At 59.8% G+C, this 57,671-nt stretch carries 40 protein-coding genes and 1 tRNA gene (1 of these 41 running past the window's edge); 10 read left to right on the forward strand and 31 right to left on the reverse strand.

Features of this window, described 5'->3' with window-relative positions; translation table 11 throughout:
• Window positions 1-108: 108 nt before the first annotated feature.
• The 7 genes from DWY05_RS03100 to DWY05_RS03130 form a co-directional block, all read right to left on the reverse strand.
• Window positions 109-10,842, reverse strand: a complete 10,734-nt coding sequence (locus tag DWY05_RS03100) for a hypothetical protein (protein ID WP_117820674.1) — start codon at window positions 10,840-10,842, stop codon at window positions 109-111.
• 40 nt (window positions 10,843-10,882) lie between these two features.
• Window positions 10,883-11,827, reverse strand: a complete 945-nt coding sequence (locus tag DWY05_RS03105) for a hypothetical protein (protein ID WP_117820673.1) — start codon at window positions 11,825-11,827, stop codon at window positions 10,883-10,885.
• Window positions 11,828-11,841: 14 nt separating this feature from the next.
• Window positions 11,842-12,657: a hypothetical protein gene (locus tag DWY05_RS03110; protein WP_117820672.1), complete on the reverse strand. Its 816-nt coding sequence runs from the start codon at window positions 12,655-12,657 to the stop codon at window positions 11,842-11,844.
• The gene (locus DWY05_RS03115) at window positions 12,658-13,698 is read right to left on the reverse strand and encodes a hypothetical protein (protein WP_147335200.1); all 1,041 of its coding nucleotides are present in this window, start codon (window positions 13,696-13,698) and stop codon (window positions 12,658-12,660) included.
• A 285-nt stretch (window positions 13,699-13,983) separates the two neighbouring features.
• Window positions 13,984-15,288 (reverse strand): ATP-binding protein, encoded by a 1,305-nt coding sequence (locus DWY05_RS03120; protein ID WP_117759354.1) that lies wholly within the window; start codon window positions 15,286-15,288, stop codon window positions 13,984-13,986.
• 234 nt (window positions 15,289-15,522) lie between these two features.
• Window positions 15,523-17,553, reverse strand: coding sequence for a bilirubin reductase, long form (gene bilR / locus DWY05_RS03125; protein ID WP_233503986.1), 2,031 nt, complete (start codon window positions 17,551-17,553; stop codon window positions 15,523-15,525).
• A gap of 606 nt (window positions 17,554-18,159) precedes the next feature.
• A tRNA-Met gene (locus tag DWY05_RS03130) sits at window positions 18,160-18,236 on the reverse strand.
• 196 nt (window positions 18,237-18,432) lie between these two features.
• On the opposite strand from DWY05_RS03130, the gene DWY05_RS03135 reads away from it, so the two are divergent.
• Window positions 18,433-19,206: a type III pantothenate kinase gene (locus DWY05_RS03135; protein ID WP_117820669.1), complete on the forward strand. Its 774-nt coding sequence runs from the start codon at window positions 18,433-18,435 to the stop codon at window positions 19,204-19,206.
• A gap of 99 nt (window positions 19,207-19,305) precedes the next feature.
• Here the strand turns inward: DWY05_RS03135 and DWY05_RS03140 are convergent, their stop codons facing one another.
• From DWY05_RS03140 to DWY05_RS03155, 4 genes are all read right to left on the reverse strand, one after another.
• Complete coding sequence (locus DWY05_RS03140; protein WP_117820668.1) at window positions 19,306-20,502, reverse strand: ATP-binding protein; 1,197 nt, start codon at window positions 20,500-20,502, stop codon at window positions 19,306-19,308.
• Window positions 20,503-20,753: 251 nt separating this feature from the next.
• Complete coding sequence (locus DWY05_RS03145) at window positions 20,754-21,455, reverse strand: hypothetical protein (RefSeq protein WP_117820667.1); 702 nt, start codon at window positions 21,453-21,455, stop codon at window positions 20,754-20,756.
• Window positions 21,456-23,183 (reverse strand): dihydropteroate synthase, encoded by a 1,728-nt coding sequence (folP, locus tag DWY05_RS03150; protein ID WP_117820666.1) that lies wholly within the window; start codon window positions 23,181-23,183, stop codon window positions 21,456-21,458.
• 94 nt (window positions 23,184-23,277) lie between these two features.
• Window positions 23,278-24,030, reverse strand: coding sequence for an NAD-dependent protein deacylase (locus DWY05_RS03155; protein WP_117820665.1), 753 nt, complete (start codon window positions 24,028-24,030; stop codon window positions 23,278-23,280).
• Window positions 24,031-24,144: 114 nt separating this feature from the next.
• Here DWY05_RS03155 and DWY05_RS03160 point away from each other — a divergent pair, with 114 nt between their 5' ends.
• Window positions 24,145-24,963 carry an exodeoxyribonuclease III gene (locus DWY05_RS03160; RefSeq protein WP_117820664.1) on the forward strand — a complete coding sequence of 273 codons (819 nt, stop codon included), beginning with the start codon at window positions 24,145-24,147 and terminating at the stop codon, window positions 24,961-24,963.
• Window positions 24,964-25,350: 387 nt separating this feature from the next.
• Here the strand turns inward: DWY05_RS03160 and DWY05_RS03165 are convergent, their stop codons facing one another.
• From DWY05_RS03165 to DWY05_RS03175, 3 genes are read right to left on the reverse strand one after another with little or no spacing between them, the layout of a single operon-like run.
• A complete protein-coding gene (locus tag DWY05_RS03165; protein WP_117820663.1) occupies window positions 25,351-26,064 on the reverse strand; it encodes a DUF6580 family putative transport protein in 714 nt (237 codons plus the stop codon).
• 4 nt (window positions 26,065-26,068) lie between these two features.
• Window positions 26,069-27,712 (reverse strand): ABC transporter ATP-binding protein, encoded by a 1,644-nt coding sequence (locus DWY05_RS03170; RefSeq protein ID WP_117820662.1) that lies wholly within the window; start codon window positions 27,710-27,712, stop codon window positions 26,069-26,071.
• Window positions 27,712-28,590, reverse strand: a complete 879-nt coding sequence (locus tag DWY05_RS03175) for an energy-coupling factor transporter transmembrane protein EcfT (RefSeq protein WP_117820679.1) — start codon at window positions 28,588-28,590, stop codon at window positions 27,712-27,714. Before DWY05_RS03175 ends, DWY05_RS03170 begins: the two co-directional genes overlap by 1 nt.
• 208 nt (window positions 28,591-28,798) lie before the next feature.
• Here DWY05_RS03175 and glmU point away from each other — a divergent pair, with 208 nt between their 5' ends.
• The 6 genes from glmU to gltA all read left to right on the forward strand — a co-directional run bounded on the left by glmU (window position 28,799) and on the right by gltA (window position 36,552).
• Window positions 28,799-30,211 carry a bifunctional UDP-N-acetylglucosamine diphosphorylase/glucosamine-1-phosphate N-acetyltransferase GlmU gene (glmU, locus tag DWY05_RS03180; RefSeq protein ID WP_117820661.1) on the forward strand — a complete coding sequence of 471 codons (1,413 nt, stop codon included), beginning with the start codon at window positions 28,799-28,801 and terminating at the stop codon, window positions 30,209-30,211.
• Window positions 30,212-30,404: 193 nt separating this feature from the next.
• On the forward strand, window positions 30,405-31,391 hold the full coding sequence (locus DWY05_RS03185; RefSeq protein WP_117820660.1) for a ribose-phosphate pyrophosphokinase: 987 nt from the start codon (window positions 30,405-30,407) through the stop codon (window positions 31,389-31,391).
• Between the two features lie 564 nt (window positions 31,392-31,955).
• Window positions 31,956-32,972 (forward strand): endonuclease domain-containing protein, encoded by a 1,017-nt coding sequence (locus DWY05_RS03190; RefSeq protein ID WP_233503984.1) that lies wholly within the window; start codon window positions 31,956-31,958, stop codon window positions 32,970-32,972.
• Between the two features lie 351 nt (window positions 32,973-33,323).
• Window positions 33,324-33,953 (forward strand): aminoacyl-tRNA hydrolase, encoded by a 630-nt coding sequence (pth, locus tag DWY05_RS03195; protein WP_199409553.1) that lies wholly within the window; start codon window positions 33,324-33,326, stop codon window positions 33,951-33,953.
• Window positions 33,954-34,312: 359 nt separating this feature from the next.
• Entirely contained in the window at window positions 34,313-35,152 is an 840-nt protein-coding gene (locus tag DWY05_RS03200; protein ID WP_117647773.1) for a sulfide/dihydroorotate dehydrogenase-like FAD/NAD-binding protein, read from the forward strand.
• Window positions 35,143-36,552: an NADPH-dependent glutamate synthase gene (gene gltA / locus DWY05_RS03205; protein ID WP_117647774.1), complete on the forward strand. Its 1,410-nt coding sequence runs from the start codon at window positions 35,143-35,145 to the stop codon at window positions 36,550-36,552. Before DWY05_RS03200 ends, gltA begins: the two co-directional genes overlap by 10 nt.
• 403 nt (window positions 36,553-36,955) lie before the next feature.
• On the opposite strand, the gene DWY05_RS09925 is transcribed toward gltA, so the two are convergent.
• Window positions 36,956-39,352, reverse strand: coding sequence for an LPXTG cell wall anchor domain-containing protein (locus DWY05_RS09925; RefSeq protein ID WP_158558683.1), 2,397 nt, complete (start codon window positions 39,350-39,352; stop codon window positions 36,956-36,958).
• 205 nt (window positions 39,353-39,557) lie between these two features.
• Complete coding sequence (locus tag DWY05_RS03220; protein ID WP_117820657.1) at window positions 39,558-41,180, reverse strand: LPXTG cell wall anchor domain-containing protein; 1,623 nt, start codon at window positions 41,178-41,180, stop codon at window positions 39,558-39,560.
• 214 nt (window positions 41,181-41,394) lie between these two features.
• Between DWY05_RS03220 and DWY05_RS03225 the strand changes: the two genes are divergently transcribed.
• Complete coding sequence (locus DWY05_RS03225) at window positions 41,395-42,798, forward strand: helix-turn-helix transcriptional regulator (RefSeq protein ID WP_158558682.1); 1,404 nt, start codon at window positions 41,395-41,397, stop codon at window positions 42,796-42,798.
• Window positions 42,799-42,849: 51 nt separating this feature from the next.
• Here the strand turns inward: DWY05_RS03225 and DWY05_RS03230 are convergent, their stop codons facing one another.
• The 11 genes from DWY05_RS03230 to purF form a co-directional block, all read right to left on the reverse strand.
• Window positions 42,850-43,473, reverse strand: a complete 624-nt coding sequence (locus tag DWY05_RS03230) for an AAA family ATPase (protein WP_117820655.1) — start codon at window positions 43,471-43,473, stop codon at window positions 42,850-42,852.
• 48 nt (window positions 43,474-43,521) lie between these two features.
• A complete protein-coding gene (locus tag DWY05_RS03235) occupies window positions 43,522-44,160 on the reverse strand; it encodes an amino acid ABC transporter permease (RefSeq protein ID WP_006235796.1) in 639 nt (212 codons plus the stop codon).
• Window positions 44,161-44,163: 3 nt separating this feature from the next.
• On the reverse strand, window positions 44,164-44,910 hold the full coding sequence (locus tag DWY05_RS03240; RefSeq protein ID WP_117820654.1) for an amino acid ABC transporter permease: 747 nt from the start codon (window positions 44,908-44,910) through the stop codon (window positions 44,164-44,166).
• Between the two features lie 25 nt (window positions 44,911-44,935).
• A complete protein-coding gene (locus DWY05_RS03245) occupies window positions 44,936-45,811 on the reverse strand; it encodes a transporter substrate-binding domain-containing protein (protein WP_117820653.1) in 876 nt (291 codons plus the stop codon).
• A gap of 8 nt (window positions 45,812-45,819) precedes the next feature.
• A complete protein-coding gene (locus DWY05_RS03250; protein ID WP_055251548.1) occupies window positions 45,820-46,551 on the reverse strand; it encodes an amino acid ABC transporter ATP-binding protein in 732 nt (243 codons plus the stop codon).
• 247 nt (window positions 46,552-46,798) lie between these two features.
• Window positions 46,799-47,242: a GatB/YqeY domain-containing protein gene (locus DWY05_RS03255; RefSeq protein WP_006235801.1), complete on the reverse strand. Its 444-nt coding sequence runs from the start codon at window positions 47,240-47,242 to the stop codon at window positions 46,799-46,801.
• Between the two features lie 54 nt (window positions 47,243-47,296).
• The gene (locus DWY05_RS03260) at window positions 47,297-48,517 is read right to left on the reverse strand and encodes a peptidylprolyl isomerase (RefSeq protein ID WP_117820652.1); all 1,221 of its coding nucleotides are present in this window, start codon (window positions 48,515-48,517) and stop codon (window positions 47,297-47,299) included.
• Between the two features lie 170 nt (window positions 48,518-48,687).
• Complete coding sequence (locus tag DWY05_RS03265) at window positions 48,688-49,152, reverse strand: PTS sugar transporter subunit IIA (protein ID WP_117820651.1); 465 nt, start codon at window positions 49,150-49,152, stop codon at window positions 48,688-48,690.
• A gap of 153 nt (window positions 49,153-49,305) precedes the next feature.
• Window positions 49,306-50,007 carry a phosphoribosylglycinamide formyltransferase gene (gene purN / locus DWY05_RS03270; protein ID WP_117820650.1) on the reverse strand — a complete coding sequence of 234 codons (702 nt, stop codon included), beginning with the start codon at window positions 50,005-50,007 and terminating at the stop codon, window positions 49,306-49,308.
• Window positions 49,997-51,100, reverse strand: a complete 1,104-nt coding sequence (purM, locus tag DWY05_RS03275) for a phosphoribosylformylglycinamidine cyclo-ligase (protein WP_117655823.1) — start codon at window positions 51,098-51,100, stop codon at window positions 49,997-49,999. The genes purN and purM overlap by 11 nt, the downstream gene beginning before the upstream one ends.
• A gap of 157 nt (window positions 51,101-51,257) precedes the next feature.
• On the reverse strand, window positions 51,258-52,928 hold the full coding sequence (gene purF / locus DWY05_RS03280) for an amidophosphoribosyltransferase (RefSeq protein WP_117803465.1): 1,671 nt from the start codon (window positions 52,926-52,928) through the stop codon (window positions 51,258-51,260).
• Window positions 52,929-53,222: 294 nt separating this feature from the next.
• Here purF and DWY05_RS03285 point away from each other — a divergent pair, with 294 nt between their 5' ends.
• Entirely contained in the window at window positions 53,223-54,452 is a 1,230-nt protein-coding gene (locus tag DWY05_RS03285) for a putative ABC transporter permease (RefSeq protein ID WP_117820649.1), read from the forward strand.
• 90 nt (window positions 54,453-54,542) lie between these two features.
• Here DWY05_RS03285 and DWY05_RS03290 read toward each other — a convergent pair whose 3' ends face one another.
• The 4 genes from DWY05_RS03290 to DWY05_RS03305 form a co-directional block, all read right to left on the reverse strand.
• Entirely contained in the window at window positions 54,543-54,959 is a 417-nt protein-coding gene (locus DWY05_RS03290) for a molybdenum cofactor biosynthesis protein MoaE (RefSeq protein ID WP_117820648.1), read from the reverse strand.
• A 67-nt stretch (window positions 54,960-55,026) separates the two neighbouring features.
• On the reverse strand, window positions 55,027-56,031 hold the full coding sequence (locus tag DWY05_RS03295) for a class B sortase (protein ID WP_117820647.1): 1,005 nt from the start codon (window positions 56,029-56,031) through the stop codon (window positions 55,027-55,029).
• Window positions 56,032-56,066: 35 nt separating this feature from the next.
• Entirely contained in the window at window positions 56,067-56,531 is a 465-nt protein-coding gene (purE, locus tag DWY05_RS03300; RefSeq protein ID WP_006235810.1) for a 5-(carboxyamino)imidazole ribonucleotide mutase, read from the reverse strand.
• A 217-nt stretch (window positions 56,532-56,748) separates the two neighbouring features.
• Window positions 56,749-57,671: the 3' portion of a discoidin domain-containing protein gene (locus tag DWY05_RS03305; protein WP_158558681.1), read on the reverse strand. The gene runs 5,491 nt beyond the window's last position; the window shows 923 of its 6,414 coding nt (coding positions 5,492-6,414); its start codon lies off the right edge, out of view; the stop codon is at window positions 56,749-56,751.

Raw genomic sequence — 57,671 nt, forward strand, 5'->3', positions numbered from 1 at the left:
GGTTTAAAGCTGGCCGCTGCGCGGCCAGCAGACTAAAGTCTTGAAACAAGAAAAGGGGCGGCAACCGGGTGGTTGCCGCCCCCTTTGCGAAGCCAGTTGGCTTCGGAACTAGTGGTCGATGCCGTTGAGGTTCACCCTCGTGAGCGTATAGGTCACATAGTCGGGCGATTGAGGCGTTGCGCTCGCCACGTCACCCTTAACCAGGCTCGCTGTCATCACCAAGCGATAGTTCGCGTAGAACTGCTCACGCTGTTCAACCTGCGTGTTGACCTTAACGGTAAAGGGCAGGCTAAACGTCGTATTACCGTTCTTCGTTTTGAACTTGCCGTTCTCCTTCGAGTCAGTGAAGGTGATCGTGCTACCGGAGGGAGCGACCGCGGCAAGCTTACTCTCCGTCACTGTTACGTAGTTTGAGATATCATCCGTTACGCTCTCATACGTGCCGTCGGTTCCGCGGCGCTGAAGCGAGAGCGTGTACACAACAGAGTCTGCGTTCGCAATTGCCTCGGCGGCGTTGCTGAGTCCACCCAGTTCATACGTGGCACCCAGACCAATCGTGCCATTCGCGATCGGACGCAGGTCGTCCACGTTAATGCCAAGCTGCGACTTATCTGGCGCAGAAAGCGTAATGGTCGTATCACCCGTGTCCATGCGATAGTACCCGACGTTACCGGGCTTCGTCTGCGTCAGGCTCGAGGTATTAAGGCCTTCCTTACGCGTCGAAAGCTTGGCAGTATAGGACATCTTGGTACAGGCGTCCTCGCCAGACTGCTTGGACAGGGAGATAACCTTGTTGCAGCCGTCCGGCGTAAGGCGAATCTCTTCCACCACCGTATGCACGGTAAAGGATCCGTCCGTTGCGATCTTGCGGATTCCGGCGAGGTCATGGTCGAGCGTGAGCTTCAGCGAATCATCGCCTGTATCCGTCACGGTCTGCGTGAACGCAGGCATCGAAGCGTCACACGGCTCCCAATCGCCGCCATTCCACCAGTAGTTCTGACCGCCGATGGCAACATAGAACTTCGCAATTGCCGAAGTTCCGCTCGGGAAACTGCTTACTCCCATTAGGTTGTTGTTGGCGCCATAGCGACACAGCGATGTATCGAGCTGATAGAACAGATGGTCGCTCTCTGTATAGTATTGGCTCGGGCTAAACGTAACCGTATCCATGACATCGAGAGAAAGAACGTAGGCGGCACCGTCCTCCGACTTCGAAACCGGAATGCACGCCCCATCTTTTTTGTCGACTACATTCTGCTCATAATTGGACAAGATACTGTATGTCGATGCCGTACTGTTTTGAATATCGTCGCTGCCATCGGTGCGTAAAACATGATGCAGATTCCAAGATATGCGGGCACCCGAAGAATTCGAGTCAATAGACGAAGCCGTAAAACCGTTGATATTAGCTTGCGTCACGCCGTCGCCCGACTTGGGCACGTTGACAACTAGGTAGACGCTCTCCGACGCACGCTGCTCCTTGCCGTTATCCTTAGGCACCTCTAGCGTATAGCGACTGTTGCTGGGAACGTCAGCACCCGCAACCTTAAACAGCGTCCACTTGCCATCGAGTTTCGCTTTAGCGGTCGCCTCTGCCTCGTTATCACACACGGTCCATGTGCCGGCGCCATCCTGTGTGGCCGACACATCCAAAATCTCGCTCAGCCATCGCTCCTGATATGGATTGCCCGCAGAATCCTTAAAGCCGTCGTTTCCGCTCAGGGAAACGCTCGTTGCTCCGCCTTCGCCCACCGTATAGTGATACTCTCTGCCACCGGCCCGGCCGTCAACGTTCGCATCGATGAGCGCAAGCTGGCTGCCCTGGGGCAACCTTCCGTCGGCACCATTGAAGAGGATGCTCTTACCGAGCCCCTTCATCGAGCCGCCAGCAGCCATATAGCTGTCCCAGCCAAAGTCGACTTCCTTCCCATTGGCAGAATTGTATGTCCAGGTAAGCAGACCCGTCATCGGCTCGCCAAAGCTCGTAAGCACGTGTGCATCTTTTCCAAGGTTAGCGTAGTCGCTTTCTTTAAACTTAGTGCCGTAATCATACGTTGCAGTGAAATCGATCTCGAGCTTGCGCTTAACGATGATCGGCACCTGAACGTTGTAGCTCTGACCCGCCTCGGTAAAGGTGACGGTCAGGAGCGTAAAGCGACCCTTGCCGTTATCCCAATCGGAGCTTGGGCTAAACGACATGTTGTTCTTGCCGTTGTTCACCACGCGAAGCGTGGGATTGTTCGACGCGTCATCGTCCTTAACGAACACACCGTCCTTGAGTTGGAAAACCTCTGCTTTGGCCGTCACGTGCGGATTGGTGCCATTCTCGTTATTCAATCTGCAGGCATCGGAGAAGCCGCCGTTCGTGACGATGTTTAGATAGCTCTTGACCGTAGTGTTGTCGTTGCCAGAGATCACCAAAACGGAGAAATCCGTTGTGGCTTGGTTGCTGCTTGTATCATTATTCGAATTGAACTTACTGGCCACGGATGAGGCATCGTAGCTCGACTTATTTTGATAGGCGCCGTTGTCATTAATGCCGCCGATATTCGTGTAGGTGTAGCGATCGGCAACACCGGTGCCTGCCTCGCTCTGGACGGTCGCCGCGGTGTCGATGGTGGCGCCGTCGCCAAACAGGTAGCGATCGGTGGTGTCGTTGTCGGAGGCACGCACCGCCAGCGTGCTTACGGGGCTCGTGGTCACGTACGGGCTTGCCGCCGTGGTAGCGGTATCGTCCGCACCGTAGAGCGTGGTGCCCTCGTCGGGCGCGCGCAGCGTGTCCTTATAGTCGCCGAACGCGATGTAGGTCTTCCTGTTTACGGCGGCCGTATTGGTCGTGTAAACCATCGGCGGCAGATCACGCGTGGTCTTGCCGTTGCCGAGCTTTACGTTCACGCCCGCTGCGGAGAGGCTATAGCCGTTTGTGTCAACCTCGCCTAAGAGCACGCCCTGCTTAGAGCCCAATTTGTAGGTATTGCTGTCCATGAGCACGTTTACCAGATGGAACTGGCCGCGTCCGTCGCCCGCAATGCCGCCGTTGGAGGTTCCGCCAAACGTTGTGTTAGATACCTTTGTGTTGGTGACGTTGATGACGTCGGCACCGCTGTTAATCGCGCCAAGTAGACCGCCGCTCCACCTGCCCTTGATCGTGGCGCACTCAATCGCGATATTGTTGCAGGCTATGTTCACATTGCTGAAGTAGTAGCCGATAAGTCCGCCCGAGCATTGGTCGGTGCCGGCAATGTTGATATTCTCGACGCTACAGTCCTCAAACCAGTACGTGTTGGGGCTGCCACTGCTCGTGACCTCGCCAATCAAGCCGCCCGCATTACGGATGCTATTGTTCGTTCCGGTGGCATCGCCGATGATGGCGCTCTTGGCATCGCCTCCGGCATCAATGCGCACGTTGCTTATAGAAATAACGCCTCTATAGGCGCTTCCGACCACACCGCCGGCGCCCATGTACTTATCGGTGTTCGACCCGGTGGCGAGTACATTTACCCCAGAGATGACTGCCGTGCTCGATGCGACGGCTTCCGTGATGCCAATTTTGGTGTTCACCGATACGTTACTGGAGGTATAACCGAACACGCCGCCCACGTAGGGTGTTGTTCCCGTGGCGGTTATGGTCGAGTTTTTGCCAATAGTCTTCTCGTATACCCCCGTGGCCGCGGTTGTCCACACGCTGCACGGCGAGGCGATCGCACCCACATAGCCGCCAACGTACTTCTCGCCCGTGACGCTAAGGCCAGTGTATGAGCAGTCATAGAGATTCGCGGGCGCCTGCGTGCCGGAGCCGAAATTGACCATATAGGTCACGTCGTTATCCGTCCTTCGGCTGGTACGGCCCGAGCTGCCAAGAAGCCCTCCTACGCTCTTTGCGCCCAACACGGTGCAGTTCTTCATCTGTACGTTGCGGTAGACGCCACGCGTGTTGCCGTCGTAGTTGGCCGTTGCGCCCGCCAATAGGCCGGTGCCGATGAGGTCGTTCGATGCCGGTCCCGAGGCAATGCTACCGTTGGCGTCTTTGTACGTGAGCGATACGTTGCAGTTACTAAAGGTAAGGTCTTTGACCTGAGCGCCGTCATTCGCGGTGACGCTCTGCCCCACATTGGTTGAGGTGAACATCACGGTGCTGAATAGGCCGCCCACGCCCGAGACCTTATAGTCGTCATCGGCATATTCGACGACGCCGTAAGTGGCATCTTTGGCGCCTACCGTGATGGTGGCCCCGTTGCCGTCGATCGTTGCCACGTGCGGCGTGATGCGGTCGCGATCGGTGGACGCCTCGTTCGAGCTGCAAGCATTGGAATAGTAACGGCCGCTAAGGCCCACGTATCCCGTGCCGTAGCCGGTCATATCGTAGGTGGCATTTTCCTTGAACTCCAGGCTCATGCCGATAGATTTCGACGCGCACACGTAGCCCGTTTGGTAGTCGGCAGCGTAGGACGCCACCAGGTAGGGCGAATTTACATCGTCATCATGGTCGAGCGGGCCGTGCCACCCCTGTTTGCCCGGGGCCTTCTGGTCATCGTTTTTGGCGGTTTCGAAATCGCCGGCAGCGCTCGCAGGCTTGCCCACGCAGTCGTAGCTGGCATTTCGCACCTTACCATATTCCTTGTTGCCAAACAGGTAGCCGTTTATCGCCGGGTCCTGCTTATCGCTGCCCCAGTACGCCTTGGAGCCGCGGAACACGCCATAATTAGCGTAGTCGGTATGTGCCGCTCCAGCACCCGCACCCGAGCTAATGATGGCCGAGAGCACCAAAAGGCCCTGGGCGTTTTCCACCGTGGTCACGGGTGCCTCGGCATCAGTGCCGATATACTTGTTGTCGGTGCCCGTGGTAGTGACGCAGGCGGTTCCCTTGTTTGTGAGCTCGTTGATCTTGTAGCTAGCGTTACCGTTTTCGACTTTGCAGCCCTCGCTAAAGGCATAGCCATCAATCACACGGCCAACGTAGGGATTGTCGTACTGCCGGAAGTTGCCCGTTCCAAGCCCCTGAGACTTGTCGCTGGTTCCAGCGCGCCAAGACGTCCCTGACATATTGCGGAAGATCACACCGCCGCCCGCAATGGCACCAACGTAACCGCCGACGGGAACAAGATGTGACTTAGTTCCGCCACCAGTAACCGTAAAGCCAGTTGTGGGGTTATCGGCCGTCGCCCCATTTACGACCACGCCATCGATAATGTTATCGCCACCAAGGATGCAGCCGATAACGCCACCAAAGAACGCCGTTGGGGCACCGTCGGCGTCCTTGGCAGAATAAGTAATCGCCGCCGACTCGTTCACATAATTGATGTTGAGGTTGCGTACCACGCTGCCATAGCTATAGGGAACCAGGCCGCGAAGCTCGCCCTTGTTGTTTTCAATCTCAATTGTTGCAGTCGAGGCGCCCAGATCGCCAACGATAACACCGCGGAACGGATTGGCCTTGTTGCCAAACCCGCCAAACGATGCCGCATCGACGGTAATCTTACTATCTTTGTCAGGCTCTATGCTGTAATACGCACTCTGTATATAGCGGTGCACGGTTTCGTCGCTCAGCGTCTGCTCGGGATCGGTCTTATCGCCGATCTTCCTCTCCCATTTTTTATCAGTACCGTTTGCCTGCTTATAGACGTACGTAACCTCATTGTTGGTCGATTGGTCGCTGCGGCGAGTGCAAAGCGCACTCTGGTCAGCGGCAATGGTGACTTCCCAGCCATCCAATGCCACGCTATTGTTGATGTAGTTGGCGATGGCGTTCATCTCCGTCGCGTCCTTAACGGTATACGGATCGCCATATGTACCACATCCCGTTATCAGCTTTGGAATACGCTGGTTGACTTTTATTTCGTGGTACTGGACATTGCTCTCGGTGGCCTTCCCCTTATAAACATAAGGAAGATAGTCACCGAACACCGGGGCATCGACATTCGCCGTCTTATCCCCAGCCTTCACCAAGCCGTTAGGGGTGCCATACGTCGCTTCATCGTAATACCAAAGCTGCTTGCCGGAGTACTCCGTGCCTTTCCTATCAATTTCGGATCCGTAGGTCACCTTGTCATTTTGAGCGGCATCTGCTGTAAAGGTATAGTCCGCCGAGCCCGTGCCGCCGGTCGCGTAGCCAAAGCTCTCCAGCAGGCTCGCGTGGGTAAAAATCGAATTGTCCGTTTGGCTGGGCAAGCTTATTTTCTCAAACTTCGCTATGACCTGATTGGCCTTATCTCCCACGCCGAGCTCGCCAAACAAGCTTGTAGCTGCAATCTTTTTTTTCGTACCGTTATTGTACGAATCGGTTACCGAGATATTCTTCGCATCAAGGTTTACAAGGGTCTGCATCTGGTTGATTAGCAGTGGAGCGTATTGGGTGGCGTTCGTCACACCATCGACCGCAAGACCATCGAGCACTAAACCGTTTATCGTGATTTGTGCCACATTGGTTTTTTTGACGGGTCCGTAGATATAGCGACACACAAGCGCGCCAGACGAGCTTCCCCAATCGCTCACAACAGAGCCCACGGTACCAGCAAGCGTGACATTCTCAACCTTAAGATCGCCCGTGTGAGTTCGGATGAGAGCGCAGTGCATATTCTCGTGCTGCGTGGCTTCGTTATTCTTTTTATTGCCTTCTTGCTCAGCTTTAATATCGGAATAATGGAACGTAATGGTTGCGTTTTTTACCGTTACCGTGGAATTACTGGTGGGGTTGGTGGGGTAGAAGCTGTATCCCTCTAGGTTGATAGCCACGCCCTCGGAACCGTTCGTACCAATATTGTTTCCTTTGAAAATCTCACGATTTCCCGGAATGATATAGCCCTGAATTGCAGGCGGGGCATACAGGCATGCACACCAAAGCAACAAGTACTCCGGGCGGTCCATCCAGCTGCTCGCACTACTATTTTTTGAGTTGCTGCCTACTACCGTATACGCCTTGTCAAGATTGTAGTAATACCTCGTCCAAGCGTTGGTTTTGCGTGAGTTGCCGAAATCCGTTCGATTGTGATAGCTGTTATCGCTTCCCGGATTTCCGCTCATGTCGAGCTTGCCATTATTAACGTCGTCTTTGGTGTGAAGTGAAACGACAGTGTTCCATTCGGCATCGATTAGCTTGCTGCCTGGCTTCCTGCCGTCGCCAACCCATTCATCAAACTTCTTTATGGACTTAGCTTCCGCAACATGAATGCCTTCGACCCTATAGGCAGTACCCCAATAAGCCTTATCTTCTAGATATAATCCCGCATACGGCTCGGAACCGTATATTCCGTCGGCTACCCTGCTGCCACGGCCGACGAGCAAGCCCAACATCTCGGCGTTGCTCGCGTTAATGGTTGCACCCGAAAGGTCGATGGCATAGTCGTTGATGACCCAGTGGCCACTAGCGGCGTATACAAGACCGCCGAGCTCCTTGGAATTCTCCGCAGTTATTGAGGCCTTGGTTGTTCTCAGAGCATAGGAGTTTACATCCTTGTTAACGCTGTTATCTCCGATAGTTACGACCGCGTTGCCCCAGCTATAACCCAAGAGACCGCCCGCGCCATTGAGCTTATCGCCGTTTTTGCCGACGCTCATGGCGAACGAATCGAACACCAACCCTGCGATGTTGACGGTCGCCACATTGGTCTTGTTTGTCACGTTTTCTTGTTTACCCTGTGCGATGCAGCCGATAAGGCCACCAACTTGGGCAATCTTGCCGCTGGCGCAATTGCCGGTTTCGATTTTGCCGCCGGCTTCGAGACCCGTAACATTGAATGTCGAGGCATAATCGCCCACATAGCCGATGGCGCCGCCAATGCGAATATTGCCGTTAAGCGTTTTAGTTGCAGCGATGGTCGCTTGAGCCTTGCTGCTGCCCCCAAACGTAACCGTGGAAGCTGTCGACACGCTGCCCGCAATACCACCAATGTTCACATCGTTAATGTTCACATCGTTAGCGAACGTATCATCGCACGCGATATTCGTTTTGCACGTTGCGCCAGACAGCGTCAGACCGCCCGCAATGGTGCCCGCAAGCGATCCGGCATCAATGGCCGCGCCGTTATCGAACTTCATAGAGCCGGCGATTGTGACGTCGGAGACAGTTGCGCCGTTGATTGCTGCGAACAAGCCCAGGCGGCCGTGGCGATAGATTTTGCCGTTGCCATCACTGGTGGCACTGACCTCGCTATTGCCGCGCATGCCGTAAGGCTCGCCCACCGCCAGACTTATGGTGTGACCGTTGCCGTTGAGCGTGGCGGTAAAGCTGTGGTTGTTCTCGTTAACGCCGGCTTGCTCTTTGGGCTGTCGGTCTTTGGTAAGGCCGGTAAGACCTGTGCCGGAAAGGTTGATGTCTGCAGAGAGCGTGATGTTCGTCGAAGGAATCTGAGCGAAATTGTCATCCGCAACGTCCTCCACGGCGGAGAAGTACCCGCTCGTTTGCCAGGTGATCGCCAGCTTTGCGAAATCGTCGACGCCTGCCAGCACAAAGGCACCACCAGTTTTTACGAGGTTCGATTTAAAGATACACTGGTGCGAATCGTTGATGGTGATGAGATCATTGCTCAGCCCACTGCCCAGGCGAATGACCTGACCATAGCTGTAGATGTCATCAATCTTGACCTGAGTGGTGGGGCGCTTGTATTGCCATTTTGTGATATCGCCTGCGGTGGCACCGCCGTCGCTTCCGCTACCCGCGGCAAAAATGAGTGAGTTGAAGTTCTCATAGACTAGCTGCGCGGTGTGGTCGTTTTCCGCGAATCTGGCGTCCGACAGATCGGTGACACCGCTGAACTTAACGATGCCGCGCCACGACGATCCGACGACTCCGGCAAAGCCGCCGTTCGAGCCGCCGATGGTGGCGTTGCCGGCGGTTTCGACCTTTAGGCCGCGCACTTCTAGAACGTTTTTTGTGTCCACGACGCCCACGGCACCGCCATACTTGCCACTATTGCTGGCGTAGCCCGATGTTGCACATGTCACCGTTGCGTCATCAATGACCACGGCAGACTCGTTGGGACTCCCGTTGCCTTCGCCAAGGTAGCCTACCAGGCCGCCCGCATAGGTGAGCTTGCCGTTGGAGCCCACGCCAAACGACACCGCGGCGCCATCCTGCACCGTGAACGCACGCAGTGCCTCGCCATCCTTCCTGCCCCACAGCTTGCCCACCAAGCCGCCGTAGTTGCCGCGCACGCTATTGTTGTTGTCCGTTCCGTTTTGCAACGTACTTGTATACGATCCGCCGCTGACGGTCACATCGCCGTTCGAGATGTCGAGCTCGCCGAACAGTCCGCCGGCAGAAGGAGCGACGCTCGTGTTGGATACGCTGAGATCCACGCCCTCGCCAAAGTCGAAGATGTCGCCATTGATGGTGAACTTGCCGGCAAACGAGGCGTCGCCGATAAGGCCACCTGCATACGTGCCGGCCGATGATGACCCAACCGCGCGTGCAGGCTTGATGGTGATGGCATTGCCCGAGGCGTCTTTTCCGCTGTTATCCGTACCCACGGTAAGCGTGAGGTTGGCTGCCTTGCCGATAAAACCGCCGCTGGCGGTGGTGCCCTTGACGGTGAGCGCGTGTAGGTCGAGAGCCTCCGTGACGTTGACCATGGCACCTGCACTCGAGCCAACGAGGCCTACAACGCCACCGGCAAAGCCGCTCGTGGACTGGACGGTGGCGGCGGGAACATTGGTCAGGGTGCCGACGCTCAGAGTCGCACCGTCCTTGACTTCGCCTACGAGCAGCCCAGCGTTGTCAGAGCTCGTTTCGACGGTTCCGCCTGAGGCCAGATCGTTGGGGAACGTGACGGACTCAACCGTCAAGGCCCCGCTTTCGACCGTGTTACCAATCAAGCCAATGTTGCCCGTCGCATTCACCTTGAGAATCTTGTGGGAACCGGTGAAGCTATAGGTAACTTTCGCAGCAAGATAGCCCGTCGTCTCACCCAGGAGGGGTGCCGTCAAGACGGAAGTCGTATCATCCTTCTTATCAACGGGACCCGCGATGTCAACCGACGCGTTAAGCGTCTTACTCTCTTCGCTGTTTTCCGCACCGCTGACCTTCGAAGCGACCATCGGCGCGCTATAGCTAGTCGCGCCCACCCACTTCATCTTGACCATATTGTTTTGGTCGGTCAGCTTGAGGCTATTAAAAACCGTCCGATCAGTCGTGAGCTCGACGGGACTATCAGCGCCATTCAGCGACCTATAGATCCTGCCTTCAAACGGATGCTCATCGCTGCCAAAGCCCTGGAAAGACATGCCGTTATTAGCCGACTCGGTGAGCTTCGCATCGCCCGTGATGATAACCTTGATCTGCGCATCATAGTAAAGCGAAGCGTCGGCGTTAGACAGGGCGGCGAACGCCTCCGACGACTTGACATTGAGGCTTTTGATTCCACTGTTATCTTCTTTGAGCACGATGTTTTCCGCACCATTAGCCTTGAGCAGCTCGACAAGCTTTTTCAAATCCGTGATCGTCGCACCCGCCTGGGCCTCAGCGTCCTCCGAAGTCGCATCATCGGCATCTTGCTCGGCGTCGTCAGCGGCGGCATCGTCAGCGGCATCGTCGCCTTCCGTCTGGTCGCCCGTGGAATCGGAACCCATGGCGCTATCGGTGGTATCGCCTGCTGCAGCGTCATCCTTCGCCGCGTCATCCCCAGCACTGTCGCTGTCGGCACCGGTATCACTCGACCCAGACCCGATCGTGACATCGCCGTTGGTCTCGCCGCCCTCGGCAGTATCCAACGCCTTCGCAGATGCGGCAGCAATCTCGTTCGAGATGTTCTGCCAGCCTGCCGCCACAGCAACCACCGTGGGCGAGCATGCTTGGAGCACCATGACCACCGTCATGAACTCTGCGAGTATGCGCTTTGCCGTTCTCATCGATTCCGTACCTCTTATCCTAAAAACTCCGCTTCCAGAGTTATTGAGTCTCCGTCGTGCCCGTCAGGGTAGTTCCGCTCACGCTAATGCCCAGGTCACCCCAGCCACCGGGCGTTTTGCCGTCCGCTCGGTAAAAGTTGACGACCATCGAACCCGGCTCCATGGTGAACGTAGCCTTGCGAGCTGCAGCATCCACCGTCGCGCCATGGTTGATCTCAAAGAACGGGTCGATCTCCACGTTCTCCCCCCACGTGAGCGTGACGTTCGCCGGTGCTCCCGTGACCGTCACGCGGTAGTTATACGCAGCGTAATCAGTAAACTTACCAGCCTCATCGACCAGCGCGCCCTCGACCGCCGCGGTCTTGACCTCGGCCCTCTTTGACGGCACGACTTTCGCCGCCAGGCAGGTAAGCTCGGTGCCGGGACTCTTCTCCGATACGACCGTGGCCTTAATCACAAAGTAGGCATGTCCCAGCTTGTCCTCAGGGAACGTCACGGTGTAGTCGTTCTTGGTAGGTTGATTCTCCGGAAGCATGACGCTGTTACCGGGCCGGGGCGAATAGCTCCACGTGGTGCCATCGAGCCCATGCCCCTCGACCGTCAAGGTGTATGTCACATTTTTGTCGTTGCAGAAGTTGCTGTTGCTCAACAAATAGTTGTAGATGCTAAAGGTAAAGTTGCACTGCCCGTTGCTGGGATACACCGTAACGGAGCGCTGGGCACGGGCGAGGTCGTCGTTGCTAGGCGTACTCATATAGCCCGTGAGCAAATCGCTCGCAAACAGGCTCTGCGCGGTGCCCGTTGCGGCGACGGACTTTAGAAATCCGTTGGCGGTGTAGGCGGAATAGGTAAAGCAGCCACCCGTCACGAGCGCCACGGCGCAAATAAGTGCGATTGCCGCCACAACCAGCTTGTTCTTGACTAGGCTCTTGCTTTTTGCCAGCTGCTCGCGCTCGGCATCCTGCTGCTTCCCTTGCTTCTCCATGTGCGCCCCCTCTCCTACTTGCCGCTCGTGTTGCGCGCGATCAGGTAGATCACGTCGGTCTCTTTGGCGCTCTCGTCCCACGAAAGCTTGATGATGAAGTTAAGCGTGTCGTTGCCAGTCGAGCCGTCGAGCGTCTTAGCGTTGAGTTCGCTTTTGCCGAATTTCTTGTATCGGTAGAGCGGACGCGCGTTGCGCTGGACGTTTTGATAGTCCTTGAATGTAGGGTCGCTTGCGCCCTCGCCCGGGTCTTCGATGGGCGTGAAGCTCTTCAGCAGATCCGTTTCATACATTTTCCAGCTATAGGGCTTGCCGCCCGCAATGCCTCTCACGTCGGGAGCATCACCTGGGCCCGTATCCTCAGCTTTATACAGCTCGATAGTGAGACCCGTAATGTTGGTCGTATTCGCAAGCTGCAGCTCAAAACCGTCACCGCCCGTTTGCACGCAAAACGCGCGCTTGAGCGTCACCGTGTTGCCAGTCTTGGTATCGCCGTATTCGGGGTTGTAGCTCAGGTCGATCTGCTCTGTTGCCGTAGCGTTGGGGCCCAGCACTTTGAGCTCTGCCGGCTCCTTGATCTTGCCGACGGTGGAGCCGCGATTGGCATCGACGAACCATCCGAGCGTCAATCCCAGCAGCACGAGAAGCACGGCAAGCAAGCCCATGATGGCAAGGGATTCGCGACGGTGGCCGCTCACCCAAGCCTTGATACGCTCGATGCGGCCAGCCGGACGCGCTTCGCCGTGCGAGCCGAACCCGTTGCCGCCGGGGTTTGCCGCTCCTTCGTTGTGTTTGATATCGCCCTGCTCGCGGGCATTAAGCTGCTCGTCCATTTATTTATCCGCCTCCTTGGCGGTAAAGCGCACGCGAATGTACTTGATGTTTTTGCCGATAACCTCGTCGGCGTTGTTGTAGTAGCCGGCGCAGGTTTCCACATCTGCAGAAGACATGCCGGCCTTGACAGGCGGAACCTTGCCGGGCGCCTGACCTGGCACGCTCGTGCTATCGGCGCGGAAATAGCGCGCGTGGTTATTGTTGATGTCGCCGACGAGGGCAGTGTAACCGGCGTCTGTGCTTGCAAAAAGGTTGCCGCCGTAGCCGGCATTACCCGTGCGAACATAGCTCTTAAACTGCTCCGGCCAAATCCAGTAGAGGGTTTTGGGTACGGTTCTTGTCGTGCTATTTGAGTCCGCAGCGCAAAAGTCCGACGCCGGGATGGTAAAGCTCTGCGTAATGACGGTGACGCTGGCTCCGTCCTGGGTCACCGTGGTTGTCGTGGGAACCAGCGGATCGGAGTAAAAGCCAGAGGGGTCTTTGCCCTGGAAAACCAAAATGTGTCCGCGCACCAGATTCTTAAGCGAGTTGATGATCTCTTCGTTTTTCGATGCATCCGCAGCGGAGCCCGTGCCGACAGCACTCGTCTGGACAGAGATTTCCCAGGTCATCTCCACCGTGATATCGTGCAGGTCATTGCAGAGCGGCCTGACGTTGAGCTGAAGCTGACCGGCCGACCCCGGAGAAAGGCTGCCATCGGCACTCATGTTATTGAGGTTGAAAAGATTGTTCACGGCAAGGCTCGTGCTGTCCGATGCGTAGTTGTCCCGAGTGTCGTACTTGCCTGCCGTGCCGCCCTGCGTTCCCGAGAGCACAAACCGCGGGCCCTTCGCCCCAATCGTACTCCCCGTGGCACTCACTCGGTTATTCGCGGCAAACCAGGCCAGGCATGCAAAGATGGCAACGATGGCGGCCAGCACAAACAGGCCGCTCACCAGGAAATCCTTCCAGAAATCCTTGAGGGTCCGCACGTGCTCGTCGGCAGCTTGGCGATACTCGGCCGCCGTCTTGTGCTGCTGGAGCTCGCTATGTCGGTCCATGCCACTCATCATTTGCGTTTGCCCTGCTAGCGGGCGTGCCATCCTTTCCGCTCGGTCGCGCTCTATCCATTGCTCGTAGGCATAGAATTCAGGCAGAATACAACACCATACGATAAGGTAAAAGAATAGCATTGACCTGCGGTTTGTTCCACAACGCAAGCCTTAATGATGTCTTAAAGATTACGAATAGCAGCTTCTTCCATATGCCAAGGACATGGTGCAAACAAACCTGACCACTTGCACCAATCCGCAGCACCGGGCAGCGGGCACACGGCGTGCCGCCCCTTAACACCCCAACGCGCGCACGGGTATCACGTAGATACCGTCCTCGACCTCGCGGGCGTACTCACCCACCCCCACAATCACGGCCATAAACTCCGGTTCGCGTGTGCGTGAACGAGGATTTCCACAGACCTTCTTGCGAACGCGCTTGAGGCTCTCGACGCCGGCGCTCGCTTTATCTTCACTCACCTTAATCTCAAAGGCGGCCCACCGTCCGTCGGCTAGCTGCACGATAGCATCGCACTCAAGGCCCGAATCGTCGCGATAATAGCGCACGGGCGTGCTATCCAGCAGGTCGAGCGAACGTGCGTAGACCGAAAGGTCGCGTATGACCAAATTCTCAAACACCAGACCAAATGTCTGCCAGTCGGCAAGCAGCGCCTGCAAGGACATACCTAGCAAGGCGCAAGCAAGGCTCGGATCTGCCAGATAGCGCTTGGGCTTGACGGTAAAGCGCCGTTTGTCGCGCGCGGCGGGAACCCAACCGGGGACCTCCTCGAGAATGAACATGCCTTTGAGGGCATCCAGGTACCTACGCACCTTGGTCTCGTCGGCAAACGCTGCGGGTTCCTCCTCGGCACCGAACATATCCATAAGAATCGTTTTATACGTGGTTGCCTGTCCCAGATTGCGCGCGATCGATGCGGAGACTCGACGAGCAATATCGGGGTCGAGACCGACCGCCGGGAAGCTGCTCGAAAATGTGGTGTTGAGATATTCGCGGGCGATGAGCTGGGCGTCAGCCGAAACCATATCGATCGCCTCGGGCCAGCCGCCGCGGCAGGCGGCTTCGACAAGCCCCGGCGTATCGCCATCGCACCGGCAGGGCTCAAAACGATGCTCAAACAAGCCCGCCAGGCTCACCTTGCCGTTGGACTCACCTGTCTCGGCAAACGTCATGGGGTGCATGCGGACGCGGCCGATGCGGCCGGCTCCACTATGCGCGGGCGCCTCCGCCTTTGAGCCAAACGCAGGCGTGGCGGAACCCGTGAGGATATAGGCGCCGCGCGTGCCCCGGGTGCGGTCAACCTCGTGTCTAACGTAGTCCCAAATCTGGGGAACGCGCTGCCACTCATCGATAATATGCGGACGGTCTCCCAGCAACATCATCGCCGGGTCGGCACGCGCGAGGTCGAGATTCTCGTCGACATACGAGACGGACGCCCCGTGCTCGAGCGCGGCCCACGTCTTGCCGCACCACTTGGTGCCCGCAATCTCGACCGCGCCAAAGACGCGAAGGTAGCGTTCGATTTGCGCATCCACGATACGCGGGATGTATCCGTCCCGATGTAGCCTCTCGCCCGCCATGAGCCACCCCCGCAGATTTCCAGTTCCTGCTTTCTGGTTCTTCTATTCCACTGTAGCAAATTCGGATTTTCGGGTGGTTGCGATTCGGATTTTCGTGTTCATATAATTCGGATTTTCATGTTCTAAGAAGTCGGATTTTCTGAACCCGCTGGTCAGGGGCGCTCTCATTGGCAAAAAGGCGGGGAGCACCGATACGGCACTCCCCGCCCACTCAATACGCGATAGCTTTCTTGCTTAGAGCTCGTTGGCCGCGTGATACGCCGTGCGAATGGCGCTCGCGATGTCGGCGGTGCGCTCGCCCGAGCAGTCGCCCACGCAGGTCACGGGCACCGTTACGCCGTCCAGGTCAAACGCGTTGGCCTTGGAGCCCACGGCCATCACCACGTAATCGCAGGCGATCCTCACCGGCTCCTCAGTGCCGTCCTCGGTGGTGTGAATGGCCTCCACGCCCTCGTCGGTAATGGCGGTCAGGCGGGTCTTAACATGCTGCTCGACGTTGTGGGCGGCAAAGTCGTTCATAATCAGCGGCAGAATGGTCTCGGACTCGCCTGCGGCAATCTTGTCGAGCATCTCGACAATCGCCACCTCGCAGCCGTTCTGCAGCAGGTACTCGGCAGTCTCGGTGCCCACCAGGCCGCCGCCGATAACGGCGACGCGGCCCGTAAGCTCCGCCTTGCCGGCCAGCACGTCCCAGCTCGAGACGACCTTCTCCGAATCGGCACCGGGCACGGGAATGACCACGTCGTGCGCGCCCACGGCCACAATCGCGGCGTCGGCGGCGTTGAGGTCCGCGGGGCTAGCGGTGTGGTTGAGCTCAACCTTCACGCCCAGGCCGGGCAGAATCTTCTCGTAGTACTCGACCGAGCGCATGATTTCGTCCTTGCGCGGAGGCGCGGCCGCCAGCACAATCTGGCCGCCCAGATGGTCGCTCGCCTCGTAGACGGTCACGTCGTAGCCGCGCTTGGCCGCCACACGCGCGGCCTCCAGGCCGGCAATGCCGCCGCCCACCACGGCAATCTTCTTGTCGCCCTCGCCGGGCTTAATGGCGATGGTCGCCTCGTCGCCGTTCTCGGCATTGAGCACGCACGAGATGTACTGGCGGTTTTGGATCGCATCGACGCAACCCTTGTTGCAGTTGAGGCACTCGCGGATGGGCTCACCCGTGGCGGCCTTGAGCGCAATGTCGGGGTCGCACATGAGCGAGCGGCCGTACGCGACGATGTCGGCCGAACCGTCTTCCAGGATCTTCTCGCCCGCCTCGACCGAGACAACGCGGCCGACGGTTGCCACCGGCACGGAGACCAGGGCCTTGACGCGCTCGGCCACGGGCAGCGTCCAGTTGTAGGGCATGGCGCCCATGGGCGGAATGGTGTCGCCCATGTTGCCGGTGTGGTTTGCCTGCGCGACCTGGATCATATCGATGCCCGCGCCCTCGAGCAGCTTGGCAAACTCACAGGCCTCGTCGGGCTGCAGGCCGCCCTTGCCGCGCGGCGTGCCGTCGGGGTTCTCCATAATCACGGGGAGCTTGTACTCCACCATCAGCTGCGGCGCGGCCTCCTTAATGGCGGCGACGACCTCGAGCGCATAGCGAACGCGGTTCTCGAACGAGCCGCCGTACTCGTCGGTGCGCTGGTTGAGGATGGCCGAGCACAGAGAACCCACCAGACGGTCGCCGTGGACCTCGATGGCGTCGATGCCGGCCTGCTGCGCGCGGGCGGCCGAGGCGGCGATAGCCTCCTTGATCTGGGTGAGCTGCTCCACGGTGGCCTCGTTCACAAAGTGCTGCATGTCGTGGTGCAGTTTGGCGTAGGCCTGCTTGCGGATCTCGTTGGACTCGGCCATCTTGGCGGCAAAGGTCTCCTCGTCGCCGGCGGCCTTGGCCTCCTGCGCGGCCTTGGCGGCGGCCATGGAACCCATGACCATGCGGCCGACACCGGGCACGTCGTACTCGGGATGGAACAGCTGCAGCGCGACCTTGGCACCGTGCTTGTGGACGGCGTCGGCCAGCGCCTTAAACGTGGGGATCTGAGCGTCGGTCGCCAGCTTGGGCGTGGGGCTCGCGGTCATGACGGGAGCGACGTCGCCGATGACGATGTAGCTCACGCCGCCGCGGGCCAGGCGCTCGTAAAAAGCCAGGCTGCGCTCACCGATGGAACCGTCGCGCTCCTCGTAGCCGGTGGTCAGCGGCGGAAACATAATGCGGTTCTTGAGCTCAAGGGGGCCAACCGTAATGGGTTGAAGCAGCTTGGACGCAGGTGTGGTCATGGACATTCCTCTCTTGTAGGCGCGGCGGCGATGGTGCCGCGTAGTTGTCTAAAGGATATGGCACGGGAGCACGGGAGCACAACGAAAATCGGCGGATAGCAGGGAGCGACAGGTGGATGGGGCGGACGGCCCGTCGGTTTGTCTCAATCTGTAACAGTAAGACCCCATTTTGCCGAGCAACTGTTACAGATCGAGACAAACGGGAGCGCTCCGTCGGAAAATCTCGATCTGTAACACCTACAGACCAAAAACGACCTTAGATGTTACAAATCGAGACGAACAAATTCGGTCCGACCAAACATCTCAATCTGTAACATCTAGACCGACTTTTGGCCCCTACCTGTTACAGATCGAGACAAGCGGCAACTGTCCGGCGGAAAATCTCAATCTGTAACAGTAACTCGGCGAAATCCGTCCCTCGTGTTACAGATTTAGACAAACACGACCCAACCCACCGGTATATCTCGATCTGTAACACCTAGCCGCCCAAATCGGGTCTAGATGTTACAGATCGAGATTTTGTTTGAGAGGCCGAGAATTGGACCGAAAACACGGTCCCGAAATAGCAAAAAAGCTCGCCGGCTAGGCCGACGAGCTGCAAGTTCTTGGTCGCGGGGGCAGGATTTGAACCTACGACCTCCGGGTTATGAGCCCGGCGAGCTACCAGACTGCTCCACCCCGCAATGTCTGGACGCCTCATGTGCGCAAGAAAGAATATTACTCGGGAGTTCGGTAAACGGCAAGGAAAATCTCGTAGAGCATAATTCCTTCATATTTAAACTCCTCAGCCCATATCACCGTCAACGAATCGCAGTCGAGCGCCGTCGGCGGCGCGTATACAATGGTGCGCGTCCTTTTACGCCGACACCGGGAGTAGACATGCTGCTCGCTATCGATATGGGAAACACGCAGACGGCCATGGGCCTGTTTGACGGAGACGAGCTGGTGCAGTCGTGGCGCATGCCCACCGACCGCTCTTATACCGCCGACGAGATCCACGTGCGCCTGATGGGCTTCTTTAAGATGTACGACCTTTCGCTCGATGCGGTCGACGCAATCGCCTTTGCCGGCGTGGTGCCGCAGCTCTCGCGCGAATGGCACGCCGTGGCCGACCGCATTGCCGCGGACGCCATCGTCATTGGGCCGCAGACGGCGGCCGTAACCAAACTGCGGGCGACGCGCCCCCAAGCCGTTGGCGCCGACCGCATCGCCAACGCCGTCGCTGCCGAGACCTTCTACGGCGCCCCGGCGATCGTGGTGGACTTTGGCACCGCAACCAATATCGACGTCATCGACGAGGACGGCTATTACATTGGCGGAGCGATTGCGCCGGGCATCCGCATTTCGATGGACGCGCTCGCCGCTCGAGCCGCCAAGCTCGCCAGCGTTCCGCTCGAGGCGCCCGAGCACGCCATCGGCCGTGATACCGAGGAGTGCATCAAGGTCGGCGCCGTAACGGGCGCCGCCGCCATGGCCGAGGGCCTGGTCGCGCGCATGAAGCGCGAGCTGGGGCGCGAGGACGTCACCGTTATCGCCACGGGCGGCCTCGCCAGCATCGTCGCCGATTCGACCGACGCCTTCGACGTGGTCGACGGGCAGCTCACCATCAAGGGTATCTGCGAAATCTACCGCCGCATGCAGAGGCTGGGGTAAGGCGGGGTTTAAGTCGAGCGCGAGCGGCGAACTAGGCAACGCATCGGTCCTATTCCTCAAAATCGAAAGTTTTTCAGTTTTGAGGAATAGGACCTTTTGCTAAGCCTCGCCGCACAACCACCTCGCCAGGTCCACGATCTGCACCCCATTGCGGTCCGTGGCTTCGTGATGCGTGCGGGCGAGAATCATCTTGGGATACGCGTCGCCAATGCTCAGCAGTGGTGAAATCTCGCGTTCAAATGTCTTATCCGAGCTGATGTCGTCGCTCACCTGAATGTAGAGCTTCTCGCTTCGCTTGATTGCTACAAAGTCTATTTCCTTTTTATAGAGTACGCCAACGTATACCTCATATCCGCGGCGCAGCAGCTCGATGGCCACCATGTTCTCGTACACGCGACCCCAGTCCATATCGCGTGTACCGAGCAGTGCGTATTTGAACGCGTGGTCTGCCAGGTAATACTTCTCGCCGCTCTTAAGGTATTTCTTGCCGCGAATGTCATATCGACGAACTTTATAGAAGGCAAACGCATCGCACAGGTACCCCATGTACGCACCGACCGTCTTGTTCGTTATCTTTAGCCCATCCGCGTTCAAAACATCCGTAATGTTGCGTGCCGACGTTATGTTGGATACGTTGTCCATCATGTAATCGGCAATGCGCAGCAGCGCCGATTCGTTTCTCACGTTATGCCGCTGCACGATATCCCTCACGATGAGCGTCTTGAAGACATTGGAGAGATATTGATAGCGCTGCTCCTGCAGTGGATAAGGGTAAGAGCCGGACATGCCCCCGGTTCTCGCGTACTCATCGAAGTCGCGATCGACCTCACCCTCGTCGCCATAGAAGCGATACTCCTCAAACGAGAATGGGAAAACCTCGATCTCGAACGTGCGCCCCGTAAAGAGCGTCGACAGATCGCTCGACAGCAAAAAGGCGTTCGATCCGGTGATGAAGATGTCGTACTGCTCGGATGCATGGAGGCTGTTGATCGCGCGTTCAAAGCCGTCGCACATCTGAACCTCGTCGATAAGCAGGAAGTTTTGCTTGCCGGGCACTCGATGCTCTTTCACATAGGCGAGCAGGGCATGATATTCGAGCAGGCCCTCGAACTCGTCGAGGTTGTAATTGATATGGATGACATTCGAATTGGACAGATTTGCCTCCACGTAATCGCGGAGGGCCTCGAGCAATTTTGACTTACCGCTACGGCGAATGCCCGTTATGACCTTGATGTCCGGTACGCCAATAAGGCTCGTCAACGTGTCCATATATGACGTTCTATTGATGAGTTTCATTGGTGCCTCCCTGCGGTCTTCTATCGCTATTCCTCAAAAACGAAAATTATTCAGTTTTGAGGAATAGACTCTGCAACGAATATACCTCGTTAAAGGCCGAGCTGGCTTAATTCTATTCCTCAAAATCGAAAGATTTTCAGTTTTGAGGAATAGGGTGCTGACAACCCATTCCCCAGACAAGCAAGACCCTCCCCGGCACAGCCGAGAAGGGCTTTGTTGTCGTCGTTATCTTTTGCTGTGGGCGCCCTGCACTACAGGCCGCGAACGCGCACGGCCTCGGGCGGAAACTCTTGCTCGCCGGCGTCGGTCTTAATGGTCGCGCGGCCCCAGATGTCCAAGCCCGCAAACACGCCGACCGCGAGCGGCAGGCCGTTGGGCGACACCGCCGCGACCTGACGACCCAGCAGCGGCACCATATCGAAGTACTCACCCAGCACCGGGGCCAGCGGGCCGGCAGCGCCCTGTGGTGTGTTGGCGGCAACCGCCCAGGCGTCAACGCGAGCGAGCACCGCCGCGACCAGCGCCTCGACCAGCGCCTCGTCGCCCATATCCACACCGAGCTCGCCTAGCGCCGCACGCTCAACATCAACCGTCACCGCGGCAAACATGCCCGCAGCACCGGCACCGCCGTTGACGGCGACGCGCGCGAGCGACGTCTCAAACGCAGGCGCGCCGCACACGATGTCACTCGGCCACTGGATGCCCACCTTGCCGGCAAGGCCCAGGCCCGGCGTTGCAGCCGTGCCCGTGAGCGCGTCCATCATGCCCATTGCGGCCACAAACGGCAGGCCGTGGAAGGCGTGCATGTTCACATCGGGGCGCACGACCAGCGAAAACGTCAGCGATGCATCACCCGCGCTCCACGCGCACCAGCCCGCGGACATGCCCTCGCGGCCCGCGTCACGCGCCGCGTCGAGCTCGGTACCGGCAGCAACAGCATTCATCTCGATCATCTACATACGCCCCAATTCGCCCACGATATGGCCCACGCGATCCTCGGGCTCCTTGACCTCGACGCCGTTGTAGCGGAAGAACCGCGCCGGGTCGTGCATCAGGTCCTCGAGCGGCACCAGCACAAAGTCGCGCTCGCCGATCAGCGGATGCGGCAGGCGCAGCTTTTTGCCGCCGTGAGTCTCGCCATCCATCCACAGCAGGTCCAAGTCGATGGTGCGCGGGCCGTTGACCTTGGCCTTCTTAGAACGGTCGCGACCCAGCTCGAGCTCGATCTTCTGCAGCTCGTCGAGCAGCACCAGCGGCGCCAGCTCGGTTTTGATCTCGATAACGGCGTTGGCAAACGCGTCCTGGCGCGTCTCGTAGGCCGGCTCGCTCTCGTAGATGCGCGAGCAGTTGGACACGCAGGTGAGCGGGATCTCGGCGATCATGTCGCGCGCGGCGCGGATGTTGTCGCAGCGATGCCCCAGGTTGGAGCCCACGGCCACAAACGCGCGACGCGGCTGCGGCTTGGCGACAGCCCAGTAACCGTTCAGGAACTGCGCAAAGCCCGCAACGTCGTGCACGCGCACGATGTTGGCACCGGCCTGGATGGCGCCCAGGCACACGCCAAACGTGGCGGCATCGCGCGCGGCGGCCTCGGTCACGCCCGAGACGGCGCCCACAAAACGCTTGCGCGACACGGCGCACATGAGCGGATAGCCCAGCGACGCCATCTTGGCGGTCTCGCGCTGGATGACGATGTCTTCGTTGGCCGTCTTGCCAAAGCCCGGGCCGGGATCGATGCAGATACGGTCGCGCGACACGCCGGCATGAATGAGCGTACGGGCCTGGTCGGACAGAAAGCCCATGACGCGGCGCATGATGGGCGCAGAATCGGGCAGGGTAAAGCGGCGGAGCTGCGAGGTGGGCACATAGGCTTCCTCACGGCGGGCACTGCGGCGCATCATGGCGGCCAGGTGGTCATTGGGCTCCGGCGCGGCTTCGGTAGCTGCGGGCACGGTCTCGGGCGCAGCGACGACAGGGGCAGTTTGCTCGGCAGCCGGCGTCTCCGGCTCGGACTCGGGCGCGGGCTCCGATTCGCCAAACGGCAGCGAGGGCTGTACCACACCGCCCGGAAGCTTGGCCTCAACCTTGGGCTCGCCCAGCAACTTGCCGCGACGGCGACGGGCCGGCTTCTCGGCCTCGCGCGCAGCCTCGGCAGCCGCTTCGCGTGCCTTCTCGGCAACAAACGCCGCAGCCGAGGTATCGAGTTGCACCGTCGCGTGCGTGCGGGCGGGTGCGGCGACCTCGCCGGCGTGCATTACGATGACGCCGCAGGTGCTCGTCTTAACGAACTCAACCATCTTGGGATCGGTGAAGCCCGTCACGTCGTTGACAATCGAAGCACCGCAGCGCACAGCCGCCTTGGCAACCGCCACATGACGCGTATCGATCGAGACGATGGCGCCCTCTTTGGCGAGCGCGCGCACGACGGGCAGCACGCGACGCGCCTCCTCGTCGGGGTTGACCGGGGTAAAGCCGGGGCGCGTGGACTCGCCGCCCACGTCGATGATGTCGGCGCCGGCATCGAGCATCGCCAGGCCGTACTCGATAGCGGCATCCTGGTCAAAGTGCTCACCGCCATCGCTAAACGAATCGGGCGTCACGTTGAGGACGCCCATGATGCGCGGACGGTCAAAGCTGAGCTCGTACTTTCCGCACCGCCATGTCTTGCTGTCGTTCGCCATGAACATCCTCCTAAAATGCCCACGCCGCCGCGCTCGGGCGCTGGCGGCGGGGTCGCTTTGCAATCAGTCTTTCTATTGTATCCGCGCGCGCGGGCTAGAACGCAAACGCGGCCGCGATGTCGCAAGAAATCAGCAGGTCGGCATTTGCATCCTGATCGGTGGGCGCCAAATTGCAAATGGCCAGCGTATCACCAGTAAAGTAACGCGTGAGGCCCGCTGCCGGATACACTACGAGCGAGGTTCCGCCCACGACGAGGGCGTCGGCTGCGGCGATGGCAGCAACGGCGCCGGTAAGCACACGCTCGTCGAGCGGCTCTTCGTAGAGGACCACATCGGGCTTGATGCGGCCGCCGCATGCAGGACACACGGGCACGCCCACGGCATCCTCATGCTCGCGCGCGCAAATCCATTCGGCGCTGTAGACCGCGCCGCACGACTGGCAAATGTTGCGATGGACCGATCCATGCAGCTCAAACACGCGCCGTGAACCGGCCACCTGATGCAGGCCATCGATGTTTTGCGTCACCACGGCGTCGAGCTTGCCGGCACGCTCCAGCTCGGCCAGCTTGGTGTGGCAGCAGTTGGGCTTGGCGCCAAGCGCGATCATCTTGGTCCGGTAGAAGTCGAAAAACTCCGCCGGATGCGCCTCGTAGAAGCTGTGCGAGAGCATAGTCTCGGGCGGATAGGAAAACCGCTGGTGATACAGACCGTCCACGCTGCGGAAATCGGGAATGCCGCTTGCCGTGGAGACGCCCGCACCGCCAAAGAAGACCACGTGACTATGGGTTTCGAACAGCTCCGCCAGCGCGGCGGAGGCCTGTTTGGGATCTGTTATCGCTTGCGTCATGTTTGTCCTCCGTCCATGTTGGTCGGGGCGGCTGCGATTGTGCCGTCGCCCGCGGGGCCCGCCCCGCCTCTGTTGCGTTAATCTTAAGCCCGCCAACCCCGTCGAAAGGACACCATGCCTCAGACTTACACCTTTGCCTCGTGGAACGTTAACGGCCTGCGCGCCGTGCTCAAAAAGGACCCGAGCTTTACCCAGATCGCACAGGAACTCGATGTCGATATCCTAGCGCTGCAGGAAACCAAGCTGCAGGAGGGCCAGGTCGATATCGACCTGCCCGGCTATCACCAAACCTGGAGCTACGCCGAGCGCAAGGGCTACTCGGGCACCGCGGTCTTTAGCCGCCAGGAACCGCTGCGCGTGCTGCGCGCCGATGCACTGCTGCCCTACGCCGGCGAGGGTGGGGCCGCCGAGCTCGTCGCCCAAGCCGCAACCGAGGGCCGCGTCTGCGCGCTGGAGTTCGACAAGTTTTGGTTCGTGGACGTCTATACGCCCAACGCCCAAAATGAGCTCGCGCGCATCGATGTACGCATGGCCTGGGACGATGCCTATCGCGGCTTTTTGAGCGCGCTTGAGCGCGAAACCGGCAAGCCCGTCGTAACCTGCGGCGACTTTAACGTGGCACACGAGGAGATCGACCTTAAGAACCCCAAGTCCAACCGCGGCAACGCCGGCTTTTCGGACGAGGAGCGCGGCAAGTTCACCGAGCTGCTCGACGCCGGTTTTACCGACACCTGGCGCGCGGCCAATCCGGACGTCGAGGGCGTCTACAGCTGGTGGAGCTACCGCTTTAATGCCCGCAAGAACAACGCAGGCTGGCGCATCGACTACTTCCTGGTAAGCGACGCAATCGCCGGCAACGTACGCGACACCGGCATCCGCGGCGACATCTTTGGCAGCGACCACTGCCCCGTCACCCTCGCCCTGGAGCTCTAACCCCCAAATGATCCCCCGGGGACGGAGGAAGCCGAGCCACTTTCGCCTTGCGAGAGCGTTCGCGCACCCCGCCCGCCACGAAACGTGCCCATCTACTACGTTTAGGCCGCCACCCTCAACCACAGCGAACAACGCGAAAAGAAAACCGCAGGTAGAAAGCCTGCGGTTTTTCATAAAACGCGATTGTGCTTGGGGATGTCGGGCTAAACGTAGTAGATGGGCCGATTTCGTGGCGGGCACCGTCAGCCGACCCCCGGGGACGGAGGAAACCTGACTATTTCACCCGTCCTCTCCCTATAACTTGCGGTGAAATAGTTCCTGACTGGGGCCATATGACCGAAAACGGGAACTATTCCACCGCAAGTTCGCGAAGGAACGCGGGATGCCCTACAGTCCGTATTTCACGACAACGCGGTTGATCCGTCGGCACCAAGGTTTGTAGAGGGCAGCCAAAAACACGCAGGTCGCGAGGCCGTGTGTGATATCAAACGGCACCGCCGTGGCAAGACGCGCTACGGCGCCCGCCCACGTGAGCGGCTGCACAAAACCGATGATGTCGTAGGCGTTGATCACAACGCCATAGAGCAGGCCCGACGCAAAGCCACACACCATTAGCGCCGGCATTCGCACGGTCCCATCCGCACGGTCGAACGCACCCGCATGCGCCAGGGCGCCACCGATATAGCCCACCAGACCCCAGGCATACATCTGCCACGGCGTCCACATGCCCTGTCCAAAAAAGAAATTACTGGTCAGCGCTGCCAACGCGCCGACCATAAAACCATTGCGACGGCCAAGTGTCGCACCCGCGATAATGGCGATAGCGCTCACGGGCTTAAAATCGGGAATGGGTCCAAACAGAATGCGCCCCGCCGCGGCCAGCGCCGCCAGCACCAGCGTGGGCATGATCTGGCGCAGGCCTGGACGTGATGACTCATAGCCCGCAAAGAACAGTGCGAGCACGAGCGCCACTACAACCAGCATGGCAAGCGCCGCCTGCTCAATGCCCGCCAGCAACGCCGCAGTCATCACTGCCGGCACCGCCAGGAGCAGCGGAATCTCCATTTTCGTGAGTAGGCGCGAGGCGCGATGATCCGTCATCCTATCACGCCCTGTAGAACACGTTGTCGGCAAAGAAATCTGCCGGAGGCTCCATGCAGGCGATCTCGCCGTCGAACATCATGGCAATGTCATCGGCAACCTGCTCGGCGAAATCTAGATCGTGCGTAGCCATGATGACGGTGCCGCCAGCCTTCACACGGCCACGCAGGGCGCGAGCGATGATGCGGCGACTTGCCAGATCAAGGCCCTTGGTGGGCTCATCAAGCAGCAACAGCTCCGGACCAATCAACAGCAGCTTTGCCAACGCAAGTAGCTGGCGCTGACCGCCCGAAAGATCGTACGGGTGACGCGCCTCCAGGCCCGCCAGGCCCAGGCACGCCGCCTGCTCCTGTGCTGCGGCCTCGTCGTATCCGCAGGTCGAAGCCCATTCCATCAGCTCGTCGCGCACCGTTTCGGCGACCAGCAATGCCTTGGGATTCTGCGGCAGCAGCGCCGCCGAAGCCGTCCCACGCACCATGCGGCCACGCTGCAGCTTAGCCGTCTTGGCCAGCACCGAGAGCATCGTCGACTTGCCGCAGCCGTTTCCGCCCACGACCGCATGCACCGCGCCGGCCGAAAACGTCACATCGAGCCCGCGCAGCACCCAACCGCCCGCGCGATCGTAGCGAAACCAGCCTTCCGACAGGGTGGTAGCCGACCCGCCGTGCATTTTTTGGAGTATTCTGCTTCCATTCGTGCGCGGGAAGGCTTCCGAGCCGTTCTCGAGCGACATTTGCGCCACAAATTCGGACGATTTGTCCAATTCCGAACTTCTTTTCGCGCTCGATACGTCCCCGAGCGGCTCCAGAGAGCCCAAATTGTCCTCACGCCTGCTGAATACTCCGTTTTTTGCACATCGGATGGCACCCCACCCCAACATGTCATCGGAAAACAGCGACTCTCGGCGTCCCAAAGAAGCCGTATCCGCCACCTCGCGCACGCGACCGTCCTCAATCCGGTACGCACACGTCGCATACTCGAGCATCGGGCGTGGCTGGTGCGTTGCCACGACAACCGTGCAGCCCAGTTCGCGATTCACGCGAAACAGCGCGTGCAGAAAGTTTTTCTCAGCGACGGGATCGAGCTGAGACGTGGGCTCGTCGAGCAGCAGCACACGCGGGCGCAGCGCCAGGACGGCGGCAAGCGACAGCAGCTGCTTGCGGCCACCCGAAAGCGTATCGGTATCGCGATGAAGCCAGTCCTCCAGCCCGAAGAAATAGCTGGTCTCGGCCACGCGACGGCGCATCTCGTCGCGCGACATGCCTAAGTTTTCCAGGCCAAACGCCATCTCGTGCCACACGGTCTCGCACACAATCTGGTTCTCGGGATCCTGGAACACGTAGCCCACGCGCTCCGCAGACGCGCGCACGTCCATGTCGGCAACGTTCTCGCCCAGCACGCGCGCATCGCCAGTGCGCTCGCCCGCCGGAGCGATCTCGGGCTTGAGCAGCGATAGCAGCGTCGACTTACCCGATCCGGTACCGCCGACAAGCAGCGCAAATGCACCTTGGGGAACAGACCAGTCGAGCCCCTCGAGCACCGCAGCATCAGCCCCGGGGTAGGCAAAGCTCAGGCTCCGCACCTCAATCGCCGGCATATCCGGGCCGCACGCCGCGCCCAACACCGGGCCCCTATCCAACCGAGCCATCAGCCGAACCTCTTCTCATCGATCGCATGCAACACGCAGGGCAGCACCATCCAGGCAGCGTACACGACATAGCCCAGCCACGGCGCCGGCACCGAGAGCTGCGGATAAAACGAATACTGCGTCGTCGCGGTCCATGCCACCGCCACCGCGGCGGCACCAAACACCGCAAGTCCAACCAGCGCGGCAGCGTCGCCGCGCCCCAGCCGATACCGCGCATACGTCGTACGGCGCGACGCAGCGCCCCACCCGCGCGAGCGCATGGCATCCGCGCGCTCAAGCGAATCTTCCATGCCCCAGCCCATCAGCACGCTCGACGCCCGCAGGCGCGAGCGCACGGGATCGGTGAGCGCGCGCCCCGGCATATCGATCGCATCCTGCACCGCCAGCACCGTACGGCCGCGGCGCAAAAACTGTGGGATAAGCCGCATGCACATCGAGATCATGAGCGCGACCACCGGCGCGGCGTTGCCCAAAAGCGCAAGAACCTTGTCGTATTCGAGCATCGACGCCGCGGCCTCAAACCACAGCACGCTCGCCACAAACAGCCCGCCCATGCACAGACCGTATACCATGCTCTCCAAATACACCGCACGCATGCCAATACGGAAAAGCTCGGTCGAGCCCGATGCACTAAACAGCGGGTTGACCAGTGCAATGATCAAAATCACCGGCAGCTGCCAGCGAAGCGCGCCCAACGTGCGGGCAGTCCCGCGCGTCGCAAATCCATACGCCAACCCACCTGCGAGCGACAGCGCGATCAGCACCGGCTGCATCGAGAACATGGTGAGCCCCAGCGTCAACACAATATAGAGTGCCGGCACCGCCGGATGCGACATCGAGAACGCCGCGACGGACTCGTTGCCCGATTCCTCTCGCATGGTATCCACGGGCACCCCCGTCCCCTCGCTCAAACGACAGCTCCTCAGCACCGCCAACGCCGCCCGCAAGCAGCGCAAACGCTACACCGCCGGCCCAAACCTCAGCTGCCGCGCATCAATCGTTACGCGCTCATCATATGCCTGCGGTATCATATTGCGCCGTGTATCGTTTCCAAACACACGTCTCTATAACGTAACAGGAGATCACATGGACGCAACCGCAATTATCCTCGCCGCCGGCGAGGGCACCCGCATGAAGTCGAACCACTGCAAGGTTTCGCACAAGATCCTGGGCAAGCCCATGGTTCAGTGGATCGTCGACGCCACCATCAAGGCCGGCTGCAGCCGCGTCGTGGTCGTCATCGGCAGCCACGCCGACGAGATGCGCGCCCTCATCGATGGCGCCTACGCCAACAGCGCCACCAAGGTCGAGTGCGTCGAGCAGACCGAGCGCCTGGGCACCGGTCACGCCGTGAAGGTCGCGCTCGAGGCCTGCGGCATCACGCAAGGCCCCGTCGTCGTGCTCAACGGCGACTTGCCGCTCATCACCGCTGACACCGTCGCCAAGTTCGCACAGACCGTCGCCACCGGCGAGCTCGCCTGCACCGTCATGACCATGACCCCGCCCGATCCCTTCGGCTACGGCCGCATCAAGCTGGGCGCCGATGGTCAGATCGAGCGCATCATCGAGCAGAAGGACTGCACGCCCGAGCAGGCCGCCACGCTGCTGGAGTGCAACGCCGGCTGCTACGCCTTCGACGGCGTGCAGCTTGCCGCCCACATTAACGAGATCGGCAACGACAACGCGCAGTCCGAGTACTATCTGCCCGACATGCTCGAAATCCTCAAGGGCCACGGCCAGGCGGTCTCCATCTTCCACTGTGACGACTACCGCGACGGCCTGGGCGTCAACAGCCGCATCCAGCTCGCGCAGCTCACCGCGATCGCGCGCGACCGCATCAACGAGCACTGGATGGCCGAGGGCGTTACCTTCATCGACCCCACGCAGGCCTGGATCGGCCCCGACGCCACCATCGGCCGCGACACCGTCGTGTGGCCGCAGACGCATCTGATCGGTCACGTCACCGTGGGCGAGGAGTGCCAGCTCGGCCCCAACAGCCGCCTCACCGACACCACCGTCGGCAGCGGCTGCACCATCGATGAGACCATCGCCATCGAGGCCGTCATCGAGAACGGCGTCGACTGCGGCCCGCGCGCCTACCTGCGCCCGGGCACCCACATGCTCGACGGATCCAAGGCCGGCACGCACGTGGAGATTAAGAAGTCCACGATCGGCGAGGGCTCCAAGGTGCCGCATCTGTCCTACATCGGCGACACCACCATGGGCTCCGGCGTCAACGTGGGCGCGGGCTCCATCACCTGCAACTACGACGGCGTCCACAAGCACAAGACCGTCATCGGTAAGGATGCCTTCATCGGTTCCGACACCATGATGGTCGCGCCCGCCCAGATTGGCGACGGCGCGCTCGTGGCCGCCGGCTCCGTCATCACCGAGCCGGTCCCGGCTGACGCGCTCGGCCTGGGCCGCGCCCGTCAGGTAAATATTGAGGGCTGGGCCGCCGATTATCGCCGCCGTCTGCACGAGGACGACGAGGTATAACGTTTTACCAAGCATCTAAGGAGCTGTTCCCCTGGGGATGGCTCCTTTTTCTATCGTGACCTGCGCGGCCGGATGAGTGGTCGGTTCGTGTCCGTTGACGGTAAAGACGTTATCAAGACCCGATTAACCCCGTCGCGCGGTTACAATGCAACAAGGCATCTATATGGCATTCGATGTATAAAGGAGAAGGGTAATGCCGATTAATGATCCCGAGAAGTCGGAGAATATGCGCAAGTCCATCCGCGTGTATTCCGGTTCCTCCAACCGTCCCCTCGCTCAGAAGATCGCTGAGTACCTTGGGGTCGAGCTTTCGGGCCTTACGCTTAAGCAGTTCGCCAACGGTGAGATTTACGCCCGCTACGACGAGACCGTCCGCGGCGCCGACGTCTTCCTGATTCAGTCCGTGGCCGGCGGCAACGTCAACGACATGCTCATGGAGCTGCTCATCGCCACCGACGCTGCCAAGCGCGCATCTGCCCGCTCCATCACCGCCGTTATCACCCACTACGGCTATGCCCGCCAGGACCGCAAAGCCGGCCCGCGCGAGCCCATCACCGCCCGCCTCGTCGCCAACCTGCTCGAGCGAGCCGGTGTCAACCGCATCATCACCCTCGACCTGCACCAGGGTCAGATCCAGGGCTTCTTCGATATCCCGGTTAACCACCTGTCCGCGCTGCCGCTGTTTGGCCAGTACTACAACAACATGCACTTCGACACCGACAACCTGGTTGTCGTCTCCCCCGACGTGGGTCGCGCCAAGGCCGCCAAGAAGCTGTCCGACATGCTCGGCTGCGACCTGGCCATCGCCCACAAGGGCCGTCCGCGCCACAACGCCGCCGAGGTCATGGGCATCATCGGTGACATCAAGGGCAAGACCTGCGTCATCAACGACGACATGATCGACACCGCTGGCACCCTGTGCGCCAACGTCAAGGAGCTCAAGGCTATGGGCGCTGGCGACATCTACGTCTGCGCCACCCACGGCATCTTCTCCGGCCCGGCCATCGAGCGTCTGAACGACGCCCCCATCGTCGAGTGCGTCGTCACCGATGCCATTCCCGTCGAGGTCGGCGGCAAGATCAAGACTATCTCGGTCGCCGAGGAGTTCGCTCAGGCCATCTCCGCCGTCTACCACGAGGAGCCCGTCTCCACGCTCGTCGGCGGCGACTTCGCGCTGTAATCCAACGTGCATCGCATCATCTTTGATGCTTTTAAAGGGTCGGAAGCTCGCTTCCGACCCTTTTTCTATCCCTCGCCAACCTTCCCTGGACAATTAGTTCAGATACGTATTTTTTTTAAAGCCCCAAAGGGCCGTTCGGAGCCTTCTGAGCTCCCCGGCGGATGCCATGCCGCCCAAAGCTCATCGTTTTCGAGTACAACCTCCGCATATTTATCCTCAAATCGCCCTCAAAGGCCCTTAGAAACACCTCGAACGCCCGCCGCCTTATACGTATCTGAACTAACTGTCCAGCAGCTATCGTCAACCTTCGCGGCAGAGCTCAATTTCCTGCAATCCCCTCAACCGATTCCACCGATTTCATAACACCCAGCCGTTCATGGCGCGCAGCGCCCCGCTGAGCGAAAAGAACGGTATGGCGGTCGCATTCTGCCGCCAACTTAGTACGTTATAGCTATGACGACCGTGATTTCACATCTCTCCGCCCTCCGCGCAATTCGTCGCGCACGACGGGCGTACTCTGCCCTGCCCTGGGACTCCGTTGATAGTGAACAGCAAGCACAGGCCTTGGCTAGCTGCATTCCCAATAATGACGCGATAGACTTTGGCGCACTTTCGATACTCGACGCCTGGAATGAAGATGATTCCGAACTGCTCGATCTTCTCGTTTCAAGCGAAGACAACAGACGCCCCGACAAGCGACTTCTTCAGCATATTCTCTCCGCTCCTCTTCCTGAAGGTGCAATTATGCACGTCGAGGCCGACATCTACGCAACGTCTCCTGCCATGACAGCCATGCTTTGTTCCAAAAATGAATCAGTCGCCAAAACCTTGATGCTTCTCATGGAACTGCTCGGAACCTACTCCCTTCCTCCCGGGGCAACATACCCCATTGCTTATGACGACATCTGGCCCAAGGGCGATGTCTACGAAGCGATGGACGACCTCGATTGCCGGGACGACCAGTCGGCGACCGAACAGCAGAACGAAACCCGCTATGAACAAGCGCACTACAAATGCGAGCCCGCCACGACCATCGAAGAGCTCGAGGCGGTCGCACGGTTCGCCAAAAGTAGCTCATACGCCTCGTTTCGCACGGCAGTCAAACTCGCCCGAGCTGGATCCGCATCCCCAGCCGAATCCCTAATGTTTGCCGTTCTCGGAGCGCCCATGCGCTTTGGCGGATTCGGATGCTGCAGCCTGCCCATGGGAGGCCTGCTACTCAACCATCGAATCGAATTCGACACTCTTGCGGTCAACATGTCCTCCGGCATCCCCTATGCCATCTGCGACTTATATTGCCCAGCTGCAGGAGTCGACAACGAATACAACGGAATTGGGCATGAGCTTCAAAACGCTCGCATCCACGATGGCAATCGAAATAACGGACTCAAAGCAATGGGCATCCACGTCCTGGTTATCAATCGCGACCAAATGAAAGACCTTGTTGCACTCGAAGCCTTCGCCCAAATGATGCATCGACTCGCGGGAGTCCGATTCCGATATCGCATCAAGGGCTATCGCAAGCGTCAGGCCGCTTGGCTCAACGCCCTGCGGGCCGGAATCGGCCTTGCGCCGGTCTAAACGGCGAATCACCCGTGCGCCGTCGAGCAGGGCTGGACAGTTAGTTCAAATACGTATAAATGGACACATTGAATTAGACTGTTTTGCAGTTATCTCTATACCATTCGCCCTATTTGAAGGCAGGGTAGACTTCAAAACAGCGTCATATGGACTAACTAAAGCTCCAAAACAACGTATCGGCATTGAATTGAGCAATTCGAGTCCTCAGAACTTATACGTATCTGAACTAACTGTCCACCTCGGATTTTGACGGCCGTCCAAACGCCCCCAAACAACCTCAATTGCCCTCCATTTGACAGCGGCAACAGGGTCGCTCACCATAGCAGGCGACAAATCAACGAAAGGATGAACATGGCAGCTGCACAGCCGCTTAAGATTCGCATGGTTGCCGGACTTGGCAACCCAGGCGAGGAATATGCCGAGACCCGTCACAACGCTGGTTTCAAAGCAATCGATGAGCTGGCCCGTCAGGCCGGTGTCACGTACTGGAAAAACCAGGCAGGCGCCGAGGTCGCGCTCATCAATATCAACGATGCCGAGGAAGAGGGCGGCAAGCGCCAGATCGTACTGGTCAAGCCGCAGTCGTATATGAATACCTCGGGCGGGCCCATCTCCAAGCTCTGCCGCGAGTACAAGATCAAGGCCGAGGAGCTGCTCGTGATTCACGACGAGCTCGACATTCCCGCCGGCGACGTACGCGTTAAGGTGGGCGGCGGCCACGCCGGCCACAACGGTCTGCGCTCCATCATCGACAAGATGGGCAGCCGCGACTTCAGCCGCATCCGCACCGGCATCGGCAACCCTCCCGGCAAGATGGCTGTCGCCGACTACGTGCTCAAGCAGTTGCGCGCCCGCGAGGCCGAGGATTTTCAGGACACCTGCGCCCGCGCCGCAGATGCCGCCGGTTTGGCTATCGTCCACGGCGTAATCTACGCCCGCGATCACGTAAACGGCGCCGCTTCCGCCAACGGCAAGCACTAAAACCTACCATTTAGGGATGTTTATTTTGGCAGGTTTTATATGCGGAAACGCCGCAGTCGGCACATCGCAATAAACACGCTGCCACCATACATGCATAACGCCCCAAAGGGGGCCGGCCTCAACGAAGCGCGAGGCCGGCCCCCTTTGCCGTTTTGCCTGATAAAACCGACCGAAATAAACCTGCCCCTTTTTGGCAGGTCACTTTTCCCAACCGCCGAAGACACACGTAAGTGACATGTCCATGAGGGTATAATTTGCACCGTATGTCTGCACAACGCCTGTGCGCGTACGGTTTTATTCGGGCTACCGTCCATTTCCGTGGAGGCACGGTTCGGCAGCCCTAACAAGAGAGGGGTTCTATGTATAAGATCCTGGAGAAGACGCAGTTCTCGGAGAAGGTGTTCAAGTTCCGCATCGAGGCGCCTGCAATCGCCAAGCATGCGCACGCTGGACAGTTCCTCATGGTTCGCGCCAACGAGACGGGCGAGCGCGTCCCGTTTACCCTGGCCGGCTGGAACGGTGACGAGGGCTGGGTCGAGTTCATCTTCATGGTGATCGGCAAGACCACCGAAATGCTTTCCACCTACGAGGCCGGCGAGTCGCTGCGCGACGTCGTGGGCCCGCTGGGCGTTCCCACCGAGATGGCCGAGGGCCCCTGCGCCGTCATTGGCGGCGGCGTCGGCCTGGCAATTGCCTTCCCGGTCGCCAAGCACCTGGTCGAGACCGGCCACGAGGTGCACGCCATCATGGGCGCCCGCACCAAGGACCTCCTGCTCATGGAGGACCAGTTCCGCGAGCTCCTCGACGAGGACCACATCCACATCACTACCGATGACGGTTCCTACGGCGAGCAGGGCGTTGTCACCGCTCCGCTGGAGCGCCTGCTGCAGGACAAGGCCGTGAGCCAGGTCTTCTGCGTCGGCCCCGTTCCGATGATGAAGTTCTCGACCCTCACCGCCCAGAAGTACGACACCCCCATCACCGCGTCGCTCAACCCCATCATGGTTGACGGCACCGGCATGTGCGGCTGCTGCCGCGTCGAGGTGGGCGGCGTGACCAAGTTCGCTTGCGTCGACGGCCCCGACTTCGATGCCACCCTGGTCGACTGGGATGACCTTCGTGCCCGCCAGGCCGCTTATCGTTCCGAAGAGGGCGCGTCCCTCAAGGCCTATGAGGAAAAGAGCTGCGCATGCCACTAGTTAACGGTCGTTTCGTTGCCGATATGAAGTCGCCCCGCACCCCCGATAACGAGGAGCCGGCTGCCGAGCGCGCCTGCGACTTCCGCCCCGTCGACAAGGGCTTCACCGAGGAGATGGCGCTGGCCGAGGCCGAGCGCTGCCTCAACTGCAAGAAGCCGTTCTGTGTTGAGGGCTGCCCCGTCAACATCAACATCCCCCGCTTTATCGAGCAGATCCGCGAGAAGGACTTCGGCGGCGCCCTCGATACCATCCGCGAGGACTCCATGCTTCCCGCCATCTGCGGCCGCGTCTGCCCGCAGGAGAACCAGTGCGAGGGCAAGTGCATCCGTGGTAAGAAGTCCGAGCCCGTGGCCATCGGCCAGCTCGAGCGCTTCCTGGGTGACCGCCCCGAGCTCGCTTCCACGCCCAAGATGGCCCCCAAGAACGGCAAGAAGGTCGCCGTCGTCGGTTCCGGCCCGTCCGGCATCACCTGCGCCGGCGAGCTCGCCCGCAACGGCTTTGACGTCACCGTCTTCGAGGCCTTCTTCACCGGCGGCGGCGTGCTGGTCTACGGCATCCCCGAGTTCCGTCTGCCCAAAGCGGTCGTCAAGCGCGAGATTGACGGCCTGGAGGACATGGGCGTCAAGTTTGAGTACAACTCCGTCGTGGGCAACATGGCCACGGCCGAGGAGCTGTTCGAGCAGGGCTTCGACGCCATCTACGTGGCGACCGGCGCCGGCCTGCCCAAGTTCCTCAACGTCCCCGGCGAGAACCTGCCCAACGTCTTCTTCGCGAACGAGTACCTCACCCGCGTGAACCTGATGAAGGCCAACAAGTTCCCCGAGTACGACACCCCCACCAAGCACGGCAAGAACGTCGTCGTCTTTGGTGGCGGCAACGTGGCTATGGACGCTGTCCGTACCGCCAAGCGCCTGGGCGCCGAGCACGCCATCATCGCTTACCGCCGTACCGAGGACGAGATGCCCTGCCGTCGCGCCGAGCTGCACCACGCCAAGGCCGAGGGCGTCGAGGTTCTGCCGCTCGTCTCCCCGCTCGAGTTTGTCGCTGGCGAGGACGGCTCCGTGTGCGCCGTCAAGGTCCAGAAGATGGAGCTCGGCGAGCCTGACGAGTCCGGCCGTCGTCGCCCGGTGCCCATCGAGGGCGCCATCGAGGAGATTCCCTGCGACGTCGCGATCTCGGCTATCGGCACCAACGCCAACCCCTTCGCTGCCAAAATCGGCGGCAAGATGGAGCTCAACAAGTGGGGCTACATCGTCGCCGACGAGGAGACCGGCCAGACCACCGATCCCCGCATCTGGGCTGGCGGCGACATCGTCACCGGTGCCGCTACGGTCATTCTGGCGATGGGCGCCGGCAAGAAGGCCGCCGCTTCGATCACCAAGAGCCTGCTGGGCGAGTAATCACCCACAGCGCTAGCCATCAAACGGCAAAATCCCCGTCGAGCACACGCCCGGCGGGGACTTTTTCTATGCCGTCCGCCCGACCACCACAAAGGGAGCAGGTGCCTTTGTGGTGGTCGGGAACTTGGCCGACGAACCAATTCCGACGTTTGTCTCAATCTGTAACAGTTAGAGCCTGTTAAGCCTTGTAGTTGTTACAGATCGAGATATTGCGCCAGCCGCCTCCGTTTTGTCTCAATCTGTAACAGTTAGAGGCCAAATTCCTCGCTACATGTTACAGATCGAGACGTTAGGTTGGCGGCCGGACCGTTCATCTCAATCTGTAACACCTAGAGCCATTTTTACTGGCTTGGTGTTACAGATTGAGATTTTGCTAAAGCCGAGGATGGGCGCTCGCCAAAACCTAGCGCTTGCGACGCTTGGTCGCGGCGATGCCGGCGGCGGCTACGGTTGCGCCGGCGATGCCTAGGGCGGCAACCGTCATCGCGGTGGTATCCCCCGTGGTAGCCAGGACAGCATCGCCCTTCTTGGTCGGCGCGGCTTTCTCAACCGTCTTGGTCGTAGCGGTTGTCGTGGCCGACTTGGCCGCGGGTTTGGTCTCGGGCTTCACCTCGGGCTTGGTCTCGGGCTTCACCTCAGGCTGCGGCGTCGGCTTGGGTTCCGGCGTAGGCTGCGGATCGGGAGTCGGCGCGCCCTCGGGCATAAAGATCAAATCGGTGTTGAGCCACAGGGTGTAGATCCAGCCGCTCTCGGGATCAACTACACTCGCTTCGCCCATCTGGTAGCCGCACTCCTGGCCGTTGATCACCAGCTTGGTGTCGGGCGTGAAGTAGAAGCCGCGCGCGGGCTTGAGGTAGATGCCGTAGCGATAGGTCACGCCGGGTTTAAAGGCGTCGATGTGATTCGTGATGTGCTGGTCCCAAAACTCAACGGAATTCACCTCACTGCCGTCGCTACCCGTCCAGTACTCACACTGCGGAAGGGAGTTGGAGCCCGTCGGAACATTCGCCGTAAAGACCGGCTTATCGCCCGCCTTGAAGGTGGTCGTGGCGCCGTTGATCTCGATAACGTCGATGGCCCGCCATTCGTCGATCGGCTGCTCGCACAGCATATTGTCAGCGTTTGGCGCGAAGACGCCGTTGACGGTCTTGATGTGGTGCGCCCAATGACCGTTGACGTACATCATGCAGTCATCGGCCACGGTATTGTCGCCCTTGAGCCTCAACTCGACGGAGTACATGTAGAACTTGCCCTCTTCGAAGTGGTCAATCTTCTTCATGCCCGGCGTGTACTTTGCGGGATCGGAATACCAGAAGGCAACGGGCGTGAGCTCCGCAGGGTCGCTGCCATCCATTTCCTCCCAGCACTCATACGCGATCTCGTACTTGTCGGCATCGGCGGCGGGGGTCGTCGCGGTCGCGCGGGGCGCCTCGCCGGGCGCGTAGTCGGTTTTCACATCGTTGACGTTTAGATTCTCAAGAGCTTCGTTTTCCGACGAAGCAGGCATCGTAATTGTTTTAATAGCAGGGACATACAGGAATTCTCCGCTTAGACTCGACTTTACGGTTTCCCCGTTTACGGTAACAACGGTTTCATCGCTGAAGGAATATCCGTCTTTTGGCTTCAGCATAAGAGAATACACGTACTCTTTCCCGCTTTTAAACTTTGTAATAGTCGGCAGGGAACCATGTGAGCCGTTATCGGAATACCAGGCAGCAACGGGTTCGTTGTTTTCAAATTCCTGCCAGCATTCATAAGCGATTTCGTATTTATCTGCATCGTAGTTAGGGACACCTGCCGTCGCCTGCGGACCAGTATCCAGCTGCCAATTGAAGTTCGCATTCTGAACATTGGCAAAGGAGATGGATTCCGATTCTGATTCCGCTGCCGGGATAACAAGGCACGCCCTCTCGTAGACATGGGTGCGGGTGTAGTAGTCATCCCGGATCTCGTTAATAGTGGGTTTCCCGGTCGCCTCGGTGTCTCCTTTAAAGGCGTCGTCCGGATCACCGATGATGATATTCCCGGGCTCTGTACCCGTATACGTAAGCTTGGATCCATCATAGGTGGTCGTCATCTTGGACTTATTCTCCTTGTACTCCGTAAAGTACTTCTGCTCCTCCTTCTGTCTCTGAATCTTGCTGATATCCAAGGTAAGCGTTGTTTTATTGCTCGCACTGTCATACGCCGCATGGACGATCAAGTCCCCCAGGCCGATAAAAGTCAAAGCGCTACCATCGAGAGCAGACTGGTCTCCATCTACAAGGGCAATCCCCTTCACATGCTCAATCGTTTCTTCTTTCTTGATGTCGGTGTAATTGTTCCGCACCGTAATATTGACCCTAACGCCGCTGCCGCCAACAACATCGGTCACACCGCAGGGCATGATGGCGTCATTCGCCGGCGTGGCGGCGTTGTCGCTGGGAGTATTTTGTTCAGCGGGTGCCGCATCGTTGGATTCATCGGTGGCGCCAGTCGGGGCCGTCTGCTGAGGCTCAGCGGTGGCTTGCGCCGCCGGAGCAGCATCGGTTGCAGGCGCGGTCGAAGCAGCTGGTGCGGTCGTTGCAGCCGTATCCTCCACAACCGTCGGCGTCACCGGAGCCGCGGCAACCTCGTCCATCGCACCGACGGGATCGGCGCATTCCGTCGCCAGCGCCACACTCGGCAGCAGCAACTGACCGACCATAAGCGCACACGCGCCGGCGCAAGCTATTTTGGCACCCACACAACGCCAGGTACCGTGAACCAGCGAGCAGGTACGCTCGCGCTGGGTCTGCTTATCAAAGTGGCTTCCGTTCATACCGTCCTCCTTGGTCGATGGGCCATACCACCACAAAGGTGCCTGTCCCCTTTGTGGTGGTCCTGTACAACCAAGATGTGTCAAATGACTCTATACGCCTAGGTTCGTAGATGCGAACCTAGGTATCTATCTGCGGAAATACAAAGAGCCGCCGCGAGAGCATTTGTGCTCACGCGGCGGCTGAAAATGGCTATGAAAGCTTGCGCTAGCGGTTGCGGCGCTTGGACGCGACGAAGCCGGCGCCGATGACGGACGCACCGGCAATGCCGAGGGCTGCCGCCGCCGTCGCGGCGCTATCGCCCGTGGCGGCCAGGGCGCCGGAACCGTTTTTGGCGGCAGCAGTCTTGGTCGTAACGGTCTTGGTGACCGCCGTGGTGGTCTTTACGTCCTTGTCTACGGGTACGGGCTTGAGGCCAGGCTTCTGCTCGGGGTTGGGTATGGGGTCGGGATCGGGCTCCGGCGTCGGCTCGGGATCGGGCGTCGGCTCCGGCTCCTGTCCGTCTCCAAAATCAATCACTACATCATGGGCGACCTCGGCAGAACCGACGATATCCGTAATGGCAGACGAACCGGCAACACCGACGACCTGCCCGTTCTGGGAGCTCGGCCATTTCCCCGTATCAACAACCTTTTTCACATCGCGCACGGCACCATCCGTCGGAGTCGTAATCATCGCGTTTCCTCGTAAATCAATCATCGCGGCACGGAACAGCGTCGCAGTCGCGTCGTTGCAGTTGATCGTATAAATCCCCGCAGTCGCGCCCGAGGCCTCAATCTTCGATTTGCGAATCTTGATACGAGGCGTTTCAAACCCGGTGTTTGCCTCTGCCATGATTCCAAAACTTTGATTGCGGACGGCATCGATGCCGTTTGCAGCAGACAGGCTTCGAGACGTAAGATTCGACTCCTCGACAAGCATCCACACCGCACCGCTTTGCGAACGCGCGCTGATGCCCGCCGAGAGCGAAGCCGCACTGCCGGCGGAAAGCGCGACATCGGCTCCGTTGACGATTTTCATGAGGGTATTCTTTTTGATACCGACCGTATTGATGCACACAGAAACCTGCCAGGCATCGGCTGTCTTGATCGACAGGTTGGCGGCATCGATCGTGACGTCGCCCCCGTGCACGGAGACATAATCCGGTTCTTCCTGCTCGCCTTCCTGAGCAGCGTGTCTACTGGGAAGGTTATCGGCAAAGATACCGTAGGTGCCCACCGTTGGACGCCAAGATCCTTCCGCCGATTTCGCCTCGATTTTGACATCGGCGCCCTTATCGATCGTCACGCTGCCGGCCGTCGCGCGAATGCCCGTCGCACTGTTCACTGCGCCCGAAGCCGTCACGTTGACGTTGGCGCCGCTGATGGTCACATCGCCACCCGCATTGCCGTCGCCTTCCGCCGCAATCACATCGGTCTGGGCCGTCGCATTAAGGGTGCCGTCGCCGGTAATGGCAAGGTTGCCGTTCTTGACAGCAATAGCGCTCTGACCGGCATCGGCCGTGATGGTGTTGGTGCCCGCCACATCGATGGTGAGGTTGCCCTGAGCGCTGATGCCGGTACCGTCGTAGCCGTTGAGCTTCATGTCATCGGCACCGTCCCAGGACCACGTTCCGGCATCGTCGCCGGCGGCAGTGCCCGCGTCGTACTGCGTGCCGCCCACGTTGACCCACTCGGCAGCGAGCGCCACGCTCGGCAGCAGCAGCTGGCCGGCCATGAGCGCGCAAGCCCCCGCGCAGGCAAGCTTGGCGCCCACACGACGCCACGTTCCATGAGAGAGCGAGCACGCGCGGCCGTGGTCGATTGGGTTGTCATGGATTTGCGTTCGCATGTGAGCCTCCTTGTCGTAAGGGGTGCTTCTATAACACCATGTTACGGGAAGATATCAGGATCCTGGGGCACAAATTCTCATGTGGCGCACCTGCCAGCGCAAAAGGCAACGAGCATGCTATTGCCAAGCGCACCCCGCCCCCCGAAAGGCCCACCCCCTACCGTCATGGTCTACAATCGAGGACACGATTATTCGTCCACCCGAAGGACCGTCCTTGAACCTGAGCAAGCCTAAAATCAACGCGCTTCTGGCACTTGCGCTCTTTACCTTTGTCTTTCTTGCCGCCGAGTTTCGATTCGACATTAATGTCGGGCTGCTCGCCGGTGCCGAGCGCGTTGTGATTGCGCAGGGCTTCATCCTCGGCGCCAGCGTGATCGGCTTTATCGGATATGCGCCGCTGCTCGGGCTCGCACAGCGCAAAGACCGGCCTCAGGCAGTTGTCAGCGCCGCCGTCCCCATCGCCATCTTGGGGTTGACTCAGATTCAGTCCCCCACGAGCCCGCTTGCGCTCGAGATTCTGGGATGCCTCGCATTCCTCGGACTCGGCCTACTGGGCGCCGCAGCGCACCACGCCTTTTCGTTGGCATTCCAGGATGACCCCAAACTCGCCACCGGCGCAGGAGCAGCCTATGCCGCGGGCATCCTGATGCAGTTCGTCACCAACCTGATTGATTGCGGTGGCATCGTCGAGCTCATCATTCTTGGCGCGGCAACGATCGCCGTCTCCGCCCTCAGCGTCGTTCCCCAAAAGGCTGCCGAGAGCTCCAGTCCCTCCATCAATCCCTTTGTTGAGCCATCGCACGCCCTCGCCAAACAGGCATGCTGGAGCATTGCGCTCGTCATGATTCTCGCCTGCTTATTCTCCACCCTCGACAACGTCGTCACGTTCTCCAACGCCCACGGCACCATCGCCGTGCAAACCTGGCCACGCCTCTTTTTGGCAGCGAGCGGCCTTGCCGCCGGTCTTATTTTTGATCTTGCCGAGCGTCGCTACATGGGACTTGTCATGCTCGGCATCGCCGTGCTCTCGACCATTTCCATCCTGGCCGTGGAGGCCGGCGCTGATCCCAACCTGGGCCTTGTCGTCTTTTACCTGAGCTCGGGCTTTTTTGTCACGTTCTTTACCGCCACCTTTACGCAGCTGGCACCGCGCATGCGCGCGCCCGCCTTATGGGCCGGCATGGGTCGCGCGGCCAACAACGTATGCGCGTTCACCACATCGGGTATCTCGCTGGCGCTCGTGACCTCGGACAATGTTGCTCTCATCATGATCGGTGCGCTCGTTTTGCTCGTCGCCGCCTGCGCGGCATTCGTGGCAGCCGGCTTGTTCCGCCTACCCCAAACCGAGCAGGAGCGCGAACATCAACAGCTTGCCGAGGAGGCGCTGGCAGCACCGAGTATCGAGGAGCAGCGTCAGGTCTTCATCACCGATCACGCTCTCACCCCGCGCGAAGTTGACGTGCTGGTGGCTGTGACCCAAGATGAGCGCCCGCTCAAACAGGTCGCCGAGGAGCTTGGTATCTCGATGCGCATGGTACAGCGCCACCTGAGCTCCATTTATCAAAAGACCGACACGCAGACGCGCGCCGGTCTCACCAAGGCCTTCCCCTCGGCCTAAAACAAAAACCACCACAAAGGTGCCTGTCCCCTTTGTGGTGGTTTTGGTCGGTTAGACTTCGAGCTGCGCCAGCTTGTAGCGGTAGGCCGCCGCGATGACGTTCTTGCAGCCTTCGCGGCCCAGCTTGGCGCGGTTGACGACGATGTCTTTACCGCTCGTCATCTTCCACTTGCCGGCACTGTAGCGCTTATAGAATGCCTCGCGCGCCTTCTGCTGCTGCTTGACCAGCTTGGCACCCTTCTTTTTGTTGAGGCCGCGCTTCTTGCGCACGATCTCGACGCGGTCCTCAAAGGGCGCAGTCACCAGCACGGCGATGTGGTTGGGGTTGTTGCGCAGCAGATAATCGGACAGACGGCCTTCGATAATGCAGCTCTCGGTCTCGCCCAGATCCAAAATCACCTGGCTCATCTTTTGGAACAACTTGTCCGAGTACGAACGCGCATCGTAGCGGTCGGGCAGAAACGCCATATTCTCCACGGCCAGGCGCTCGTCGTAGGCAGCCATCTTGTCGAGCGACTCGCCCGCGCGCAGCGACGCACGCACCAGCAGCTCGTTATCGTACAGCGGAATCCCCAGCTCATCGGCAAGGATACGGCCAATCTCGTGGCCCTCGGCACCAAAGTCGCGCGCGATGGTAATGACCACAGGACTCTTCTTGTTCTCCAGATCGCTCATCGCGATTCCTTTCTCTATGTGACAAAGGGACTGTCCCTTTGTCACATTCTACGCTGCCACCATTCGCCTCTGATATGCCCTCACCAGCAGCGAGATACCAAAGTTGAGCACAAAGTACATCGCAAACACCAAGCCGTAGAGCATAAGAACCTGCGACAGGTCGATCGCGTGGGCCATCACGACGTTTGCCGTGTACATGAGCTCGGCCACGTTAATACCCGAAAGATACGAGCTGTCCTTAATGACGGTCGTGCATTGGCTAAACAGCGCCGGAATGATCGTCTTAAACGTCTGCGGCAGAATGATGTAGCGCATGGTGGCAAAGAAGCCGAAGCCCTGGCTCTGCGCCGCCTCAAACTGGCCGCGCGGAATCGAGTTGAGACCGCCGCGCACAATCTCGGCCATAACAGCGCTGGTAAACAGCGTAAAGGCGATGGTCGAAATCACAATGTCCAAACCCTGCACCGTAAAGTAGATAAACAGGATCCACAGCAGGTTCGGCGTGCAACGGAACAGCTCGATATAGGCGCTCACCAAAATACGGAACGGGCGGGGCGCATAGCTCTTAACGAGCGCCAGCACCGTGCCAAAGATGAGCGAGAAAAAGATCGACAGCGCCGAGATCTCGATTGTCTTAACAAAGCCGCCCCAAATGTAGAGCAGGTTGGTCGCGTTGAAGATTTCCATGCGCTAGGCCTCCTCTACGTTGTCGAGCCCCAGCTCGGCCAGACTTACGCCGCGCGGACGCTCCTTGGAGCGTCGCTCGAGCCACTGCACCAGCATGGCGAGCGGAAAGCAGATGATGAAGTACATAAGGCAGCAGACGATGTATTCCTGCAGGTAACCGTACAGACTCACAAAATTGTCGGAACGGTACATAAGGTCGCCGCCAGCCACAAGTGCCAACACCGACGTGTTCTTGACCAGGTTGAGCGCCTGGTTACACAGCGGCGGCAGAATGATCTTGAACGTCTGGGGCAGCACGATGTACCAGTACGCCTGCGCACGGGTGAAGCCCTGGCTCTGGGCCGCCTCCATCTGACCGCGCGGAACCGCCTCGATACCAGTGCGGATGACCTCCGAAATGTAGGCCGCGTGATACAGACCCACGCCCAAGAAGCCCAGCACGAACGGCGCGATGCGCACCGGCTGGTCGGCACCGGTTATGGCCTGCAAAAACTGCGGACCGGCCATGTACATAAAGAGCACCTGCACGGGCAACGGGGTGTTCTGGTAAAACTCCACGTACACGCGGCTTATGGCGCGCAGCACGCGCGAGCGAGTGGTAGAGAACACGCCCAGCAGCGTGCCCAGCACCAGCGACAGCAGCAGACCGGCAACGACCACCTGCAGCGTCACGCCAAAGCCCTCCCAGAAGGGCCCCATGTTTTGAAATGTCGTCGACCAACGGTCGGCGTCAAATAATCCTTCGAGCATTTGATTCCTTCCTTGGACGATGCGCCTATACAAGACCCCAGGTCTTGACCTCTTGGTCGAGCCAGCCGTCGGCCAGGCGATCGCAAATCACCTGATCGACCACGGCCGAAAGGTCGCAGCCCTTCTTGGTCGCCACGCCGTAGCCCTGCTCGCCAAACTTAACCTCGGGCTGCAGCAGCTCAACGGTCTCGTTCATGTAACCGGCCAGCGTGGAGCGGTCCATGGCAAAGACATCGATATTGCCGGCGTCGAGCGAACTCTTGATGATGGGGTAGCCGCTAAAGGCCCTAAACTCGGGTTTGCAGCTAAAGCCGTTGTCCTTGATCATCTGCTCGATCAGGCCCTGCGTGGTAGCACCCTGGCTCACGCCGATGACCTTACCGTCCAGGTCCTCAATCGAGGTAAAACCCGAACGCTTCTTGACCATGAGTCCCACGAAATCGGTGCGGTACGGCGTCGAGAAATCCCAGCTCTTCTTGCGCTCGTCAGTGATGGTGTAGGTCGCCGCGACCACGTCGAGTTGGCCGTTATCGATCAGCGGACCGCGCGTCTTGGGCGTTACGTCGGTAAACTCGACTAGCTCCTGGGCGCGAGCATCCTTGTAGCTCACACCAAAGACGGCAGCGGCAATCTGGTAGCACAAATCGACTTCCATACCTTCAAAGCGGCCCTTGGCGGTGTCGTAATAACCGTAGCCGGGAACGTCCTTCTTAACGCCGGCATTCAGATGGCCACGCGACTTGATGGCCGCAAGCTTGGACCCCTTGTCGGAGCCCTCGCCACTGGTGGAGTTGCCGCAACCGGCAAGCGCGGTCCCCGTCAGCGCAAGCATGCCGGCGCCCGCCAGCTGCAAAAAGTGACGGCGCGACACGGCCGCCCTCGTCATATCCGTCATGTCCATCACCGCGCCTAGTGCAGAATCTTGGACAGGAACTCGCGGCAGCGCGGGTTCTCGGGGTTATCGAAGAAGTGCTCGGGCGTGCCCTCCTCCAGAATGCGGCCGTCCTCCATAAAGATGACGCGGTCGGCCACCTGGCGCGCAAAGCCCATCTCGTGCGTCACGCAGATCATGGTGATGTCCTCCTGCGCGAGCTCAATCATAACGTCCAGGACTTCCTGGACCATCTCGGGGTCGAGCGCCGAGGTCGGCTCGTCAAACAGGATGATGGGCTGCTTGGTGCATAGGGCACGGGCAATGGCGATGCGCTGCTGCTGACCACCCGAGAGATTCTGCGGATACTCGCCGGCCTTATGAGCCATGCCGACGCGCTTGAGCGCGGCGATGGCGATCTCGGTCGCCTCCTCCTTGCTCTTCTTTTGCAGCTTGATGGGCGCGAGCGTCAGGTTGCCCAGCACCGTCATGTTGGGATACAGGTTGAACTGCTGAAACACCATGGAACTATACTTGCGGGCCATCTCCAGGTGATTCTTCTTGGTAAGCGGCGTACCGTCGATGATGACCTCGCCCGACGTGGGTTCCTCAAGATAATCGACGCAGCGGATGAGCGTCGACTTACCCGAACCAGAGGGCCCGATCATTACGAGCTTCTCGCCGCGCTTGACGGTGAGGTTGATATCTTTGAGCACATGCAGGTCGCCAAAGTACTTGTTGAGATGCTTGATCTCGATCATGTCTGCCATGAATGTCCCTTCCCTGCGTTTACACGAGTTGAACTATTGTACGGAAAGAACCACGTTTCCGCAGCCCACACTACATTCCCGTAAAGAACCCGCAACCTTTCACCCACTCGTTGGGGACAGACTTAAATGAGTACCTGCTCATTGGGCACTCATTTAAGTCTGTCCCCAATGAGTGCCCAGCCCAGCAAAAAGGGGCGCGACCGCAATGGTCACGCCCCCTCAACATCAACTATGTACCGCTCTGCCCTTACGCTAATTTGGCGCCGACGATCTTTGCCGCCGCAGGCTTGTCGAAGTTGCCGCCGGTGGCCTTGCCGAGTGCGCCCATAACCTGGCCCATCTGCTTCTTGGACGTGGCGCCCAGCTCGGCGATGACCTGCTCGATCAGGGCCTCGAGCTCCTCGCCCGAAACCTGCGCGGGCAGCAGGCTCTCCAGAATCTTGACCTGCTCGGTCAGATTGTCGGTACGCTCCTGGTCGGTGCCGGCCTTGATGGACATCTCCAGCGTCTCGCTCGTCTGCTTAATCAGACGCTTGATCATGCTGTTGACGTCTTCCTCGGTCACATCGCGGCGCTCATTGACCTCGATATTCTTCACCTCGGCCTTAACCTGGCGAATGATGGACAGGCGAACCTTGTCCTTGGCCTTCATGGCCGCGATCATTTCTTTCTGCAGCTCTTCGTTGGTCATCTGCAAATCCTCTCTAATAGCGTGGGCGGCACTCGTGCGAGCACCGCCCCATGTTTACTCAGTCGTCGACGAGTCGTCGGTCGAGCTCTTGGTGACGCCCTTCAGACTGACGTTGTATGGCACGTCTTTGGGCATGGGGTTAACGGTGATGTCGGCATCCTTCTTGTACTGCTCCAGCCACTCGCTGTACGCGGTGCTGGCCGCCTGTGTCTTCACCACGTTGGAGACGTACTTCTTGATGGCCTTGGGCACCTGGTTGATGTCATCAACCTGATTATCGACATGGAAGTAGTCGGTGCACTTGATGATGTGGTAACCATAGGTCGACTCGACGACTTCGCTCACGTCGCCCTTGTTGAGCCCCTCGAGCGCCGTCTGGTAGCTGTCGACGAAAGTGGTGAGCTTATCCCAGCCCACATCGCCCTTCTTCTCCTTGGAACCGGTGTCCTCGGAGTACTGCTCAACGGCGTCCTCAAAGCTCAGCTCGCCGGAGTTGATCTTGTCCAGGCACTCCTGCGCCTTGACCTTGGCGGCAGCCTTGTCCTCGTCGGAAGCGTCGGAATCAACCTTGATCAGGATGTTCGACGAGCGGCGGGCGTCGTTGTAGCTGGACAGGTTCTCATTGATGTAATCGACGATCTCGCTGTCCTTGGGCTTGCTCGTGGGCGCGACGGCATCCTTGAGTTTCTGCTGCGCCAGACTCTCCTTGAGTGAGTCCTTGTAGGTGTCCTCGGTATAGCCGTAGGTCTTGAGGGTCTTCTTAAAGGCCTTGGCACCGCCCGCGCTCTTGCACGCGTCCTTCCAAGCCTTCTCGACCTCCTCGTCCGACACCGTCACGCCGTTCTCCTTCTGTGCCTGTTGAAGCAGAATCTGCTGCGTATAGGAGTCGATGAGTTGCTTGCGGTACTTCTTGGGCGTGAGGTCGTTGTCGACCAGATACTGCGCCCAGTCCTTGTCTTTGGTGTAGCCGTAGGACGTGCGCATGCTCATGATCTGCTTGGTCACGGTGTCCTCGGTGAGGTTGGTGCCGTTGATAGTAGCAGCAACACCGCCGGTCAGCTTGTAGCCCGAGGTGTCCTCGGCCTGCGACATAAGGCCGGAGCACGCCATCGCCGAGACGGAAAGCAGCATCGCCAGCACGCCGATGACCACCAGGACGATCTTGACGGTCTTAGACACGTACGTCTTGCGCTGCTTCTTGCGAGAGCTGGAGGCAGCGCGGGCCTGCTGCTCGGGCGTCGGCGCGGCCTCGGAGTTCTTTTTCTTATTTGCCATAGTTGGCCTTTCGCATAACGAATCGAACAAACGCCATTGTGTCACAACGCAGCCCCCGCGGCACGCTTGGTGCATTGGGGACAGATTAATCTGCACCATTTTGGTGCAAAGGGGACAGCTCTGGCAGCCGGCAGTTAGGGACAGTCCCCAAGTGCCGACTCAGCCCCACCTTAGAAGTGACGGCGGATGGCGTCGACCATGCCCTGGGGCGTGGTCTGGCCGAGCACGTCGGCTGCGGCATCGGCGTCCATAAAGATATTCATGAGCGCCTGCAGGGCCTCGACCTGGCCGCCCGGCTCGGCGATGCCCAGATTGATGACGATCTGCGCCGGCACCGGAGCGCCCATGCCAGCCATAGCGTTAAATGTCACGGGCGCGGCGGGCTTCACCACCGCGATATAGGGCTTGGCCACAAACCCCGGATCGGTATGCGGAATGGCAATGTTTGCCGCTGGCATGGCAAGACCCGTGGGATAGGCGTCCTCGCGCGTGCGAACGGCGTCGAGCCAACCGTCGGCAATGTAGCCGCGCGGGGCAAGCTCGCCCTCGAGCCGCGTAAACACCTCATCCGGCGTTGCACACTCCCAATCAAAAAACACCAGCTCAGGCGTAAACAGCGCTTCGTTATCCGCCATGCGCTCACCTCTCTCACCTAGTCACCTGCGACGTTCTTGGATGACTAGTCGTTAAAGACCGTCCCCGATGACTACCCAAAAACAAAAGGTGGCCACGCGCGCCTTGGCGCCAATGACCACCCTGACTACTCGGCTAAATTGTACTGTGCGCCGCTAGCCGCGAGGCGCGTCAATTGCGACCTTGCCGCTCTCCAGCACGTGGACGCGGCCGTCGGCGAGCATTTGCACGACCTCGGGATACAGCACGTGCTCAATCGCGTGGATGTGCTCCTCGAGCGTGTCGACATCCCAGTCCTCCTCAACAGCCAGCGCACGCTGGGCGATGATGGGACCGTTGTCGTAGACCTCGTTGGCAAAATGCACGGTCACGCCAGTTACCTTGACGCCGCGCACAAAGGCATCGTCAATCGCATGCGCACCGGTAAAGCTCGGCAGCAGCGCCGGATGCAAGTTGACCACGCGGTTGGGAAACGCCGCCAGCAGCGGTGTATGCACCATGCGCATGTAGCCGGCCATGACCACATACTCGCAGCCGCGCTCGAGCAGCTCGTGCGCGATGATCTCGTCGGCGGCGATGGGGTCGGCATATACATCCTTGGACAGCGTAAGCGTCTGGATGCCCGCGCGCTCAGCGCGCTGCAGACCCTTAGCCGAAGGCCGGCTCGACACCACAAGCTCAATCGAAGCGTTGAGCTTGCCGGCAGCGATCAGATCGATCAGCGCCTGCAGGTTGGTACCCGAACCGCTGATGAGTACACCGATCTTGAGCGGCTCTGCCGTATCGGTGCCGGTCGGACGGGTATAGGGCACAAAGCCCAGGCCCTTGGCGGCAGCCATCTGCTCGTTAGCGCTCATCGGAGTACACGACCTTACCGGAACCCTCGACGCACTCGCCCACGCGGAACGGCTTCTCGCCCAGCGCGACCAGGGCCTCGGTAACCGCGGCCTCGTCCTCAGGGGCGACGATCAGGCACAGGCCAACGCCCATGTTGAAGGTCTTGCACGCCTCGTTGGGCGCGAGCTCGGCCTGGCGCGACACGTAGGTGATGACGGGCGGAACGTCCCAACCCATCTCGGCGCCGTTGCGGGTGACCACGGCGTCGACGTCGTCGGCGAGGGCGCGGTTGAGGTTCTCGGTGATACCGCCGCCGGTGATGTGAGCAATTGCGTGGACCGGAGCACCACCGCGCAGCAGCTCAAGAATCGGCTTCACATAAATGCGCGTGGGAGCCAGCAGGGCGTCAGCCAGCGAAGCGCCGCCGAGCTCCTCGAGCGGACGGCTCAGCTCCTCGGCCTTAGCGGCGGCCTCGGGCGTGCCCGGCTTGATGCCGTCGACGCCGATGACCTTGCGCACGAGCGAGTAGCCGTTGGAGTGCACGCCGGTGGAAGGCAGGCCCAGGATCACATCGCCCGGGCGAACGTTCGCGGGGTCGAGCATCTTGGGACGATCGACGACGCCCACGGTAAAGCCGGCGAGGTCGTAGTCGGCCGGAGCCATAACGCCCGGGTGCTCGGCCATCTCGCCGCCCACGAGCGCGCAGCCCGCGAGCTTGCAGCCGTCGGCCACGCCCTTGATGATCTTTGCCATGTGCTCGGCCTCGATGTGACCGATGGCAACGTAGTCCAGGAAGAACAGCGGCTCGGCGCCCGAAGCCAGAATATCGTTGACGCACATAGCGACCAGGTCCTGGCCCACCGTCTCGTGACGGTCCATGATCTGGGCGAGCACGAGCTTGGTGCCCACGCCGTCGGTACCGCTGATCAGGATCGGGTCTTCCATATCCTTAAGCGCGGCGGCCGAGAACAGGCCACCAAAGCCGCCGATGCCGCCGATAACCTCGGGGCGATTGGTGTCCTTGACCATTTGCTTAATCGCGTCGACGGCGCGGCCGCCCTCGGCGGTATCGACACCGGCATCCTCATACGTCACATGCTTGCTGTCGCTCATCTGAGCCTTCCTCTCCCATTACCGTGGCGCCGCGCGGGCGCCAAACGGTGCTCATAGTTGCGTTCATTTCGGCGCGCGCCATAACAACGCAGGCCGCTCAATCAACAAAACAGCAGGTAAAACCTACCAAAATGAACCTGTCCCTAAATGGCAGGTTTTAGGCCTCGCCGTGTTCCTCTTCCCAACTGCGGTCGTCGTATTTCTCGACCACGGCGTCGTCGTCAAAGTGAAGCGGCTTGTCCAGGTTGCGGGGCTTAAAGCCCTCCATGAACTTGTCGCGGCCAAAGCTCTCGGGAATCGCCACGGGGTAGCGTCCAGTAAAGCACGCATCGCAGTAGCCGCCCTTGGGCATGACCTTAAGCAGGCCCTCGACCGAAAGGAAGGCCAGCGAATCGGCGCCGATATACTCGCAAATCTCGTCAACCGTCTTGTTGGCGCTGATAAGCTGCGACTGCACGTCGGTATCGATACCATAGAAGCACGGCCAGATGACCTCGGGCGAGTTGATGCGAATATGAATCTCCTTGGCGCCGGCGTTGCGCAGCATCTTGACGAGCTGCACCATGGTGGTGCCGCGCACGATGGAGTCGTCGATGACGACTAGGCGCTTGCCCTCGATGTTGTCGCGCAGCGGGTTGAGTTTCATGCGCACGCCCATGGCGCGCAGCTCCTGCGTAGGCTCGATGAACGTACGGCCCACGTAGCGGTTCTTGATGAGGCCCTCGCCAAAGGGAATGCCGCTCTCGTGCGAATACCCCTCCGCGGGCGGCAGGCCGGAGTCGGGCACGCCGATGACCAGGTCGGCCTCGACGGGCTCCTCGTGCGCCAGCTGACGACCCATGTCGTAGCGGCAGGCATAGACGCTCTTGCCGTTCATGATGGAGTCGGGGCGGGCAAAGTAGACCTGCTCAAAGATGCAGTTGGCGGGCTCTTCGGCCGCAGGCACGCCCTGCTCGGATACCAGACCCTCGGCGCTGATGCGCAAGATCTCGCCGGGACGGACGTCGCGGACGTACTCGGCGCCCACGATGTCGAGTGCGCAGGTCTCGGAGGCAACGACCCAGCCGCCAGCGCGCGTGACACGGACGGCGGAGTCGACCGTCGCGGCGCCGTCCTGCGACGGCAGCTGCGAAACGGCCGCGGCATCGGCCTGATCCAGGCCCTCGTCCACGAGCTTGCCAAGCACCAGCGGGCGAATGCCGTGAGGATCGCGGAATGCGTAGAGCGCCTGCTCGTTGATGAGCGTCATGGCGTAGCCGCCGCGCACGAGCTCCATGGTCTTGCGAATGCCCTCGCGCAGATGGCCCGTACGCTGAGTAAAGTAGCCGATAAGCTTAGTCGCGACCTCGGAATCCGAATTGGAGAGGAACGGCACGCCCAGCTCGATCAGCTGACGGCGCAACTCGTCGGTGTTGACCAGAGTGCCGTTGTGAGCAAGCGCGATAATGACGCTGTTGATGGTGGAAAGATGCGGCTGCGAGGCTTCCCAGCTCTTGGCGCCGGCAGTGCCGTAGCGCACATGACCCACGGCCAGCTGACCGGAGAGCGTCGACAGGTCGGCGTTGGAGAACACGCGGTCGAGCAGGCCCAGATCCTTGCGGACCATAACCGTGCCGCCATCACCCACGGCGATTCCCGCCGATTCCTGGCCGCGATGCTGCAGCGCGCGCAGACCAAAGTACGTCAGTCGAGCCACATCGCGATCGGGTGCCCACACACCAAAAATGCCGCATTCCTCATGCAGCTGGTCGGAGTCCGGATCATACGTCGACATGGTCTTCACCTGTCCCGCGGCACGCTCGGCCGCGTGGATGGTTTCTTGAGACATGGCATCCCCTCAGAGCCTCGTTATTTGGCGTTACCTGCCCTATTATACGCACGGCAAGACAAGCACTCCCGCGCATGAACAGCGCTTTTTAAAAGCCCACCGAGCTTATAATCCGTTTTGCAGCCAAACATTTTATTGGGCAACCGCCTCGGGGCCGACGATCCCGCATACTTCCGTTACGGCGCGTCTCGCCCGCCGTTGGGGCTTGCATTGTTGCAATTGGGACGTTCGTCCTGTCTTTTGGCAGGTCGGCGGCGTATCCTTGTACCTACAGCAAAACGAGAAAGGTTATGTATGGATCGAAACGAACTCGACCCCAGCGTCCCCAGCGCCACGGAGGTCAAGAAGATCCCCCTCATCATTAAGGTGTACGCCGTCCTGTGCATCCTGTCCGGCGTGGGCACGCTCCCTTCGGTCGGCGCCTTTATGTGGCAGGTCATCACCGCGCTCATCAACGGCAACGCCGCCGCCAAGCTCGGCGACAACACGCTCGTCGCGGTCGGCCTTATCGTCGCCGGCATCATGCTCTCTGCGGCAAGCGCCGTCATCCTGATCATCTTTGGCCTGGACCTTATCAAAAACCAGCGCCGCAACGCCGCTCGCCTGTCCTATATCCTTATCGCGTTTACCGTCGTCGAGCTTTTGGTTGACGTGATGCTCCAGGGCATCGGGCCCTTCTTGCTTCGCCCTGCCATCCAGCTCGGCATCCTCGTCGCGCTTTCGGCCACCGTCGACCCCGCGCTGCGCCAGGAGCGCGAGCTGCAGCGCCGCCTGCAGGAGATGCTCGATCGCGACGCCGCCGCCGAGGGCATGCTCGGGCGCGATGAAACCGGCGAAGGCTACATCAAGCTCAACTACTTCAACCTGTTCTGGGTATTCTTTGTCTGCTGCATACTCGGCCTGATCGCCGAGGACATCTGGCATATGACGGTCGATGACCCGGGCGTTTACCAGAACCGCGCCGGCATGCTGTTTGGCCCCTTCAGCCCCATCTACGGATTTGGCGCCGTGCTCATGACCATGGTGCTCAACCGCTTCTATAAAAAGAACCCCATCATTATCTTTTTGGTGAGCGCGCTGCTCGGTGCAAGCTTTGAGGTGTTCGTGGGCTGGTTTATGCAGACCTCGTTCGGTGTGGTCTCGTGGAGCTACTCGCATATGAAGCTCTTTGGCATGCCCGATCCGCTCGCCGTCCTTACCGGCGGATGTACCTGCACGGGATTCGCCTGCCTGTGGGGCCTGGGCGGACTCATCTGGATCAAGCTGCTGCTGCCGAGGCTACTCAAGCTCATCAACATGATTCCGTGGAAGAGTCGCTACTCGGCTACCGTCATCTTCACCATCATTATGCTGGTCGATGGCGTTATGACGCTGCAGTCGCTCGATTATTGGTATCAGCGCGTCAACGGCACGGAACCGGATATTCCCGTTGCGCAGTTCTACGGCAAGTACTTCGATAATGACTTTATGGAGAATCGCTTCCAAAGCATGACCATGAGCCCCAAGGATGCGACGCGCGTGTAGCACCCACCGCGCCCAAAACGCAAAACGCCCGCCGGTATCACACGTACCGGCGGGCGTTTTTATAAACGAGCCTTCTATCGACGCAAGCCTCTACGCCTCGCGCTCGACCTCACTCACGCATTCATTCTTGATGGTGCCAACGAGCGCCTGCAACGCATCGACCACGTGCGGGCGAATGTCCCCGCCGATGAGCACGAGCATGATGTCGTCACCTACGGCAAGCTCGCCGCTTGCCAGCCACACGCGCACATAGCCGATACCCGGCATCGCGCGCGTCGCCTCGATGGCGGCCTGTACCTTGCTGGCGTCGTAGCCAAACACCATGCCGCCCACCTTATGTCCAGGCGCCACACCATCTGTCTCGACCCCACGCACCTCGGACTTAGGCGTCGCGCGCACCACGCCGTTGTGTGTCAGGTACATCCCACAATCAGCCGCCGAAACATCGGCCTTGGCTTCGCGCAGCCAAGCATCAACCGAAGGCATCGTTTTGCCATTCTCGAGCATTATTTCTCCCTTACCGTCGTCGAGTAGCCAATTTGGAACGGGGCTTTTTTAGCTACTCTCGAACAACTTATTCCTCGACCGGCGTGAGCACCATGACAGCACGCGTGTTGCTTAGCGATAACGAACGACAGGTCACAAGCGTTACGACCTTGGTTGCCGAGGCGGCGCGATCGCCCGCATCGCTCGCCACGGCAGAGGCACCGTCGAGCATCTCGGACAGGTAGTTCTTGAGCCCGTCGTCGCCCTCAAAATTGGGCGTGCGCGCCTTGGCATACGTGTCCTCGACAACTTTGGTCGCCAGTGGTCGCAGCTTATACGTAGCATCCCGTGTGATGTAATACACGAACTCGATGCTATCGAACGTCGCCTGATCAGTGGTGTCCGAGATCACATTGAACATCGATCCGTCGTTCATGTGGTGACCATAGATCGTGGTCTGCTGGTCGACCATTCCCGGCGCGGTGTCATCACTATCCAAGAAAATGGCACCGGACGCGTTAGATGTACCGTCGAACAGCGTGTTGAGGTATTTGGAGTTGTTGTTGGTCTGCACCACGGGATAGTTGATGTTGGTTCCCGGCACATAAATCCAACCCACAATCTCGGGGTTTGTCTGAGCAAGCGCATCGAAGTCGATAATCGGCACGCCGATGTCGTCCTTATCGCTTACATATTGTTTTTCGATCTTTTGGTACGACTCGCTCGCCTGCTTGTAACCGATCTGCGCATTGATAAAGATGGCTGCAGCGGCAACGATTAGGCCGATGCCAATAATGATGAGCAAGATGGGGATAACGGAGCGGCGCTTTTTGCGCGGCGGCTCGGTATAGCTCGACGGAGCAGCGCCCGACTGTTTCGTAGAACGTGATTCTTTCTTGGCCGTATCATACGACGAAGGGCGATATGCAGCCGGCGTATCCTGGCGATGATGGGACATCGGCGTCACGGGACGCGGCGCGCGCGGCTGCTGAGGAGAGGATGTCCGACCCTGCTGTGCCGCACGGGCAGCACCCGGCTTCGACGGATCGGGAATCTGAGAAGCCTTGAATCGTTTTCCCTGATAATCGGACATGGCTCTCCTTATACTGCGGTGAAACGGCGGAACGCCTAGGCGTCGGCCATCTCCTGCTTCATCTTCTCGATAACCTTGCGGTACTCGGGGTCGCAAGCACCCAGAATCTGCGTGGCATAGATGGCGGCGTTCTTGGCACCGTTGATGGCAACGCAGGCCACGGGCACGCCCGAAGGCATCTGCACCATCGACAGCAGCGAATCCATACCGCCCAGGTCACTCGTCTTCATAGGCACGCCGATAACCGGCAGCGGTGTAAAGGCAGCCACGACACCACCCAAGTGGGCGGCCTTGCCGGCAGCGGCGATAATCACTTTGATACCGCGATCGGCGGCAGTCGAAGCCCACTCGTGGACCTTCGCCGGTGTGCGGTGCGCGCTTGCAATCACGAGCTCATAGGGCACGCCCAGTGCCTCGAGCTCGGCGGTGCAGCCTTCCATAACGCCCAGATCGGACTTGGAGCCCATGATGATCCCGACAACCGGCTTCTGATCTGCCATAAACAAAGACCTCCTGTTGAGAGCGGTGACGCGGCGAATCCGCGACCCTTAACTGCAAATAATTCAAGTATAGCCGCCGATGCTGATGTGTTCGGCGGGAGACGGAACGCTTTGCGAGATTAAGGCCGAAGGGTCGGAGCTTTCCGCCTACATTCAAAAAGCGTGCCCACCGTCCTTGGGTGGGACGGCGGGCACGCTTGCTTAGCTGTTGCTGGGGCTACTTAGCCTTGCTGCGACGATGGAAGAAAGCGCCGATCGCGGCGATGATGGCGCCAAGACCACCGACGGTCGCGACGGTCGCCGCCGTCTGGTCTCCGGTATTGGGAATCGCCGAACCGTTCTTCTTGCTGCCCTGGGCCTTGTCGCCTGCGGGCTTGCCCGCCTGGTTGCCGCCGTTCGAGCCATTGCCGGAACCCTGGTTGCCCGAGCCGCCCTGATTGCCGGAATCGGCATCCTTGAGGCTCTCAATAGCCAGCTTGAGCTGGTCATAGGCCGCCTGGAGCTGGGTGTCGGAAGCATTCTCAGCACCCAAGACGTCCTCGGCGTAGGTAATGGCATCCGTCAGGGCCTTGACAGACTCGGCCGTCTTGCCCCTAGTGTCAGTCTCCTTCGCCTGCTTGACCAGGGCCTTGAGCTGCTTCTTAGTCGGTTTCTCGACCGGGGCCACCGGGGTCTTCTCGAGCGCGCCGCGGGCGCTCTCGAGCGCCCTGAGCGCCTGGTCGACCTCGTCCTGCGTGGCTTTCTCGTCGCTCAAGATGGCGCGGGCGCTCGCCAGGGCGTTCTCGAGCGCCGTCCAGGAGGCCTCGGTGTAGTCACCGGCCTTGAGGTCGCCGGCAGCAACCTCGGCATCAACCTTTTCGATCGCGGTAGCGAGATCATCCTTCGCCACCGGGTCGGGGACGGCCGTACCGTAGAACTTGAGCTCCGCCATGCTGCAGTAGGCATCAACGTTGCCACCGCCGGCGTGAATCACCTTGACGGTCACGTAGCGACCGCGCGCGGCGCCAAAGCTCATCTGTTTCCAGTCGCCACGGTCGGTGAGCACGCGGCCGTCATTGTCGAAGGCGAACGTACCCATCGACGCGGCGGTGCCCATCTCATAACCGTCGGCAGTGTCGGAGACCAGTATCTCGGCCTCGA

The sequence above is a fragment of the Collinsella sp. AF23-4AC genome (assembly GCF_003462685.1).
Lineage (GTDB): Bacteria > Actinomycetota > Coriobacteriia > Coriobacteriales > Coriobacteriaceae > Collinsella.

Excerpts from the sequence above, each read along its gene's own strand:
- DWY05_RS03100 (WP_117820674.1), bottom strand. The coding sequence starts at position 10,842 with ATGAGAACGGCAAAGCGCATACTCGCAGAGTTCATGACGGTGGTCATG.
- DWY05_RS03105 (WP_117820673.1), bottom strand. The coding sequence starts at position 11,827 with ATGGAGAAGCAAGGGAAGCAGCAGGATGCCGAGCGCGAGCAGCTGGCA.
- DWY05_RS03110 (WP_117820672.1), bottom strand. The coding sequence starts at position 12,657 with ATGGACGAGCAGCTTAATGCCCGCGAGCAGGGCGATATCAAACACAAC.
- DWY05_RS03115 (WP_147335200.1), bottom strand. The coding sequence starts at position 13,698 with ATGGACCGACATAGCGAGCTCCAGCAGCACAAGACGGCGGCCGAGTAT.
- DWY05_RS03120 (WP_117759354.1), bottom strand. The coding sequence starts at position 15,288 with ATGGCGGGCGAGAGGCTACATCGGGACGGATACATCCCGCGTATCGTG.
- bilR (WP_233503986.1), bottom strand. The coding sequence starts at position 17,553 with ATGACCACACCTGCGTCCAAGCTGCTTCAACCCATTACGGTTGGCCCC.
- DWY05_RS03135 (WP_117820669.1), top strand. The coding sequence starts at position 18,433 with ATGCTGCTCGCTATCGATATGGGAAACACGCAGACGGCCATGGGCCTG.
- DWY05_RS03140 (WP_117820668.1), bottom strand. The coding sequence starts at position 20,502 with ATGAAACTCATCAATAGAACGTCATATATGGACACGTTGACGAGCCTT.
- DWY05_RS03145 (WP_117820667.1), bottom strand. The coding sequence starts at position 21,455 with ATGATCGAGATGAATGCTGTTGCTGCCGGTACCGAGCTCGACGCGGCG.
- folP (WP_117820666.1), bottom strand. The coding sequence starts at position 23,183 with ATGGCGAACGACAGCAAGACATGGCGGTGCGGAAAGTACGAGCTCAGC.
- DWY05_RS03155 (WP_117820665.1), bottom strand. The coding sequence starts at position 24,030 with ATGACGCAAGCGATAACAGATCCCAAACAGGCCTCCGCCGCGCTGGCG.
- DWY05_RS03160 (WP_117820664.1), top strand. The coding sequence starts at position 24,145 with ATGCCTCAGACTTACACCTTTGCCTCGTGGAACGTTAACGGCCTGCGC.
- DWY05_RS03165 (WP_117820663.1), bottom strand. The coding sequence starts at position 26,064 with ATGACGGATCATCGCGCCTCGCGCCTACTCACGAAAATGGAGATTCCG.
- DWY05_RS03170 (WP_117820662.1), bottom strand. The coding sequence starts at position 27,712 with ATGGCTCGGTTGGATAGGGGCCCGGTGTTGGGCGCGGCGTGCGGCCCG.
- DWY05_RS03175 (WP_117820679.1), bottom strand. The coding sequence starts at position 28,590 with ATGCGAGAGGAATCGGGCAACGAGTCCGTCGCGGCGTTCTCGATGTCG.
- glmU (WP_117820661.1), top strand. The coding sequence starts at position 28,799 with ATGGACGCAACCGCAATTATCCTCGCCGCCGGCGAGGGCACCCGCATG.
- DWY05_RS03185 (WP_117820660.1), top strand. The coding sequence starts at position 30,405 with ATGCCGATTAATGATCCCGAGAAGTCGGAGAATATGCGCAAGTCCATC.
- pth (WP_199409553.1), top strand. The coding sequence starts at position 33,324 with ATGGCAGCTGCACAGCCGCTTAAGATTCGCATGGTTGCCGGACTTGGC.
- DWY05_RS03200 (WP_117647773.1), top strand. The coding sequence starts at position 34,313 with ATGTATAAGATCCTGGAGAAGACGCAGTTCTCGGAGAAGGTGTTCAAG.
- gltA (WP_117647774.1), top strand. The coding sequence starts at position 35,143 with ATGCCACTAGTTAACGGTCGTTTCGTTGCCGATATGAAGTCGCCCCGC.
- DWY05_RS09925 (WP_158558683.1), bottom strand. The coding sequence starts at position 39,352 with ATGAACGGAAGCCACTTTGATAAGCAGACCCAGCGCGAGCGTACCTGC.
- DWY05_RS03220 (WP_117820657.1), bottom strand. The coding sequence starts at position 41,180 with ATGCGAACGCAAATCCATGACAACCCAATCGACCACGGCCGCGCGTGC.
- DWY05_RS03230 (WP_117820655.1), bottom strand. The coding sequence starts at position 43,473 with ATGAGCGATCTGGAGAACAAGAAGAGTCCTGTGGTCATTACCATCGCG.
- DWY05_RS03235 (WP_006235796.1), bottom strand. The coding sequence starts at position 44,160 with ATGGAAATCTTCAACGCGACCAACCTGCTCTACATTTGGGGCGGCTTT.
- DWY05_RS03240 (WP_117820654.1), bottom strand. The coding sequence starts at position 44,910 with ATGCTCGAAGGATTATTTGACGCCGACCGTTGGTCGACGACATTTCAA.
- DWY05_RS03245 (WP_117820653.1), bottom strand. The coding sequence starts at position 45,811 with ATGGACATGACGGATATGACGAGGGCGGCCGTGTCGCGCCGTCACTTT.
- DWY05_RS03250 (WP_055251548.1), bottom strand. The coding sequence starts at position 46,551 with ATGGCAGACATGATCGAGATCAAGCATCTCAACAAGTACTTTGGCGAC.
- DWY05_RS03255 (WP_006235801.1), bottom strand. The coding sequence starts at position 47,242 with ATGACCAACGAAGAGCTGCAGAAAGAAATGATCGCGGCCATGAAGGCC.
- DWY05_RS03260 (WP_117820652.1), bottom strand. The coding sequence starts at position 48,517 with ATGGCAAATAAGAAAAAGAACTCCGAGGCCGCGCCGACGCCCGAGCAG.
- DWY05_RS03265 (WP_117820651.1), bottom strand. The coding sequence starts at position 49,152 with ATGGCGGATAACGAAGCGCTGTTTACGCCTGAGCTGGTGTTTTTTGAT.
- purN (WP_117820650.1), bottom strand. The coding sequence starts at position 50,007 with ATGAGCGCTAACGAGCAGATGGCTGCCGCCAAGGGCCTGGGCTTTGTG.
- purM (WP_117655823.1), bottom strand. The coding sequence starts at position 51,100 with ATGAGCGACAGCAAGCATGTGACGTATGAGGATGCCGGTGTCGATACC.
- purF (WP_117803465.1), bottom strand. The coding sequence starts at position 52,928 with ATGTCTCAAGAAACCATCCACGCGGCCGAGCGTGCCGCGGGACAGGTG.
- DWY05_RS03285 (WP_117820649.1), top strand. The coding sequence starts at position 53,223 with ATGGATCGAAACGAACTCGACCCCAGCGTCCCCAGCGCCACGGAGGTC.
- DWY05_RS03290 (WP_117820648.1), bottom strand. The coding sequence starts at position 54,959 with ATGCTCGAGAATGGCAAAACGATGCCTTCGGTTGATGCTTGGCTGCGC.
- DWY05_RS03295 (WP_117820647.1), bottom strand. The coding sequence starts at position 56,031 with ATGTCCGATTATCAGGGAAAACGATTCAAGGCTTCTCAGATTCCCGAT.
- purE (WP_006235810.1), bottom strand. The coding sequence starts at position 56,531 with ATGGCAGATCAGAAGCCGGTTGTCGGGATCATCATGGGCTCCAAGTCC.